This is a genomic window from Microcoleus sp. A2-C3 (assembly GCF_036706065.1).
In the GTDB taxonomy this organism is placed as follows: domain Bacteria; phylum Cyanobacteriota; class Cyanobacteriia; order Cyanobacteriales; family Microcoleaceae; genus Microcoleus.
Genome location: NZ_JAUBVX010000011.1, coordinates 84,970 through 140,281, shown reverse-complemented (window position 1 = coordinate 140,281; position 55,312 = coordinate 84,970). Strand labels below are relative to the sequence as shown.

Here is a 55,312-nt window from a genome sequence, read left to right as displayed (position 1 = left end):
ATCTCTTGTTTCATCTGTAGAAATAATTCTTAAGGAATTTGGAGAAAATTATGTAATTAATTTTGCTTGACTACTTAGCCGACTGCTTTAACAATTTGCGATCGCGGAAATTGCTGCAATAATGCCGAGTAAAAAGAGCCTGTACCAAAAGCCGGGTCGAGAAAACGAATCTTAATATCTGACGGCAACAGCATTGAAGCATATTTGAGAATATCTGCTGCCAGTGTTGGAGGCGTAGCAAACTGACCTAGCTTATTTCGCTGAGCTTGAGTTCGAGCTCCATCCAGTTGCGATTGCCGCAACATTCGTGTCAATTCAATTGTTGCAGTTACATTCATATTTCAAATAGCGCTAAATCATCAATCCGATGTTCCCAAACCCAGTCAATCCCTTCGGCCGCTTCGTAACCCAAATAGCCACTGTCAAAGTAACCGCAAAGAAACAAAATAAAACGCACGTTATTGCCGTAATTGCTCCTCAATTGAGTCATTTTAATAGCTTCTTCTTTGCGTCGCTTATTGGGATTGGTATAGTCACCGGCAGATTTCGCTTCAATCAATAACGGGAATTCACCAGGGCTAGAATCAATTGGTACGAGCGCAACGTCTATAGGGATATTAATTTGTTTGCTACCGGACTGTAAAAGTACCGGGATATTGAGCCGAAACGAGAAAGTCCCCGGTTGCATGGTCTCAAAACTTAATCCGGTCCCTCCTCTAACGTAGGAATAACCGCGCTGTTCCAGCCATTGCCTGATCATAGCAAGCTGCCTTCGTTCTTGAGCGTTGCGAACGATCGGGTCAGAAATAGCACCGCAAAGGCGATCGGCTACAATTGTCGCTGCTCTTTGAACTTCACTATCAGTTGGCTGCTGTCCGCTTTCTAGCCAAGGAAAAATATCTTTGTCGAGCAGTCGTGCAATAATTTGACTGATTTTTGTGAGTTCAGCATCCAGAATTGCAATGTCTGCCCGGGGCGGAATTCGCTGTCTCTCTTCCATATTTTTGACCAGGTTGGGCGATACTCCTGCTAAACCGATCAGGCGATCGCGCGCAATTGGCGGCGCTGCCGCCATGCGTAAAATAGGCAAAACCTCTGGATGCTGTCGCAGCAGGGCGGACGTGATGTTGGTCAGATTGGCTGTCTCTGCTAAGGCGGATTCAACTTGTTGAGTTGTAGCAATGCGAGTGTCGCGGTAGGCTTTTGGAGCAAACTGCATGAACCAATTGTTTTGACATACTCCCCTGCCTGAATGCGAGGGGATTCTAAGCTCAAACAGCAATTGCAGGCTTCGCCTGTCTAACATCACCTAACTCGGGCGGTTGATGCCCCAACCGCTTGAATATTCTTAGCTGCATTTTCATCCCGTCCATTCACTGATTGACAGGACGGACAGCGCCATTCTCTGACTGACAAATCTAACTCTTTCAGGACGTGCCCACAATGGTTGCAAGTCTTACTTGATGGATACCAACGGTCGATGAACACAACCTGCTTCTCTTTTTTCTGAGCAACCCATTCGAGGATCTTAAGAAAATCTCCGAATGCCAGATCAGATATCTTGCGACCCCAGAGACGCTGCATTCCTTTGAGATTCAACGTCTCAAAACACAAAATATCAAACCTATCGGTTAGATCGTGAGCCAGCTTCCAGAACCAGTCAGAGCGACAATTTGAAACGTCCTCATGCCTGCGGACTAGATGCTTTCTGGCTCGTTCTCGGTTAGCCGAACGCTTCACTTTCTTGGAGTGCTGACGACTGGCTTTCTTAATGACAGTGAGGGACTGTTTGAGGAATTGAGGCGATTCAATCTTGGAGCCATCCGAAACCGTGAGAAATGTCTTCAAGCCAAAATCAAAACCAGCGATTCTACTCGTCTCGATTTTAATTTGTGGCTCAATCACACTGTCAACGACCACGACCATGAACAGTTCTCCTAGCGGGGTGCGTTTAATGGTCAGAGTCTTGACCGTTCCCTCAATCTCTCGTGAGTTCCAATACTGATAGATTCTGCTTCCAATCTTGAGCCGGTTGCCACCCAAGAACTTATAACCAGCTTGTTTGAGCGTGAACGACTTGTACCGTCTGACCTTCTTGAAGTTGGGCGGTCTGACTCCTTTTTTGTGGTGTTTGAAAAACAGTTGATAGGATTTCTCAATGCGCTGAGAAATATCCTGTACTGCCTGAGAGCCGACCGATTGCCAAAACGCGATCCGTTTCCGCAGTTTGGCAATGTGAGCTTGAAGCTTGGCACAGTTCAAGTGCTTGCCCCACATTCGGTAGTACCGTTTGTGTAGCGCAATACAGTGGTTATAGATGACTCCTGCGGCGTTAATTGACCGCTTGAGAAACCTATTCCGCTTGTGATTGTATAGCTTGAACTTTAGTGTCTTCATGTTACTATAGCAGTCCTAAATGATTTTCTGTAGGGATACGGCAGTGCCGTGTCCCTACAGATCGATTTTGGGGAAATCACTGTCTAGATAATGATTTAGGATTGCTATATGATAGCATATTGCCTTCAAAACTACAGCATAAAAACGATTACTTTGTGATGCTCAGATGAAGAATACAAATTGCTTTTTAAGTATTGCCAGAAGAGAGAAAGAAGCTTGAATCATGTGTTGAGGGAACTTGTTATATCTCTAGAATCAAAGCCGTCCTAAAGGAGCGGGGCTTTAGACCCATTTTTTCGGTAAAAGTCTACCGACAGGGCAATATCGGGTTTCCACAAGTGTGGTTTGTCGGCATTAACTGGCACTGCATCTCCTCTAATCGCGACCCTCGCCTAAATAGCTTAGATTGCTGGAACGTCTCTGTTGTATTATCCACCAAGCGGTTGCTCTTGAAGCGGATTTAGTCAACTAAACCCGCGCGAAGGGCTCTGACAGCAGCTTGAGTGCGATCGTCGCAAGACAGCTTATTGAGGATGTTACGCACATGAGTTTTCACAGTACCGAGGGAAATGTATAGCTGCTTGCAAATTTCCTCATTGCTACACCCTTCGACAATCAACTCTATAACCTCTTTTTCTCGTTCTGTTAAAGGGTTCGCCATTAACAACTGACTGTACTCTGGCTCGACTCCATTGATTGACACAGTGGAAATGGTTGCTGAGTTAACAGCTTCCTTGAAAGGGTTATTCATGCGAGCCAAAACGATTCTGGCAATTGAAGAATCGATCCAGTTTTCGCCAGCGTTTGTCTCAACAACGGCTTCCACTAACTTTTCAAAACTGACATCTTTCATGCAGTAAGAGTCGGCTCCCGCTGCAAAAGCTGCCAGCACGGATTCTTCGTTATCCTGCATCGTTAAAATCAACACTTTCGGTTTGTTCTCTATGCTTGGAGTTTTGGCAGTTTCTATGTATTCTTTGAACCTTTTTGTTAGCTCAATCCCGTCTACTAACCCCGGCAGTCCAATATCAACGATCGCTACATCAGGCACAGTTTTCTCCAGTAAAGTTATCCCTTGCAGGCCGTTAGCCGCCTCTCCGATAAATTCGATTTCTTCGCAGTCTTCTAAAGCTGCTTTGATTCCGGCCCTTGTCAGGTGGTGGTCTTCAATTAAGGCAACACTAATTTTATTCATGGTTGGATTTGTTTAAAAAAAGGACAATTGTACTTCAGCGACACGAGTGTGTCCAAGGTAGAACGTATGCGCTCTTTTGGATCCAAACAAAACTTTTAGAGCGAGATGGGAAGCCGTACAGTAAATGTGCTGCCTTGGTCCACCGTTGATGTCACGTCAATGCTGCCAGAGTGGGCTTCTACAATCCGGCTTGACAAGTGCAGCCCCAGACCGCAACCTGCTCTAGCATGGTTTCCGGTGCGGAATCGTTCAAACAGCGTGGCTTGTTCTGAGGCTCTGATACCGGGGCCGGTGTCTTCTACGCTAATGCTTACCGACTTGATATCTGAACGGACAAGGATTTTGACACAACCAAAATCGGTGAATTTAAGGGCATTTCCGACTAAGTTGGTGATGACTCGGCGGAGTTCCAGGCGATCGCCCTCAATCCGCAGTGGTTGGGAGTCGAGTTCGTCGAAAGTTAGGACAAGTCCTTTGTCGATAGCAACAGCTTCCTGTTCCTTGACGACTTCTTTGACCAGTTTTTTGAGGTCAAAGGGGGCGATCGCGAGAGTCTTGCAACCCGATTCAAATCGGTGAACCTCCAGTAAAGTATTGACCAACGAAAGCAAATTTTTGTTGCTGCTGCCGATGGTGGCGATCGCCTCTACCGCTTGAAGGGGTAGTTCGCCGAATTTCCCTCGTTGGAGTAGAGCCAACATTCTATCAGCGGCAACAAGGGGAATCCGCAAGTCGTGGGTAAGACGAGCCACAAAATCCTCTCGTGCCTTTGTCATTTCCAGCATCGCATCTATGCTGTGTTTGAGCCGTAGGAGGCTGCGGACACGAGCCAGCAACTCATTTACCTGGATGGGTTTGCAAACAAAATCATCAGCCCCCAAGTCGAGTCCATCTGCTATGGCTGTTGAGTTGTCAGTCGCAATTAACAGGATGGGGATAAAGGGAAGTTGAGGATTTGAGCGAATTCTGTAAGTCACTTCGTAACCGTCTACTTCTGGCATCATTACATCCAACAGAAGTAAATCTGGCGGCGACTCCTCAACTTGAGCTAAAGCATCAAGGCCGCTGGTACTTGTGGTGACGCAATAGCCCTCTTCCGAGAGGATTGCCTGCACAATCGATAAGTTTTCGGCTACATCGTCAACTGCCAGAATTTTACTGGGTTTATCTCTCATCTTCCTCTGTCGCAAAATCCAAAACTTAGGAATGAGTCCATCTCTTCTGAATCAGCTTTTTGGCGGATAAAACTAAAAAATTGTCGATAATCTTGAACTTGCTTGGCTTCTTCCATTTTTCGTTGCTTTCGGATTCGTAGCAAGTAGTCTTTGAGGCGAACGTACCGCCATCCTACTTGCATCCCCAACTCGTAGCTTTGAGTAGCTTTGGGATTGGCGATTGCGTTCAGTAAGGTTTGTGCGATGCTTGGCGAGTCGAAATCAGAAATTGTTCTCCTGCTTTGTTTTCCATCCTTGTAGCCTTTCCAAAACTCTTTGCTGCTAGTTGAAGTGTGGATGGAAATCTTGTACTCTTGCAGTGTTGATTCCAGCCACTTTAAGTCTTGTTTTCTATCGTTTGAGAGGGAATCATTTGGCTGATACTTGTTCCAGGCACGGGTACAAGCGTTGAGCGACTTTTGAAAATCCGCTAAAAAATAGTTAGATAGGGTTTGATAGTTTGTCGGCAGTGAAAGTTGGCTGCGGTTTGAGAGAGTGTTAGTTTGTACCATAATTATCAACCTTCGCAAAACTTGGTTTGAGTTGGTATTTTTCTGTTCCACCTCTAAGTATTAATCTATCAACTGGTAAGCTTGAGTCAGCTCTACCTAAAAGCTGATTTTTCCTTCACTGCTGCCAAGCTGATTTCTGATTTAAGGCAGAAGCTAGAATTTGGAGCTTTAATTCAAAATAAGTGTTGAGCGCTTCTGCCTTTGCATGGAACTATCACCTTTAATGGCTGAACTTTTGCTCTCAACTCCAGTTGTAACGATTAGCTAGAAAGCGATATCCCTGAACTTTTCCTAATCTGCTAAGAGGGATTCTAGTTCTGTTAGGATTTTTTGGAGGCGCTTTTGCTTCTTTGGATCGCTCCAAACTTTTGACTTGTTCGCTTTTGTTAAAGCTTCCTTAATTTGGTTTTTCATATTTTCTTCCGGTTTTTCTCCCGAAGTCTCTGCTTTTAAATCCGCAATCCGTTCTTTAATCTGAGTTAAAGATAGACCTTCGGCGATCGCAGATTCCAGAAGCAAATTTCTGGCTGGCTCGTCTTTAACTTTGGCGATCGCTCGCGCCTTGGTATACTCGATCTGACCTCGGCGGAGGGCTTCTTGAATGTCTGACGGTAGCTTTAGCAATCCCAGTCTGTTACTGACGAAAGACTCCCATGACATCCGCCCCAATTCACTAAAAACCTTGACAACTATTTGCATTTCAGGATGAATGATAACGTTATCATTCATCCTCTGCACGTCATTTTGCATCCGGTAGAGCAGGTGTACCACCTCTTCTCGATCGTACTCAAGGTGATAGGAAAGCAGTTGCAAAATCCCCTCTGTTTCTTCGAGTGGGTTGAGGTCTTCCCGTTGGAGGTTCTCAACTAAGGCGACGCGCAGAGCTTGTTGTTCTGTCAAATCTCGAACGATGACAGGGACTTCTGTTAATCCTATTTCTTTAGCGGCTCTATACCGCCTTTCGCCTGCTACTAGCTCGTATTTTTCCTCTCCCAAGGGACGAACTAATAAAGGTTGGAGAATTCCGTCCGTTTTTACTGACTCAACTAAAGCCTGCATTGCTTGGGAGTCGAAATATCGGCGGGGTTGAGAGGAGGCAATCTGGATCGACTCAATCGATAAAAGTCTCTCTGTTGGTTCTACCACTTCATCATCTCCAAATAAAACGCTCAAATTTGCCTTGCCTTTATAGGGTTGGTCATTCTTACTTGACATTGAGTTTCTCCATCTTCGCTGCTAACTGGTCTAATATTTTGACGACAGGATTTTTAGGTTCGTAAACAGCAAGCGGAACTTGTTTCTCCGAAGCATCCGCGAAAGCAGTTATTCGGGGAATGGGGGCGTAAACGGGGGCGACGGTCGCAAACTGTTCGTTTATGGCTTTGAGAGTCCGCTTGTCCTGAGAGTTGGCAGCAGCGTAGCGCGAGGGAACAAAACCAGCTACCTGCAAAGAACGGTTTCCCTTCTTCTTGATTCTTGCTACTGTTTGTAACAAAAGGTTGGTGCCCTCAAAGGCTTTGTAGTGAGTCTCAACGGGGACTAAGACGTGAGTAGCGGCGATCAGACTGATGTAGCTGAGCAACCCTAAACTGGGAGGGCAATCGATCAATATGAAATCGTAGTTGTCTTGAATTGGGGCGATCGCATCTTTGAGGCGAATTTCCCGAAAATCCATGTTAACCAGTTGAATTTCAGCCGCGCTGAGGTTGATGTTGGTAGGAACCAAATCCATGCCGTGAATACCCGTGTGGATGGGCAAAGGCTCTTCATTGACAATGGCATCAAACACAGTTTTATCCAAGTTCTGAGAGTCAACGCCCATGAAGAGCGTCAGGGAACCTTGAGGATCGATATCGATGAGCAGAACTTTGCGTCCCCGCTTAGATAGTTGGTAGCCAAGATTGAGCGTAATTGTGGTTTTCCCGACACCGCCGGCTTGGTTGAACAGTGAGATGATCTTTGTCATAACTTGCTCTCCTGTAGCGTATCGCCATAGTTCCCATCCTGTGTGCAAGAGAAAGAGGCGGTTAAAACTGTAAGCATATTTGCACTATTGTTGAAGTCTGGGGATGTCTCCACTTGTGCCATCAACTTTACTATCCCCTGACCGTTTTGTAGAAAAACTATAGTTATAGTCTCATGTTAAGGTGGTATTTTTTAAGGCGCATTCGGAATTCTTTTATTTTTCCCCACTAGGAATTGGCAACAGTGACAATGCCGTTGCTATAAAAAACAACGGCTATTGCGTAAGTCTTGGCGCAAGTTACTCACTTGAGAGCCTAATTTTCCGCTCTTCTTTAAAATCCTAAGCTCGCTGCTTCATTGGCTTGTAGGGATAAGGATAGTTTATTCTTAGTTTGATGGAACCAGGAAGTACCTCTGGTTGATTAACAATGCAGTAAATGAGATATCCAGCCCGTTCCACTTCTGTCCAAGCTAGAGGCGAGAACTGGGCTGATTCACAAATGGCGCGTTTAACCAGTCCAGGTCTGCTGCGGTTCTCAAACAGAGCTTGCACGAACTGGGTGGGATTGGTTATGGCAGGAGACAGAAGCTTGCAGAATTTTCTAGGATGAACTGTCCGAAGGTAATTGAGAGTAGCTTGTCCATTGAATGCTTCAACTAGAGATGGGGAAATTTGCAAGTGCTGAAGCAGCAAGTCAATATCTTCCTCAGTATTGCTTACTGCCCATAAATTATCCTCGATCCATCCCCAAACTATCTGCTCAACCTCTTTCATCGTAGCTACTAGAAAGCGATTTCCTTTGTAGGTAAATCCTGAAACGTGCGGTAGTTGGGGGACAGACCAGTCGGCAAGGGCGCGATCGCTGTCTAGCAGCAATAGGATGGATGCTAGTATGTTCCTCCTGCTATGTCGCAGCGGATCGGCAGGTACAGGTTGTCGAGAACTCTGTTGATGGTTAAATTGCATGGGAACGGCGTTCTCCTATTAACAGTAAAAGTTACTGATTTAAGCTAAAAGCTAAAGGCTATAAACTCAATCCGCCGTCCTTCCTAATTTCCCACCTCAAAAGTCATTGGCAAAATTACTCTGGTGGACTATTCAAACGCGATTCAGATGCAGAAACTATAGTCCGACTGGTTGTTGTTTGTTCTAATTCCAGCTAGCTACAGCAATAGGTGTTTGTGCGACGGCTTTTTTTCGCTTTTGATAAAACAGTAGGGCTTCAATGTTCTGTGCCTTGAGAACTAACATTAGTTACGACTGAAGGCTTACTAAGAGCGACAAGAGCGCATGATAGGTTGATTGCTAAAAGATTGACGCGCTTTTATGTTGTAGCACGCTTATGTTTTTAGACACTATGCAGAGATTTTCCCCTGAGTATATCTTGAGGCTAAAACAAATAGGGTTAGCTTTTTTTGAGAAGATAGCAACTGACCAAGCAATAGCTGGAGAAACCCAAGATTTTTATCAGGGATTGCTGGCGGGATTGGATCGAGCAGTTAAATTAATAGATGAAGAAGGCGGGGTACAAACGCTTACCCTTTTAGAAGGTAAAATAGCAACTTTTATCAATGAAGATGACTCACCCCAACAACCTCTAATTTCGAGTTCAGTAGGCGACTGTAAGCTATCCATCTATAGATTATCTGCTAGTTCCATTTCTCAACTCAAGCAAAAAGGAAGAGAAACCGATTGTGAACCGGCTATAGAAGATTGTGTCTGCATCGGCGAGACTGAAGATTTCTATCACGGTTGCCTCGCTGCTATTGATTTTGCCCTGTCCTTGGCAGGTGAGAAATATGCCTATGCTCAAATCAGTCTGGTAAAAACTAATGCCGCCAATTTCATCGAATTAAACAAAGATTGGGAACGCCGAGTTCTTGAACTTAAAGGCTTATCTTCTTCCAAGAGGCAAGATGGACAATCAAAACAAAATTTGCTGGTTTGGATTTCGCAAATGGATGGTGACAATCAAGTTGGGACGTTGGTTAGTGAAGGAGAGGGCGATGAAGCGGATTCGCTCTCGACAGAAGCGGAGGCTTTAGCTGAAATACAGGAGCAAGATTTAAAGAGCGATCGCTCTGATTCTAGCAAACTAGTCGTACCTCTTGCTTTAAGCAATCCGGCTATTTTGAAAGACCAGAATGAAAGTGAAGAGAAAGTAATTCTTGAACTAAACTCGCTTGAGATATTAGCAGGACGAGGCAAAAATGAAACGGGCGATCGCTTGTTGGGGATCTCGGAGGATGGTAGTGCAAGTTTTAAAGAGGAAGTACAAGAACAGTTTAAAGAAGAGATAGTAAAGCTGCCAGAAGAGGAGCGCTTAGAGCTAGAGAATTTGCTAGTCAGCACTTTATTAGATAGCTGTCAACAGTTTAAGCTAGGGAAACGCAAAGTTATAGAAGATTGGACAGCATTTTTAGAGGACGGTGAAACAATTAGGGTGATTTCAGATCGAGACAGCCACATCGTTCTGCGGATTACTTTAGAGGGTGAAGTGCAAAGCGCTTTATCTTATGGCGATGCAGAGGTTTTGGGTGCAATTGTTAAAGAAAACTCAGAGGATTTGGCTATATTTTCTAAATGGTTAGAGCCGATAATTCCGAACCCGACAGCCGACGATTTGAATGCTGATTCAGTAGCACCAGCAGCCACAATGGATATTCAGCAGGTAAAAATGGCTGAGTCTATCCTGCCAACGGCTCAAAGAGCTTTTGAGTATTTCCTCAATCGTGCACGCGATCGCGTGGAAGAGACTGATGAGTACACTCGCGTTCGGGTAGGAGATTTGTACGATCTGATCGTTGAAGAGTCGGAGGGGGTTTCGGTGTCTTCTCTGACTGTTTCTGTCCGAGGGGAGTTAATTAAAGTTCGCGGAGAAGATTTGATTTTAGCTCAGGGGATTTCCTCTGAAGATATTGATTTTTGGGCAGTGGTGGCAGAGGAGCTAGATCGGATAGAGGCGAGGAGTAGGGATTGGGAGCTAGCGGAACCAGATAGTGCAAGTGGTTTAGGGCGATGAATCGCTGGAAATATAATCTCTCCTAACAGAGATTTTGTGGCATTATGACGCGCTTTAAAAGACGCGCTTTAAAAGACGCGCGTGTTTCTTTTATGTGGAGTGCGTGTTTAAAAGACGCAGCGCGTGTTTCTTTCAGGCGTGGTGTGTATTTTTTCGCTATGAAACAACATAATATGACGCGCGGCCTTGGCCTTCTAATTTCAACTGGTTGGCACCAGTCAACTTCCGCAACAGGCGACTAGCTTGGTCTTCGCTAATGCGACAGAGTTCCACAGCTTCTTTTCTGGTAATTCTACCGTGAGTCCTTACATATAATCGTTCTAACACGCTGCGGGCGATCGCCTCGTCTCGTTGAATGGCACGGGCGAGAGTGGCCGTGTCTAACCGTCTTTCTTGTCGCAATTGTCCTAAAGCAATTAAAGAGTCAACGGAGAGTGGGCAATGACTGCGATTTTCCTCTTCAATCACTACGCGCAACAGTCCTAAGTCGGCTTCCCCCCCTGGCAGTCTGACGGCAACTGAATGAGAGTTTGTGCTTCGATAATCAGGGGCGGATCTTCCGTAGCGCAATAACCCCTGATAGATTAAATCTACACCGCGCCCAGTTCGTTCGGCGAGTCCGATGCGTTTAATGGCATCGGCTAGAAAGGGGTTTCTCGGTCGGGGTTCTACGACTAGCAAGTTATCCAAACTGACACCTTCAACAAAACCCCCTGGGTTGCTGATGGTAATTCCGTAATCTTCCCAGCGGATGTGAACGGCTCCCAATTTAGTGTAATCTCGGTGGATGAGGGCATTGACTGAGGCTTCGCTTTCTTGTGCGGCGATCGTAGTTGGGAACGGGAACGCGAAATAAACCGATTTGCACTTCATCTTCTTCAACGCGCACCTTGAACTGTTCCATAACTCGCTCAAACAGTTTTAGCAAGGGGGTGCGGTAAAAATCATTGACTCGCACTTGGGTGCCTTCGAGGACTTGAAAGGCGACTTCGTGGGTGGGTAAGTGTTCGCGGAGGGCGCTTTCTCGTCCTAAAATCAGCAGTCCGGTGACGGTGGGAAAGCGAATTCCATCGGTAGAACGCACGAATCCTAAAGCGCCGTCGAGTTCTTCATCGGTTAAGGATAGCAGAGTGCGATCGCCCCCATATCGCTCTATTAATTGTCGCAGGCGTTCGCGTTCCAGGGGGTCGAAGTCGGCGACAGATATATAGAATAGGGGCGACCTGACTGCATTCACAATCTTACGGCCAATTAACAGCTTGTTGCTGTTTTCTAATGGCACGGGTTTGATTTTAGCTTGCTACCTCAGAGCACCAACTATATTAACTGACTCGCTCCGGGCTGACCTATCGACTCACGCGAGCGATCGCACAGTTTTATCAAAGTTCAAACTGCCCCATAACTTTTTCACCTTGGCTGTTGTCATGTGCGATCGCTAACTCCAACTTCCAACAGTTCTCATCGCAGTCTAGCAAAAACCATAAATTGGCAAAAAGTGCTCATTTTTACCCCCTCTTACGTCTATTTGACATGGCTTGCTATGCGACTACCCTACATATTACGAGGACTTAGGAGGATTTAGAAGGGTCTAAATTACAAAAAATCGCGCCAAAAGCAACAATTCTTTACAAAAAATGATAAGCATTTATACTGATTGTGACCGAAAAAGTAGGAATTACGAGGTGTAATGAGTAATAACTGTGCTGTTTTCTCCTCTTTTTTCCTCCTTTTTTAGCCATCTAAAATTCACATCTAGGTCGAATATAGCTCTAACAAAGTAAAATAGCTTTCAATCAAAGGGTGGGCGGGTGGCAATAAGCTTCCCCACTCCTAGAATGAATGAGGAGTAGGGAAGCCGCTCTTAACGAGCTATTTTTGACATTCTTAGTTGCTCAAGCAACTTATTCCAAATCATCGATGTCGTCATCAGCAACATCGACTTGTTCGTACACACTTTGTGAGCTTGAGGCAACTCCACTACTCTGGCGGGCGAGCCGTTGATTGCGAATGCCCCGATGCTTGGCGCGGCGATCGCGGATTGCATCCATATCGGTCAATCCGTATAGGATGCGACCAGCACGCATCAATTCCTTTAAAGGTGTTTCGCTGTAGTCAGCGCGAAATTGGGCATTATGTGTCTCCCAATCAAATTCGCCACCGTTAAAGCGAGCAACACTTGCCAGTTCCCGACCTGATTCTTCTCTCAAAACTTCTAGTACCATTAGGCGAAGTTTATCGTTGTAACTAATGCACTTGTCGAGGGCTTTTATCTGAGTCTTATGAGCTTTAGCGGTATGGGTTGGATTAGTATTTTGAACTTTTTCAGTGACTCTCATTTCTCAATCTTCCTGAATTCAAGTTTGTTCATATACACAGCAGCAATCGCTGCCTCTTTAAGTTTAATTATTGGGCTTAGATTTTACATATAATATTAACTATTGTGTTTAAAACTAATTAAATTGAAAGCAATTAATACTTTAAATATTTCCATAAAAGCTGAAATTTATTAAAATACTAATAAGATGAATAAAATAAAAAACTCTACTCTACCGTTTTTAGGTAAAGCAGAGTTTTACATATTCAACAAGAGCGACGGTGAAGGAAGCTGTAAAATTTGAGCGAGGGTGAAAGATTATTCTAAATCTTCGTCTTCGTCCTCATCTTCATCAGCATCATCTTCCTCATCTTCTTCCTCGGTATCGAAATCATCTTCGCTGTCTTCGTCCAAGTCTTCTTCGGATTCATCTGTTTCATCATCTTCATCAGCATCTAGTTCATCTTCTAAGTCATCCACATCATCATCATCATCTTCATCATCGGATTCATTCTGCTTGTTATAGCTATTGCGTTTAGCAAGCGATTCTTGATTGAATTTGACAAGACCTTTAATTGCTTCTTGCGCGTCAAGCTCGAAAACGTCGTATAGTTTTGCCATCACAAGCGCAATGACTTCCATATCGTGGCGCAGTGCATCGGGTTGACCAAATAGAGCTGGAAACACTTCGTTATTCCAACGCTGCCAGTTCATCGTTTTGCCGCGTTTTTTCAACTGTGCAGCAATATCCAAACCTAGTTTTTCCTTGGTAGCGTGACCTACCTTAGTTTGGAGGCGTTTTTCGCGCAGTTGAATTTTGACTCCAAACTTTTTCAGGATGGTAGTTCGCACGCGGTCTAGAAGTGCGTCTGCTTGCTCTTCTACAGTGAGTGTCGAACGGCGACTGACCTGCGATTGGGTAGCTGTCGCTGGGCTCTTTGACTTAGCAGCACCATTGCTTTTGCCATTCAAAGTGACCGCTCCATTGGATGGGCGAGAGTTATGGTTTTTAGCTGTTGTTGTAGCCATAAAGTTTGATTTAATTAAACTACTTCACGGCTAACAGCGCCGTTAGGCGCTCTCAAATTTCATCAAATTTATAATTACTTTTTTTATCATTAATAATAATTAATAGTTTTTACTGTAAAATAAATTTCTGTAATATTTCGGTGTATCTTTTTTTGAGTAGCAGAAATACATAATTATGTATATTGAGGAAATTAGGTAAATAATTCCTAAGAATTAAGAGGAGGTTTGGCTGCTGTAGAAGGCTCTCCTGAACTTATGGTTATAAGTTTATCTAATCAGAAAAGCAAGCTAATACGCGATTCCTGAAATTATTAAAATTAGAAAAACCATACCCTTGCCGCATTATCAACTTAATCCGATTGTTGATTCCTGACCTGACTCCACTTGTTGTGCGATTAAGAAAGTAGTTGCAAATACCCTCCAAATGATTTTCAATTGTTGATGCAGATTCTCTGAAAAACACTTGTGCATGATTTAGCCATTCTTTGATTTGGTTCTGCCCTTTTTTGACTGTCAAAGTGGTTTCATATATTTCTCTAAATTCTTCTTTCATCTCATACGCAATTCTCAAACATTCTGATTTACCTAGTGTTAACTCCAATTTATCAATCTGCTCTGGATTCAAATTCACTCGATTACTTAACAATAAATATTTACTTTGCCTATCTGTTATTCCGGCTGCTCTACGTAATTTATTTAAGTCTTTATTAACTACTTTCATTACATGGAAACGATCGATAACAACTTTGGCGTTTGGGAATACTTTTTTGATAACTTTAGGGAATCCTCCCCACATATCAACACTCACTTCCTCAACTTGTTCACGAACCTCAATTGGTTGTGTCATAAGGACTTCAATGATTTCTTCGTTCTTATGAGAATCAATCATTTCAATTAAATTACCTTCGCCCAGGTCACTCAAAACAGTCACAAAATTTCCTTGACATGAGCGCATACTTATCTCATCCAAACCAATTCGTTTAACCCGTTGCCAATTCGGTTTTTTTTGGTGGTGTTTACCTGCTCAAATATTCCTTTTATTTCGTCATAACTCAGTCCTTCTTCTCGTCCGATTTGCTCCATGCTCGATTGTTTTACACGCTCATAAATATCTTGTTCATATCGTTGAGTATGTCGTCTTTTAACGTCCAAAAAATCTAATCTTTCTGTGGGATACCGTTTACAAATGGGACAGTAAAACTGCCGTCGTGGGATTTTTAGATATACAGGACGACCAAAAACAGACAAATCTCTTACTAAAATTGGTCGATTCTGATGCAGTTTTTCGGTAGGATTGTTACAATGATGACAAACAATTCCTTCTGATAAAATGCTCAGTCCCAAGAAAATTTCTCCCTCAACTTGAGTACAAGTTTCAACCCTGACTCCAGGCAAGGCTAATAGATAGTCTAGATGGAAGCTCATAACGGTAAATGTATTAGTAGGTACATTTTACACCATAAACTCAGGAGAGCCCTGTAGAACTATTGGCTGATGGCAACGCTCGACCGTAGCCTATCAATGAGAAAAGTACCTTTGAATATTTCTTACCCTTGAATTTATGCGTACCATTAATGACTGGCTCGCTTTGGCCCAAAGATGCATTAAGATTGTCGGGCTGGAGTATTACACGCCTGACCGAATCAGAGTGTTAGCACAGTTCCACAATTGGGGGCAGGAGCTGCATTTGCCTGTTTTCTTTTGGAACTCAGGGTACAGTTGCTTGCAGGAAATTGTGAGTGGAGAGGGTGAGTGTATATTACAAAATAGTGACTTGCGCCCAGATTCTGACGTGCTTGAGTTTCTATTAGAGAGTAAGAGAGAGGGAATTTACATTCTTGAGGGAGTGCTAGATTTTGACGAATCCGGTCAGGTGAGTTCGCGTCTGGGGTTTCAACTGGCAAATGCTTACTATCACTCATCTTGGTCTGCGGTTCCTCAGTTTTGGGTGATGCTGGAAAACTACATACAACTGCCGGTGAACTTGCAGCCGTTGATTCCCGTACTGAGGACTCCATTACCGTCCCGAGTTGCAGCGCAACAGGTGGTGGAGTTGTTTTGCGATCGCAATCCTTGGCTTGGCAACAAAGGCGACGAGGTGTTACAAGCTGCTTTGGTTCGAGCTTGCCAGGGGTTGCCCCAAGGTGAAATCGAGTTAATTTTAGAGCGATCGCTAGCTTTTGCTTCGACTGTGGAGGAAATGGCGCGGTTGGTGCTCGACCACAAGGTTAACAAGCTGCGGGGGCGAGGCCTAGAGTTTATTGCCGAGGCAGATGTGCCGGATGCAGGTGGTTTAGACTTGCTAGATGAGTCGCTCTCAAAAGTAGCTTCCCTGCTAAATCCAGAAGCAGAAAAATACGGACTCAAATTTCCCAAAGGAATGATCCTCTGGGGGCCACCGGGTACGGGCAAAAGCCTAAGTGCTAAACTTGCGGCTAAGAAGATGGGAGTACCGCTGTTGGCGGCTGATTGGGGTTCGATCGTCGGTTCTTCCAGACCAGATTTAGCTTTGCGCGAACTGTTAGAATTGACTCAGGCTTTAAGTCCTACAATTCTGTATTGGGATGATTTTGATAAAGGCTTTGCCGGATGGGATTCAAATGCAGATGGCGGCGTTTCTAGGCGCTTATCGGGGAAGCTTTTAACGTGGATGCAGGAACATCAATACCCAATTTATATCGTGGCGACAGTTAACCGTTTGGGGATGTTACCACCGGAATTAATTCGTCGCTTTGATGATATTTTCTTTGTGGATTTGCCTCACGAAGGGGCGATGTACGAGATTTTCAATCTTCATCTGAAAAAATATTTTCCCGAGTTTCGTAATGCTTCTGAGTCGCCTTGGACGGATGATGAGTGGCGGATTCTGTTGAGGGATTACAGGCTTTGTACGCCAGCAGAAGTCGGCAATGCTGTCAGAAAATGTGCTGAGGAAATATATTATCGCGATCGGCTACAAGGGAAACAGCCTGATGAATTGAAGGTGACTTTGCAGGACTTGCGACATCAGCGCTATCAGTTTACGCCGTCGATGCTTCGCGATGAGGAGCAGATTCTAGCGATTCGCAATCAAGCGAGTTATGCTAGATCGGCTAGTGGGCCGGATCGATCGCGATTTTCTATTCCGTTACAGGAATTGTTTGGGTAGCTAACTTCTGAGGGCTACTCTGGAGAAGGCTGGCTGCTTCTGATATCCACATAGAGGGAGAGCATTTACCCATCTAAGTACAGCATATTCTAGGTATATAGAGTACACTAAAGCCAGTATATGAACAGGGAAATGAAACCTTACTGTACTTCATAAACCTGGAATCCGCTGTATATTTAACTATGTCTGCTTTCACTCCACAGCCTAACAGAGACGCATCGGACACCATTCGAGGATATGTCTATCAGGTTGATCTGACCATTGAGCGTTGGCTTTCTTTGCAACCCGGAGAATTCCTAGAACTAGAGTGTGGGGAAGATATAGATTTAATTTCCCGTTCACTTTCTGGAGAAGAAGAAAGACGACTCGAACAGGTCAAAAACTACAACTCTTCTGTTACGCTTTGGAGTGCTGTCACAGCCATTGCTAATTTTGTTGAGCATCGTAAGAATAATTTGCAGCAGAAATTAAAATTTCTTTACACAACTACTGCCTTAGTTACTAAAGAGAAACTTTCTCCAGAAATGCTTAAGAAAAAAAAAGGGATTTTTGTATGGGAACAGATCCGCCAAGGGACTCTAACAGAAATCTCTCAAAATGAAGCTTTAGAGGGAATCCGTATAATTCTAAGTAAAGACTCTAAACCCAAAAAGTTTCCTGATACAACTTGGGCAGTATTTCGGAATTTTATCACAGCCGCTAGCAATGAGGAACTACTCGATCTAATTTGTAGCTTTGAGTGGAGTACGAATACACCCGATCCTCAACCATTAAGAACTGGGATTCTACAAACCCTCATTCGACAAGAGTATGCTACAAATGAAATTCAAGCAAAGGATCAGTATCAAAGGCTTTTCCTCAAAGTTTTTCAACTACTTTCTCAGCCTGATATCAAACAACTCACAGTAGAAGAGCGAACGCATCAGCTTTCACTTCCTACGCTAAGTGAGAAAGACCGTAACCTGTTGCAAAATCTTATAGTGAGCCTTTTGAACCTTGAATCGCGTGTGGGGACTCTGGAGCAAAATTTTATACAGTTGCCCGATGCGATCGCTTCACAAGTTAATGACCGATTTTGTCGTTCGGACTTTGAGAAGTTACGACAAGAATCAGATTTTGTGCTAAAAGACATCCGTGTCGATATTGGCGGTTTAAGACTTAGCCGAACCGAGCTAATTGCCAACGCTCTAGAAAAGCTTACAGAAGCATCGCTAATCGAGATAGTTGGTTCATCTGGGGTTGGTAAATCAGCCGTTTTAAAGACCCTTGTTGAGCATCAACAAGGCGAAGGTCAAGTTCTAGTTATTTCAGGAGATCGTATCACTGGGACAGGTTGGAATAGTTATGCCAGCTCTCTGCAACTCAGTCAACCACTGAATAAACTTCTCGTAGCATTAAGCGGAAGTTCTCAACCGACTATTTTCATTGATGGGATCGATCGGATTGTTGACACAGGTAAACGTGCTGTCGTGAATGACTTACTTCGCACGTTAGCAGAGGTTCCACTCAGCGAAGATGGTTCTCGGCATTGGAAAGTTGTGTTCTCGGCACGGGAAGAAAATCTTCAAGATGTCTACAGATGGCTGAAGTGGCAAGCACTAGGAAAACCAACAAGGTTGCAAGTACCAGAATTAACAGAAGAAGAACTCCAAAGCATTGTCGAACACAGTCCTCGGCTCAAACCACTATTATCTCTGAGTCAGCTTTCGCCGATTCTTAAAAATCCATTGATGTTGAGGCTTCTGGAAGACCCACGTATGCTTCCAAATCCAGAAGACTTACCACCTGTTGCTACAGAGATTGAAATCAGTAAAGTTTGGTGGAACAGACTGGTTGGTAATGAAGGTTTGGTCTCTGGTCATGATCGAAAAAATTCCCTTTTGAAATTGGGTAAACAGGTTGTTAAATCTCCAGGTAAGCATTTTACTGTTGAAGAAATTTTTACTCCAGAGTCAATTAGTTCTCTCACGGCAGATCGAATCATTGTACAAGACCCAGATCGGGAAGTGTATCGCTTTGGTCATGATTTGCTGGAAGCCTGGGTGATGTATCGCTTGTTGGATCAGCGTCGTGAGGACTTATCTGCTTATCTTCAAGAACTAGATGAACCGTTCGGTTTATATAGATCTGTTCAATTACTAGGGTTAGCTTTGCTAGAAAACTCTAACACGGCAGATTCTTGGATACAATTAATAGAGCAAGTTGAGCAAGCTTCGGAACTTTCTCCTAGATGGCGGCAAGCATTACTGACTGCACCTCTAGTATCTCCACGTTCCAGCGAATTGCTTGATAAAGCTGAACCGCTACTCATAGCTGATAATGCACGGCGACTTATCGAGTTAATGGTTGCAATCCGAACATTGGAAGTGATGCCGAACTTTTCACTAATGTCTTTCTTTACAGAAGAAGAGTTACGGTCAAGCGATCGCGTGATGCCACTTTTAATGAGCGATCCAATCCCAAGATGGTCAGTGTGGCAACCTTTCATGGGTTGGTTGCTAAAACGGATCAATGATTTACCTGCTATTGTTCGTCCAGAAGCTGTCAAGCTAATGGAGATTTGGCAAGTCAAATCTCCAACAGGCTCAATTTATCGAAAGGAAATTGGTGAAATAGCGATCGCATTACTTAAGGAAGAAGAAGCAAGGAGAGGTTGCTAATGTCGAGATATGATGATGAATACGAAAACCGCTTACACAGAATTGTGCTGCACTCAGCAGATGTTTTGCCAGAGAAAGTTGGCTCTTATCTCGGCGAACTCGCTAACTCTGGGAATTATGACGCCAAAAAGGATGTAATTTCTAAAAATCAAGACTTTACGCCTCTTGTCGATTCAATCTCAAGAGAATTTGTTGATTTTGTAATCAGCGTACTTATCCAAAAGCCAATCAATCCCGAAAATGATCTTAGTATTCCTAGAAGAATAACTAGCTCGTCAGAAGATAGAAATTTTGGTATAAACGATATCTTGAATTTTTTCCCACCTGCACCTGTTCAAGGACCGTTTTTATATCTCTTGCTTAAGAATGAGGATGAAGGACTGCGTTTAGTCCACCATCTCGCCAATACTGCATCTGAAAAATGGCGTGAGTATGAACAGCGAGAAGAATTTGACAGACCTAAATTAACTCCTCTACCAGTCACTATTAATTTACCATCCGGTTCTCGTGATTTTTGGGGTGATACTCAAGTTTATTGCTGGTTTAGAGGAAGAACTAATGGTTTATATGCTGTGATTTCTGCCTTGATGGCACTAGAAGAGTGGATTGAGAGACAGATTGAAGCAGGTAGAAATGTTGAAGCTCTTTTTGAAAAAGTATTGAGTGAGAGCAATTCAGTCGCCGTACTAGGTATTTGCTTAAATATAGCACTTGCTTATCCTGAAAAGTGTTTAAAAGCAGCACTACCAATTGCAATCTGTCCTGATATTTGGGAAATGGACAGAGAGCGTCTCTTTGATGATAAAACCAATTCATTAACATTTCTTAAGCTTTGGGAATTTGATCGGCATAATGACTGGCTTTACGAAGTCCTTGAAAGGCGAAATAAAAGACCGCAGCGTTCACGAGAAATTAGAACAAATTTAGCAATTTATTACGTTTTGTCTAGTGATGACTCTTTAAGAGTTCCATTCGAGCAGGCAGTTGAGAAATTTACAGAAAACCTTCCTTTTCGTTATGAAGAAGAAAAATCAGATCCAAACTTTGTAGCTGCTCTCCAAGAAAAAATGGAAAACTATCAAGTATTTGGAAGAAGAGAAAATTATCAACCACGGCAAGTGGCTGAACAATTACAAATATGGGTAGAATTTCCCGAAGAACTTAGAGAACGGAATGAAGAGCTTCTCGCACCTAACGTTGAATGGAAACGTTGGCTTAGTTTATACCTATGGGCAGAAGAAACCATTAAAGATGGTGTACCACAAGAGCGGATGACTTTAGAAGAGGCTATTGCAGCAGTCAAGGAATTACAAACATCCGAAGACTTTTCTGAAACGGATAACGAAGATATTCGTGATGTTACTCGTCTTCAAGGAATAGCTGGTGTTGCAGCAGCAATTCTCATTGCAGACTTTGAGTGGGCAAGAACACAGAATCATTTGGAATGGTGTCGCGCTATTCTACTTGCGGCTGCTTGTATGGCTGAAACATCCATGTATGCTATGTCATCGTCTAGCGTGAAAGTTTATGCTGGGCGAGGTTTAGCCTTACTAGCTACTCATGTAGCAGATATTGAAGTACGGCAGCAGATTCTCCAGTTAATAAGTGAGTCACTGAGACATTTTTCCCGTGCTGGAGAAGTGGTGAAAGCAGTATTTGTTGGTCTGCAAAATGGATGGAATGTCGCTCCAGTATTATGCTGGAATGTTTTGAGCCTTTGTCTCTCCCTATCTATAATTCCTGGGAAACTTTACTGTGGAACTCGTGTTGGGCGATTTGGAACCAGTTTTGAGGAGCTAGAAACTTGGGAAGACAATGTTATTCAGAATCACTTTGACTATTTAGCAAAAGACGAAATTCCCGAGCTTCCTAGAATCCCCAAAGCAAGAAACATTGTTTTTCTTCACGGGCAGGTTGAGTATGGACTTTTTGCTTTACCACTTACAGAATTGTGTCAAAGCCCCGACACAAAAAACAAATTACTCCAGCTTTGTGACAATTTAATAGCTCGAACAATTGAAGACAATTTACCAGTGAATAAAAGACTAGATTCACAGTCCCCTAAACCTTATATGTGGAATTCGTTCATCTTTGGCTGGATGGCTTGCTTGGCTAAAATGTTGAGTGTTGAGGAGACTCGTCAGCACATTTTGACACCGTTGCGAGACAATTGGTCTCAGGTTCCAGAACTGACAGCCGATCTTCTGAATGGATATATCAGTCATCAAATCGCTTACGCCGAAGGGCCAACTGTACAAGCTTTAGAAATTTGGAAAGAAATTTGCAACTGGGTACTCGATAGTTCAGAAATTGCCAGAAAAGTCAGTTATGACTACCTTGATATTGACACTGGAGAAGTTTTACAACTAATCGTCTTTACCCAGCATAGTAGTTCTCGCATTAAGGATGATTGGCAGCACGCCCACCTTTTTATTGATATTTTTGACAAGTGGGTTAGCGTAGCTGGGCATAATTCTTACGCCTATAGCCATTTTCTCACCATGCTCAATGGTATTGGCTGGCAGTTTGCACAAAAACCAACACTCGAATGGTTGAATCGATGTGCAAATAATGCTGTCCATCACCTTTGGAATGAACAGCGTGGAAATGGAACACGGACAGCCGAATTATTAAACCGTATTTGGAACAATTTTGAGCAGCAGATTCGTAATAATAAGCTAATCCTACAACCGTATTCTAATCTAGTGTATCAATTGGTGAAAGCTGGTATTCCTCTTGCGGGTGTGCTTCAACAGAAGCTAGAAGGGCGGGAATAGGTGGCTTGAACTTCCAATATGTGTGAAAGGTTAAGTCAGAATTCGCCCCCTAAATATCGCTACATTAGGTAATTTCTAAATTTTCTTCGGATTCAAGCCCAAGAAGAAGCAATGTTTACTTCCACTTCAACCGGAACTTGTTGTAGATATAGCTCTCCAGCTTCCACCATCACTTTTTTTAGAATGCGAGTGGTTCTTTTTAAAGTTGTTTGCGGACACTCTAACAGAATTTCGTCATGTACCACACCGATTAATTTTGCTCCTGTCTTGGGTAGGAGTTTAAACAAACGAGCGATCGCCACTTTCAACATATCAGCCGAAGTTCCTTGAACGGGGTGATTTAGCAACTCAGAAAGCCTGGGTTTCTTTGCCCACCGTCTTCTGCGTCCGCCAATTGTACGGATTTGCTTAATGTCTTTGACATACACCGTTTTCCTGATTCTGTCATGCCATCTTTTGATTCCAGCATAAGCTTGAAAGAACCGTCTTCTGAACTCTTTAGCTTCCTCCAAGGTTAAAAAAACATCGTACTTTTCCTCAGCATAAGCTTGAAGTTTGGCAGCCCCCATCCCATAAATTAATCCGAAATTAACTGATTTAGCTATCCGTCTATCTTCTGCCGTTACCTCCTCTAATGGCTTTCCCGTAATCAAAGAAGCCGTTAAAGTATGCAAATCTTCACCTTTAGCGTAGGCATCTAACATTCGGCAATCGCCAGATATTTCAGCGACAATCCTTAGCTCGATTTGGCTGTAATCCGCTTTAATAATTTGATATCCGGGAGCGGCAATGAAGCACGCACGCATCCCCTTTGCCGTACAATTTCTGGGAACGTTTTGCAGGTTGGGCTTATTGCAACTAAAGCGTCCAGAACGCGCACCGCATTGCCGATAGCTGGGGTGAATCCTCCCCGTTATCGGGTGAATGTGTTTGGGCAATGCCTCAGCAAAATTTGAACACAAAGATGCTAATTTCCGATAATTAAGTAGCAACTGGATAATCGGGTATTGACCAGCTAGAGGAATAAGTTCGCTCTTGCTTGTTGACTTGATTGGAATATTGAGGGCCTGAAGAGCACTTAAAACTTGTACAGACGAGCGGGGGTTTATGGTTTCCACCATCTCTGGAAATAGCGAAAGTTGGGGATTAGGGGCTGGTTTGAGACCGGCTTTCACTAATTCAACCAGCGTAGTCTGCTTTTGAGCTTTCAGTTCCTCCCCCACCAAATGCCATTGTTCTGCATCCAGTAACATTCCATTTAGTTCCATTTGGGCTACAGCAGGCATCGCTTCAAATTCAATTTGGGCGGTTTCTAGTAACCCAGCACTCCGAAGTTTTGAGCTCAGGCGCGCTCTAAGTTTCAGCAGGACAGCAGCATCTAAAGCGGCGTATTCTAACTGAGAAGCTGATAACTTACCTCCGAAATTGCTCGACTGTAGGCTCTTGTCAAGTTTGATTCCTAAAAATTCAAGAGCGAGGGATTGTAGATCGTGGTTTTTCTGGAGTCCAGATCGCAACACCTGGCTCGCTAGCATGACATCAAAAAATGGGCCAGACGGTCTAAGCCCAGCTATTTCTAGTACCTGCCAGTCGAACTTACCATTTTGAAATATTTTGAGCGCACTGCTGTTTAGAAGTGCTTTTAAAGGCGATAATTCGCGATCGGCAAAAGCAGCTAGATCGACAATTATCACTGGGCGTTGGGGAACAGCTATTTGGATGAGTCGGATGCGTTCCGTAAGTGGATCTAGCCCGGTGGTTTCTGTGTCTATGGCTATAACACGAGCTTTTATTAAAGGCGAAAGGACATCATTTAGTCTGGGAAAGTTTGTAATTAGCTCATATTCCACTATGGAAGTTGGGGCGTAGTATAGGGAATTATTCATGGGAGTAGAGGGATTTTAAGGTAATAGTTTTAGTCGTTAAATTTAGACAACTAGCGGAGATATTTTCGCAGATATCCGCTAGTGCAGTCGATTTTACATTTTTAATATTTCTTTTTCAAAGAAACTGACAGTAAAGTGTTGAAAGGTAAGTTGTGCTGTCCCCACTAACAAAACGGTATAGTGGGGAAGGAATCGTCTACTTTTTGTCTATTACGACTAGGTAGCTCTCAACAGTCACCGGGCGATCGCTCCCCCAAAAGATTTCTAAGGGAAGTTCGATTAACTTAGCTGACGTGCGCTTAAGAAAGGCTCGAAATGCTTGCGATCGCGGCTCGGCTCGGACATTCATGGAATTGCTAACAACACTTACCAGCCGTCCCGGATTGGCTAGAAAAAGGTTATAGGCACGTTGTATGATATCTAAATCAACTCCTTTGATCTGGGGCGTAGAAAATGGCGGATTTGCCAAAATTCTGCTATATCGCCTCTGCGGTTCAGTTGTTAAAAAGTCACTTCCTACTAGATTGAACCCTTTTTGAAACAGAAGTTGTTGTAGCAGCGGGTTTATTTCAATTACATCAACGATTGCAGCCGCTCTAACCATAGCCTGCGCCAATAAGCCGTCTCCTGCTGTTGGTTCTAAGGCGTACATTCCTGAAACAAATTGAGCTTCTTCAAGCATAAGCTCAATTAGCTCTGGGGGAGACGGAAACCAGGAATAAGGTGGAGCTTCTCGGATTCGCTCATATAGCATTTCTGCAAGCGATGAAGTATCTTTCATTTTAATTTTGCTGCTATTCGGGCTATAATTGGCTCAAATTGCCTTTTTTTCCGTGTTAAAATAAAGTCAATTGCCCTTCAGTTATTGACTTATCTTTTGGTGACTTATCTGTTACCATTTCTGTCGGTAAATCTGCATCAGCGCTTTTATCTTGGGACAATTTACGTTTACCCCACCCTTGGGACGCTGCATGGCGGACAACGCTTTTCCTAATTGCTCTAGCTAGATGGTAATAATCATTTTGGATGCTGTCAAAGTTCACGGGTGAAAAGTCAGCTAATTCGGACAAGTTGTAACCATTTGGTAGCCGATTATGTCTCGTCAAGGTGTCTTGTGCTGCCCACATATAGACCTTGTAATAACTGTGGTGCAGAGGAGCTTCAAATGTGGCTCCCATCATATAAGCCACGACTTCTGTGGAAGTGCAGTAATTCCCTACAATTCTGTTGCTGTACTCCTCTAGAATCAAATCGAGCCTATCGGATAAGCAAGCCGTTTTCAACCAGTCAGGTATGCTTTCTGACCAGGGGGTTTTGTGTAAAACTAATGGGCCTGCATAGTAACGTAAAAAGGGAAGGGGAATTCCGGTCAATTCCAGTAGCACGGCTATTAAGTCGCGGTGCATACCCATCTGGGCTAATAGCTTCAGCTTTTCCAAAATGCCGGACTGAGGTTTTACAGGGTGAGTGGTAATTTCTTCAAGTAATTCGGGCGTTAACAGATTTAGCTGAGTCATATCTTTTTGAAGGATAATTGTGTGACGAATGAAGGTCAGAAAAATCGCGTAGCGAATTCAGTTACAGGCATTTGCGCCGCCTGTTGGGCAAACAATTCGGCAGAGATACGCGCCTCTATATTTCTGAGTAATTTTTACCTACCTTGCTGGATGGAAGGCGGGCGAAATTAAGAACAATGCCAGCGCTATATTTTGTTTCGTGCAATAGCAGTAGGTCTTGGTTGTTTGCGGACCGGCTAAGGCGATCGCCGTAGCCTATCCGCCGATAGGCGGTAGTTTAATTACGACTATCGGATGAAACCCCCACTCGTTATCCCTAGCTATGCTGAATTGTTGATTCTTACTACTTTGTAGCTACAGGATTTATGAACGAGCCAAACAATATCTATGGCAATGAACCCGGTTACAGCGCTGATGGCTATGCTGTTAGCGGCTATGAAAGTAACCCGTGCGAGTCCTCCCTTAACGGATATCGAAGCAACGGTTATAGCAGTCAGCAAACAGAGGGGTACGGGGCTCCAGACTACTTTGCTGATGGCTATCGAGAGAACGTTTTTGAAGGCGATTTGAATTTAGCAGATACTCCGTGGACGGAGACGGCTGCTAACCCTAACCCTTATTTTGAGGGAGGGGTAAATGACGCTAATTTCTATCAAATTCAAACAGTTACTTCTCATTTCGACGGCGGTGACTTAGAGCTGTAGTGCTTCAGATTGCAGGCTACAAATCGCCTGTATGAAACTTCTCATTTCGGCAGCGATGACTTAGATCTGTAGTGTTTTACGCCGAGGCTGCTCCATGTAAAGCCTCGGTTGACTGCTTCATTTATTTTAAGAAGCGCAATTGCAGCCTCATCAAGTTCGGTGGGTTCCTTTCTCCCACTTAATTGCTTAACTTTTGTACAGTACCCTCAACCAATAACCAAAGTTTTTTGCACAAACATGAGAAGAATATTATCAACAAGATTCTGGCAATTATCAGTATGGTTATTCTCTCTAGTCTTAATAGTTTCCATTTTGTTTGAGCAACCAATATTTGCTATGGCACGAATTCCTGCTGATACAACTGAAATGCCAACCAAAATTTTAGAAATACCAGGGATGGACAGGCAAGGAAATCCTACTTCAGTTAACGCCCTATTGCCAGATTGGACGCAAATTTCTTTTTCTCAAATGCCACCCATCAGTCGATCGGGAAGCCTTTCAGCAGGAGAGTACAAGCAGGCAGTTGGCTATGATTTGAGCCGAAGTTGGACAGCAGGACAAACTCCCGATCAGTACATCATGTTGGGCGATATCAGCCAAGCTTTGCAACCAGAATTGTTATCCTTTGGTTTTGTCACGCAGCAAGCTGGTCTGAATTTAGATAGCGTAGCTTTAAACGCATTTACTTTAGTGGCCAAGCAGTCGTTAAATCAGTTAGTTCAGGCTATCCCTCTTCTCGGTCAATTTAAAGTGGCAGAGATTGCGCCGGTGGCGGGACTGCTAGCAACAAAAGCTGCTGGTATTGATGTAGCAGATCGCACTCTAGACCAGCTCCTCATTTCCCATCCACAATTAAGTAATTTAAAACTCGGAGAAATTGACCTCTCTCAGTATTCAATGTCTTCAATTCCGAACTTAAGCAGCGCTCAACTTGGCGCGTTTTCAGATTGGCAAACGACCTTAATTAAAGACGTACCTGGGCTGAATGCTTTACCTCTGTCTAGCTTTCCCAATCCAATTGCAGAATTCGGCAATTTAGTAATGAGAATTGATGCGATTTATGGCCCCGCCGAGCGACGGCGAACTAAGACAATCTCCGGCTCTGACGTTCAGGGATTCTCGGTTAACTGCCAAGAAAATAATTGCGCTTATATCGAACTAGACGATCTGGAGAATTCGGGTCGGAACGCTCGCGGTTCGCTGGAAGGCAAGCAATGGATTAGCGGTAAGTACCAGGAAGTCGAGGGCGGATCGGGCTGTCTTAAAGGTGTCAACGGCGGCAAGGAACCGACGGGAAGATTGCCTTTTGGCAGCGCTTTTAAGGTAGTGGTCATGGAACCGGACGAGCGAACCGATACCGTTGATACGGCTCTATTTTTCCGATTTTGTTCGCCTTGCGGCTGCTCTCCCTATTTTATTGGCCCGGTGCCCTTTTTCACCTATCGGGTTAATTCTCCCATTTTCGTTGGGGCGCTGGAATCGTCTTCTGGTGGCTCTTCCTCTGTATCAACTGGGGCAGTTCGCGACGGAGTATCTTCTCCTGTTACAAAAGGCGTAACTACAGCAGCTAATATTAATGTTCCTTGCCCTCCGGGTAGCACCGCACCTGCGCCAGTGTCAGTTGGCAATGTTCGAGGAGTCAATGTTCCCGCTTTGGCAGAAGGAATCGCCAGTATTGAAAGCAGCGGTTCTTACGAGAATGCCGGCGTTAATGCTTGCGCTGATGGTGGCAATAATTGTGGGGTTCCCTTGGGCAAGTACCAGTTTATAAACTACGACGAGTACGCTGCTAGTTCAATTTCATCTAAACCAGGGGGGACGCAATTTTTAGCTAAACTGCGAGGCGGTTATCAACCCACTCAAACAGAACTTTTTCAATTTTTTCCGCCAGCAGATCGAGAAGCTGTTTTTGCTCAAAGTCTCGCTTCTAAGCTGAATGCCACTTCTCAAGAAAAAGACCCTACTACTGGGAGTCTTTTTAGTGGCGATCGCCTGATTGAGCGAGTAGCTCAAAAGCATTTCGGGGGCGACTATTCCAAAGTTGACGGCTCTTCAACCGATACATTCGGTCGTTTAACTCTTTTAAGTTACGGACAGGATGTTTTGAGGCGCTATCGAGAGGGAGGTAGAACGATCGCGAAGTCGAATGCTGCTACTTGCGTTCCGACTTCCAGTGCGGCGCAATCCTCTAATTCTGCGAGTGCTGCCCCCGGCGGCGGTCAATCGACAGGTCAATATATCAAGCCTGCGAATGGGCCAGTAACCAGCCGCTTTGGGATGCGGACTCGTCCGGTTTCCGGCGTGCGGAAAATCTATAACGGCATTGGAATTGCCGGCTCAATGGGAAGTCCGGTAAAAGCTGTTGGCGGCGGCGTTGTCAAAACAGCGGTGTCTAACTGCCAGGAAGGGTTACAGAACTGCGGCGGTGGCTACGGCAACTGGATCGAAATCGAGCACGGCAACGGTCGCACAACTCGGTATGCTCACCTGCGCGAGGGTTCAGTGAAACTTAAAGTGGGCGATCGCGTTTCTCAAGGTCAGGTCATAGGCGGACTAGGTAGCACTGGAACAACGACAGACCCTCGCTTGCACTTTGAAACCCGCATTAATGGAACTGCTGTTAACCCATCTCAAGAAGGAATTTGAATTAAACGGAGATGTTCTGCACCATGATTTCCTTGAAAAAACGGACAATTCTGTTGAAATTTACCTGGGGCTTGCTAACAGCTTTTTTGGTTTATTTGTTGAGCAGTTTATTCACCCATCCCCCAGCTTTTAGCCAGCCTACTCGGAACGCTGATTTCCCTTCAGCTTGCCTTCCAGTTGGTCTAGGGACCATCAGGACAGAGTTTGTAACTGAAGTAACTGATGGCAGCACTCAATATCGCTTGTTCGATGCCTATTTGCAGGGAGATGCCGTGCCATTTTCTGTATTGGTTTCTCTCCAAGAGAAGCAGTGTAGCTTGCTTTATTCCAACCCTACGAACGATTTTTATCCTTACAGCCGCACTGTCAAGCTGCCGGTAGCAAGGCAAATTGCTCTGGGGGAATTGCGTTACTCCATCAACAAGGCAGGGAGTATTGATAAGTTCCGCTCTACCTTGCAGCCGAATTTGGGAGAACCCGCTTGGCGATTTTCGGAAGAAGAGCTTTGGGCATTTAAGCAGGTTGGCATTACTGTTCCTCAACTTAGTAAAACCAGCCTTAAGAACTGATACCGATACCAAATCAGATGAAGGTAAGAGTCCTACAAGCAACAATAAAACCTTTGCTCAAAGCAGATTTAGTAAATCTGCAAGGTGTCTGTCATAACCAGATTTAGTAAATCTGCAAGGTGTCTGTCATAACCGGATTTGGTATGACATATACATGGAAAATAATTCGCGGAGATTAAATCAATGTTTAGCAAAAATCAACAACTAACTTCAGGTTCAGAACAAAAAGGGAAGCCGCGCATTATAGCTGCAAGAAAAAGATTATTACTGTTTTCTCAACCTGCTCATAAGGAACTCCCAAACCCCGCTTCTAATTCCCTAAATAATTCTCAGCCCAGAGTATCATCGTTTTTATTTATTGGGCGGTGGTTCCGCTTTGGAGTGGTCTTGTTTTTGCTGTTATCGATGATGTTAGGAACTGCTGGTTGCACCGCGAGTGCTACAACGATTTCATGGACACCTGCTACTAGACTCATTCCTGTTGAAACTGTTCAAAGCATTGTTGCCGAAAATTCTGAGTTTAACCCCCAGGATTCAGCATCAAATGTGTTGGCTTGGGCTGTAAACCGGCAAGCAGGCAGGTTAGTTATTTTTAATTTTAACAGCCCCGGAGTTTGTGGAGCAGGAGGTTGCTTATATGCTGGGTATTTATTCAGAAAAAATGTTCCTCCTAATCGTGTATTTGCTAGTTATTTAAACGAAAACTTACCACCGAATAAACCGCTACTTCAAGTAGTAAGTGACCCCTCAAAAACCTCTGATTTGCCTTGCTTGCAAGTACAGCAGCCGTCACAAAATGGTATTCGGCAGTTGTTTTATTGCTTCAACGGCCGCCAGTACCAGTTAGCTAACAGTTCCTTGATTGAGCTTCCCCATAAAATGCAATAGGCGAGTTTAAAGTATAGCAGTTCTCAATAAAGTGAGGTACGCGGGAATGGAGGCAAGTCCGTCAGCCCGTCAGCCCTATCTGCGAGCCTACCTCATGTTACTGAGAAAAGTTATATTTGAGCTTGACTATCTGTTAGCGATCGCCTGTTCTGCACCATCAAAAAATGCCTCTATCCGTAACTGGATATGAGGCACTTCTTCAAAAGTAACTAACCGAGGTTGTTAGTCATCTGCTTCCGCATCAAAATCATCGTCGAACTCCTCTTCTTCATCTAAGTCGTCGAAATCATCCTCTTCTTCTATTACTTCAGCGGCAATTTTCCGAGGGAATTTATGATTGGCGGTCTGCTTTTTTCCATTTTCTATTTTACGAGCAGCGGGTGGCAGCACTTGAATTTGCGGTTCGGCTGTACCTGGTAATGCAGGAGTTTCAGTGAATCCGGCAATGATATCGTGCAGCCCCCAAATCGCATTTTTATGCTGCGGGCGTCCCAGATATAGAAAGGGGAAATTATCAGCAGTTGGCTTGGTATAGCTGACAGTTTTGCAGCAGTAGCTCTTATTAGAGCCTTCACCTTCTTTAACTCCTTTGAACTCCACCTCTAGGATGCCGAGGCTCCGCCATTTATCGGTTTTCCCGCTGAAAGGAATTTGGAAATAGTCGGCGAATGCTTTTTCCAACAAACGGTAGAATTCGTCTCTGGCTGCTTTAAAGCTCCAAAGCGCAACATTCTTAAATCTGACGACAATAGGCGTGCTGTGTCTGGGACGATTGTTTTCATCCAAGAAGACAATGGCGTGTTCGCTGACAACATCCATTATCTTTTTATCGAGTTGAGCTTTATACTCTTCGTACAGCCCGACAACACTACCGCCTAGATCGGCAACGTCATTCTTGTAACGAATGTATTCAGGGACAAATCCCAACACGCATAAGTGGCATTTAGAGAGCAGCAAGCCTGTAACATCTTCTGTTAGTCCAATTGTAGTCATTTCCTCTTCTGTTGGCATGACAAACCAATTGGCTTTTTCTAGCTGATCCTCTGGAATTAATATTCCCGCCACTTGTTCGTTGATGACGATGCCATAGGGCAGAATTGGTCGCCTTACTTGATTATGACCAGGTTCTAGGAGTTCGGGGTCAATTTCAAAATCAAGGTCTTCTGACTGAAGTGGGATTGTGCTTTCAGTCATTCCTGCGTTACTTGAGCTTTTTGCTTTAGCTTTACTATTGGTTTTAACCATTCTAAAAGTTTGTGACATTGCAGTTCCTGCAAGGCGGTAGCCTTACCTTTAAAAAGCGTAATATATAGCACAGTTAAGCCTAGTAATTTTGTCAACAAAATTAAGATTTCATAAATAAATTAACTGGTAGTACAGAACTACCGAATCGTGAGGAAGACTAATTAGGTGTACAAAAAAAATAACGATTGTGAAAGCGCTCGCGCAGCTTCAGCAATTTCTGAAGTTGCGCTATTATCAGAATCAAGCACTCACAATGCTTTTAATTTCCTCGCTGACAATATTGGGCGCGAGCAATTGGGGTAGAGTGTTTATTGCTCTTGTCCGCAGTAGAGGCAGTCCTTCTACAAAGTTGATGGCTCCTTTCAAACCCGCGATCGCGTACAAAGAAGCTGCATTTGCTCGTTCAGATAGACTAGCATTGGCTTCTTCTAACAACTTTATTAGATATTCAGGAACCTGTACGAGAGCGCCATCAATACAAGCAAGGGGGACAAATTTAGTATCGGGAGCTAGAATTTTTGGCTTCAGAAATGGCAGTTCGCGCTGGAAAGTTTTTGGAGTACGGCGACAGTTTGTTACAGGCGAGCGTTCTGATTTTGGCTTATGCCACCGCTTGGCTCGGTAAAAACTCCCTTTCAATAATGGGGGCTGGCTTACCATCAATACAGCTTCGTGAAAGGGGAGATTCATCTGTTCTCCTTCCTGAATTTTCACCTCTTCTAATTTAGATTTTGTCAACCAGTCAGACGCAAGCGGACAGTGAGGGTAAGACACGACTTTACAGTTGTAGCTTAAGTCGGAAAGCAATTTGCCCATTCTGGATAGTCTGGCGTTAAGATAATGCCACTTTAATCCAGGTAGATAGGCTCCTGAATATTTTACTTCAACGGCTCCCATGTAGATCCATTCTGTACGTTCTAAAGTTAGCGAAATGTCGCCTCTTCCTAGTTTGATGGTGCTACGTTTTAAAAATTCATAGTCCGGGTGTCTCTTCAAAAGCTCTGACAGCCACTCTTTTTGTTTCTTGTTCACGGCAAAAATATCTTTCAATAATTTTGATTCCTATCTTGCTGACTGCGTTAGCAGGGATAATATCAAGTGCTGGTTGCTTTATACCGAAAGTTAGAACTGTTGGCTATAATTGCTCGTTCCCAAGACTGAACTAACACTGAGTAATTTTGATTTAAGCTTATTTGTCTACCAACAGTAAGTTGTAGCTACAAGTCAGGTCAGATTTAATTGCTCTTTCGACAAAATCTTGCATTCAGATATATACTTATGAATTTTGAGATTAAATTTTTGATAGCACAGGCTAACTCTACTCCAGTTCTCGCTCAAAGCCAGAGGAGAACCCAGCAACCCACACCCCTATCATCAATCGACTTAGGCGGTCTCTTCCAACAATACAATAACCCGGATGGATATCTAACAATAGGAGCGCTGATATTCCTCCTCTTACTGTCTCGGTTTCTGGGGAATGGCAAGGGCAAAATTACCACTGGGAAAGTGTGCGGAACTTCCGAAAAGATGGCAGCCACTCAGCTTGCCTTGAAACAAATTAAGGAGCGCAAACACAATAAAGTCACGCTATGGTGTGGCAGCCCTCGCTATTGGTGGAAAGGGAAAAAACTTAGAGGTTTTGTTACCACTATTCAGACAGCTTTTGGTTCTCCTCCCACTGTTTGGCTCCCTCATGCAGAACGGTCAACTTTAGTAATTGGAGCGCCTGGGTCGGGTAAAACTTTTTCTACAATTGATAGGGCGCTAGAAAGTGCAATGGTGCAAGGATTTCCGATTATTCTCTACGATAAGAAAGGAGATCAGCTCAAACTCCACGCACCTCTGGCAGCGCGGTATGGCTACCAAGTGTGGGTATTTGCACCGGGAGAACCTTATTCAGGCATCATTAATCCCCTCGACTTTATGAAGTCCCCTCAAGATTCTGTCATGGCTGGGGAAATCGGTCAGGTTATTAATAGAAATGCGAGTTCAGGTAATGGAAAAGGTGATGAATTCTTCTCAAAAGCTGGAGACTTATTGGCTAAAGCACTCCTTCAATTAGTCAAGGGTTCTAAATATCCAGATATGGCAATGCTCTATGCAATTTTGAGGTTGCCAAATTTGGTAAAGCGGATTGACTATGCGGTTCAATCCCGTCAAATTGATGAGTGGGTAGCCACCAGCTTTAACCAGTTTTTGAGTGCCAAGGAAGCAGAAAAAACCATCTCTGGAATTCTGACAACGGCGGCTGGAACCTTCAGCAGCTTTATCCAAGCTGACCTGTTGCGAGCATTTTTGGGAAAATCGGACATCCCAACGAAAATAGAAGGCCGACAGATGATTGTTTTCAAATTAGATGACGAGCGGCGCTCCGTCGTGGGGCCTCTGCTAGCAGCAGCAATTCACCTGCTTGTTGTGTCCAACTTAAGCCGCCCTCGGAAATATCCACTGGTTATTTCACTCGATGAATTTCCCTCTCTTCGATTGGATCGGATGCCGCAGTGGATTAACGAATATCGCTCGAATGGAGCTTGTTTCATTCTGGGAATTCAGAGTTTGGAGCAACTATACGAAGGGTATGGAGAGAAAATGGGGGCGGCGATCGCCTCTGCTTGCAGCACTCACATTTTATTCAATCCGGGTAACACTGATACTGCCAAAAAATACTCCGATCGCTACGGAGAAAAAGAAGTTTTGCTGAAAAGCAAGTCCACCAGCCGTTCAATGGGTGGCCAATCTCAAAGCAATCAATCTATTAGTTGGAACGAGTCGCTTCAAAAAATGCCGCTGTTTTCGGTGGACGAAATTTTGCGGTTCCCCCAGGGACGGTGTGTAATTACGAACCCCGGCTACAGTTCCGGCGGCGAGGGGTCAATTCCTTATGCGCTGACCATACCCATTCCCAAAGCCGATTTGCAGCGGCAAAGCGAGAGCGAGGCTCTCTGGGATACGGATGTCAGGTTCCGGCTGGAGAGTCGCATCAAGACGGCCAGCCTCGAACAGTTAACTGCTACTCTGTACGATCGCATTGAGGAAGCAGAACGGATGCTGCCTCTGCCAGACGCCGGAGGTAACGTTCCATCCGAATCGCCGACGCCGCCAGCTTCAGGCAAGAAATTTGGCTCTGACCCGCTAGACTCAGTTGTCAGTAAAACTGGGCGTTCCGGGCGGGTTTTTGCCACTGGCAGTATTGGCAAGCGCTAGCGGGAGTGTGGCAGCCAATGGAAAATTTTCCATTGGCCTTGACTTGGAAGTTGGGATCGATTCGGATCCTTCAGCCGCGATCGGATTCTGAGCGACTGCGATAATAGTCTAAATCTCTACCTCTGGAATTGCCTCGATGTCGAAATGAGTGAGGGGCGCGATCGCAGGCGGTGATGTTCTTCGAGCAGCAACAGGTGATCTCGCCTTTCCTGCCAGCGCGGACGCAAGCCAATCTCTTGTCTGTGTGTGTTGCCGGCTGTCCCAACTGAGTTCGCGCCTCGTCCCCGGATGGGCTGGGTGCAGTGCTAACACGGTCAGCTTGATATTTTCTGGCGGCAGCGAGAGAGATTCGGCTGCTGTCCACAATTTTACTCGGTCAGACCAATTTAATGCAGGATGGCGGATTGCCCATTCAATTAAATGGACAGATTGAGGTTCAAGAAAAGCTGCATTGGCGTTGATTTGCACGCATACATCTTTATTAAGCTTAGCGCTAAACTGAGTATCGACTAAGAATGTAGGAGGTTCCCATTCAAATACCTCGGGAAATAGCAAACTAACTTCCATAATCCACTTATCCACTTTGGGATTCGCCAGTAGCAGGGGTTCAGTGGGGAGTTTTAAGAAGGTTTGTTTCATTATTAGTTGAAATTCCTCTTGTTCTAACTTATTGGGAACTGCTAGTTGTGTCGGATTGGCTAGAAAACTTAGATCGGTGAAGGTGATTAATTGCATAGGTGGGTAAGGCAGTTACAGCTTACCCAGGGGGCGCGACGCTAGTCGCCGGCACGCTTTTGATTAATGAACATTTTTGCGATCGAATATTTATCAATAACAGGATTGTTGGGACAAAGCGTTACTAAATTATACTTAGCCGCCTCAACCCAGCAGCAGTTACAGAAAAGATTAGCCTTTCCTGAAGAAGCGATCGCTGGTCGGGCGATCGGGAGAATTTTTCCCTAAACTATAAGCTGCCTGCCGGCAAATTGCCGAGGGAATTATTTGATTCTAAAATGCCTGCAAGTGTACCAACAGCAACAGTATTCCCGGCTCAATTTTCCCCAAACTCTCAGCAATTGATAATCGTAAATTTTCACGCTACAGTTTTTTCCAGCAATTCTGTTAAAGCAGCGATCGCAGCGGGATTTCCGGGAGCTATCGTCTGGGCCAAGCGTGTATGCTACATTCTTGGCCCAGAAATAGCGAAGCTGTCACGGCTGCGCTTTCGTAGCAGTTCAAAACCTTACGAATTTAGTGCCAGTAAATGAGAGCCTCATTACAAAGCCTGCTCGATCGCCCGCCGCGCCAATTCCACCTGTTCCACAGCATCCAGATAAGCTAGCGCTGCTGCATCCCAAACCACTTTTCTCTGCATCCTGTTCAAGACAATTTTCCCAAACTCGTACACCGTGCCGAAGCTTTGCAGCCTGAGAATTCGCTCAGCTATTGAGCAAAAACTCGGCGTTGGGTTCCATATTGCCACTACATCTGAGTGAAGGAGCGACACCACCTCTGGGCCCATATCGACTTTCAAAGTCCCTCCAACCTCCACAATCCGGCCCCAAAATCCATTCCATTTCCTTTGGGCTATTTTTTCAGTAGGAATAAAAGGGATTTTGACAATAACCCACGAAGGAGCGCTGTCTGGACTAAAGCGCGTTTTGACTCCCTCACCCGTAATTGGTTCGCAAGGAGTGCAAGTTTTACATTCTCCACCGCAATCGCCTTCTTGAACCCCCTCGCTACTACTGCTGCCCTCGGTTTTCTTCGAGGCGGAAGATTTTCTCAAAGCACCCTTAATCAGAGCTTTAGCTTGTTTCGGGGTTTTCGCTGCTCCCGACGAGAGCGCCGCCAACGCCACTACTCGCTTGTCCTCCTGCATCTTCGCAAGTTGATACCCTACATCTATGCTGTGGTCATTAATAATGTCCAACCACTTTGCAGCCAATTCGGGGCGATCTTTCTTGAGCTCGTCGGCAGCTTTGACGGCAATGCGCCCTTTCCTGTAGTTCCTGCCGCACCCCAAGCCGACTATAGCCGCCACAATATTTTCCGTCAGTTCCATTTCCCTTGGAGTCAGACCCAAGTCGATCGCGTTCAATGGAAAATTTTCCATTAGCGGTTGCTGGTTGTCCTTTAAGGGCGGATCAGCAGAGCCAGCAGCTTCGTGGCGAGCTTTCTTGGCAGCGTGTCTGTTCCTCAGCTCTCTAGCTATAGGCTCTACAACAATTCCTTCCCGAATTCTCTGTACTGGACTTTGGTGGCGGTGGCGGTTTTCTGCCACCAAGACGAACAGCTCGTCATCTTCAGTCTGGAAGTGGCAGACAATAACTGGGACAGACTTCCAGCCTAGCGCTGCTAGCGCCCTCCACCGCCGATGGCCGCTGACGATCGTGCCATCTGTTTTGACGGTCAGCGGTTGGACGTAGCCTTTGAGTTGGATCAACTCTACCAGATCAGCAATACTTTCGGTGCTTCCGTAAATTTCCTCATTGCGAGGGTGAGGCTTGAGTTGGTCAAGACCAATATGCTGAATCGCGTCGCTGACTGAGAGCGACACAGTTTCATTTTTATTCATTTGGATAGCCCTGGTTGTTTATTTGGGGATTGGGGCTTTGTACCCTTGCCTGCTAAACCCAATAAGGTTTCCTAACAGAAAGCTGGGGTTATTCTCTGTCGGGGCGGCGCGGGCTGTATCGGCAGATCGCCTTCACTGTCAAAAGGTTCGCTGCCTTTACATTCTTAGAATAGCATATTTCTTAAACTAGCAAGGCGCTACATTATGGTATAAAAAAAGACTATTTTATTTAAAGCTTTTTAAAGTTTTATTGATTATTATGATATCGTTTTTGATAAAAGTTGTACAAATAATTAAATAAATTCTACTCGATTAAATAACCGCCATGAAAGTAACAAAGCTGTTTATTAAACCTCAACACGGAGTGCCTCTACACACAGAGAGCGGAAGTCAGTCGATTATTTCCTCAAAACAAGGTACTTTTGCTTCATTGGTGTAAAATTATAGTAGATGCCTAAGTTGCACAACCCTGAGTATGGAAGAAGATTTTGACTGGGAATCTGAGACACAAAGCCGAAAACTGCAACTTTTTACAGACAGGCATAAGTTTACTCGCCTGTTTGCTGAATACATCAACGAAGATCCGCCTCGTTCAACTATCCTCTATTTGCATGGAGATGGCGGGAATGGCAAGTCGTTACTGCTAAAGTTTTTACGGGAGAATTGCTGTAAGTCTTTACACCCGGACGTTTGGAGCCAATTAAAAGCTAAACCCGATGCTGAAGTTGCCCAGGAAATCCAGCGGGTAAGCGACTGGGATAGAGGTTTGAAGCCAGTACCAGCAGTGCTACACGATTTTGAGCCTCTTCCTGGTGGGGACAAGCGATATCAACATCCTTTTGATGGCTTACTGATACTGCGGCGGAACTTGGCAAATGCGGCTCAAGAGTTAGGATATGGATTAAAATTTCCTTTCTATGATTATGCCTGTGTTTGGTATCTCTGCAAAAAGGGAAAATCGGTACAAGAAATTAGACAGCTTTTCCCATTAAGTGAAATAGCTGGATTAATTGCCCCTTTGATTGACGTAGTTACTGAAAATCCTGTTGGTAGTTTTGGAAAAGCAGTCTTAGACATTTTTGCCAAGAATTTAGATGAAAAATTTACTCTTTACCTGCAACAATTAGGCTTAGATGAACCGGAAATTGAAAAAATTCGCAAACTTGACTTGGATCGGGAGTTAATAGAGTCTTTGCCCCATTGGTTTGCACGAGACTTAAATGCAGCAATGGCAGAGAGTAATAAACAGGAAAAGGTAATTAAATCATTACCTTCTTGGCTTGCTCAAGATTTAAAAGCTTTGGATGAGAAACCGCGAAGAGTTGTGCTGTTCTTCGATACCCATGAGGCATTTTGGGGGCATCAGCGTGACGTGCCAGAAGACACATTTTTTTACATGGATGAGTGGCTGCGACGCTTACTCAAAGGGTTGAAGCAAGAGTTAGGTATTGTGGTGGTGGTAGCGGGACGAGAGCCACCGCGATGGGTTGAGGCAACTAAATTCAAAATTTCCCCAGAAGATTTACATACAGATAAAGTAGGGCATTTATCCAAGGCGGATGGGAGGGTTTATCTGCAAAAGTCAGGGATTTCGGATACAGCCCTGGCAGAAGCTTTGATTGATTATGCTAGTGTTGCACCAGATGACGCGCATCCGTTTTATCTGGGTTTATGTGGTGATGTGGTGCTGGCAGCAGCAAAGCGTGGTATTCAACTGAGTACATCAGACTTTCTCAATGTCCCCACCGACAAGTCCAAGGAGTTGAGAAATCGGCTATTAAGATATGTAGATGAGGATATTCGAGATGCAGTTCACGCTCTGAGTGCTTGTCGGGCATTCGATCGCGATCTTTACTTGAAACTAGGAGAAAGTTTGCGTTTCTCTGCTACTTCTGCCTCATTTCGCATCCTCACCCGTTTTTCTTTTGTTTGGAGGGACGTGCAAGGACGCGAGAGTTGGTATCGTATTCACGACTTAATCCACCGTTTAGATTATCAGGAGGACAACCCAATAACTCGCAAGGCTCATCAGGTATTGGAGCAACACTATCGCGATCGGGGTGATGTGGCAGAGGCGATTTATCATGCTGCCTGCCAAAAATGGAAACAAGGTGTCGAGGAATGGCTGAAAGTATTTAATAATGCAAAGGATTCTAGGGATATTAGGTTATGTCAGATATTACTGGAAATCAGGAAGGAATTATGCAAGCTGAGGAAGAAGAAGCCTTCTTAATGGGGCAAATGGCACAATCTACGGGCGATTACTTTGCTTTGTTGGGTAGGGATGAGGAAGCTAAAGGAGAGTATTTGGCTGCGATCGCTGCTTACAATCAAGTTATTTCTAGTTTTTCTAACTTCGCTGAAGTTCAGAACAATAGACCGAATTTACTAAAAAATATTGGTGATTTGCAAGAGAAGTTATACGGAAAGTTGTCTGAACCTAAACAGATAGGAGATCGAATTATAAAAAGGCTTACAGATAATGAGTATTTAACGACTGAAGTAGGTGCGTCTGCGCCTCTGTATGCGAGTGATGCAAATGACTTTTCGTCTGTTGGCGTTATTTATTCTGATGCGAAAAATTTACTGAGAAGTTTTGCAACAAGTCCAGATTTCATGGCTAAGATGCACAAGGCATTTAGCAATACTTTTTATGTGGAGAAGGTGGAAGAGTTCGCAAAAGCTTGGGCGAACGGAGACTTTAGCAATTTTCCACAGATTGAGATCCGTTCATCTGTTGAAATGAATGGGGCTTTGGGCGCTTTTACAACGGTCAGTAATAAGATTTATTTATCTCAAGAATTCCTTGCTCAAAATGTCGAGAATAATCATGCTGTTGTCAGCCTATTACTAGAGGAAATTGGTCACTACATAGATTCTCAAATAAATATTTCAGATAGTCCAGGGGATGAAGGAGAAATTTTTGCTGCAATAGTCCAAGGAAAGGAATTGAGTCAGGCCGAAGATGTAGCGTTGAACGCAGAGGATGATAGGTCAACTATAAGTTTAGAAAGACAGTCTGGATATCAGCAAAATTTACTTAAGTTGCAAAATACGGGAGTTCCAGATAGAGTTGATAGAGCTGTTGAATTTATGATTAATCCTGAACCTCGGTGTCCAGTAGTTTTACTACTCGATACATCAGGCTCGATGTCAGGTGAACCCATTAACGCCTTGAATAGAGGTCTTGCTATTTTTAAAGAAACATTAAAACAAGATAAGATAGCCTCCATGAGAGTAGAAGTCGCAGTTATTACATTTGGTGACACACATCTAATACAAGATTTTGTCACCGTAGATCAAGTTATACTGCCCCACCTAGTAGCTGATGGCGCAACTCCTATGGGTCGAGCTATTGAACTAGCTCTGAATTTACTGGAGAACCGTAAAAGAAAATACAGAGAGAATTACATTCAATATTATAAACCTTGGATTTTCCTAGTTACAGATGGTCAACCTACAGATAGCTGGCAGAATGCAGCATGGAGTGTGAGAGATGCTGAAATGAATAATAAATTTAGTTTTTTTGCGGTGGGTATGCCAAGTGCAAACATGGATATTCTGAGAGATATTTCTCCGCCTAATACTCCTCCAATGTTATTGAATCAAGATTTTAGCTCTCTGTTTTCCTGGGTAAGTCTTTCCTTAAAACAGGTTTCTACGAGTCGAATGGGAGAAAAAGTAGAATTGCCACCTGTAGGATGGGGTAAAGTAGCGATTTCCTGAAAATATAGAAGCTTCATCAACTATTAAAAATTAGTGAATCTGTCTTTTTTGTATAACGCAGTCTTATATCAACTCTTCGGACAGTTTTAGAGCGCCAACCACAGAATGCGGATTTTAGCCCGAACTCAAAGCAAAACTAACAACAAAAATCAAAAAATTAAGGCTTTGAGTAAAAACTGGCCGGAGTCTCAATAATTTATTTGTGTAAAAACTTTCCCTCGTTTAACTAATGCAAGTAATTAAACGAGGGAAATGAGATCTGTCCTACTTTGTTAGCCTTACTTTCTTAGGAGGAAATAGTTGGGCGATCGCCAGAATTGCAGGCAACATGGAATCCCCTTTGCGCCCAAGCTTCAGCGAACCCTCTAAGTCAACCAGCAGGGACACCGCAGACGAAAGGGATGTTAGAGAAGCAGCAGCTACTTCTTTTCTCAGAAAGTACACTCGCTTCGGGTTGGCAATTTGACAAATCCGGGCAATTTCAGCGTCTTGCTTAACTCCTCCAACTATCGCCGCTTTCACCCACAACCAAGTTCTAAATTGAGCAATCAGCGTCGCACAAATCGCCAGCGGGAAAGTTCCTATTGCCAAAAGTTCAAGCAGCAAACAGACTGCTCTGTTAGAGTTACTTTCCCTCAGCGCTTCGGCAAGCTGGAGGCTATTTTGAGTAGTTGAAGGAACCAGCGATCGCACTTGCTTTAAAGTGAGAGAAGCGCCGCGACTGTAAGTAGCTAACTTGTGCAGTTCTGATTCAGCGCGGGCAGAATTGTTCCCGATCGCAACCGCCAAGTAATCAATAGCATTTGAGTTCAGCGACAGCCCTATTGCCAAAGCTTGAGTTCGGATCGATCGGGCAATGAGATCCGTTCGCCAGGGGGGAATAAGGTCAAACTCGAACAGCTTAGCTTGAGAAAGCAGGAATTTTGCCACCTTCAGGCGTTTGTCAATAGAAGGCGCTACAAAAACCAGGTGCGTCTTTTCCGGTACCTGCGGGAGCACCTGAAGAACCTCCAGTGCCTCTTCAGTAAATTGTTTGAAATTACACCCTTCTACCACCACTAACTTTGCTTTTTCCGTTGCCAAGGCGGGAGTCAGGGCGCAGTCAACCGCCTCATTCAATGCCGAAGCATCAAAGCGGTGATAATTGAAGCCAATCCAAGCGGGGTCGAGGTTCTTTTTAAAGGCAGAAAGCTTTTTGTGAATCGCGTGGAGGTCATCCCCTATCAGCAAGCTAATCATGGGTTTTTCTCCTCAAACGACACTTGATAGCAGACGCCCGTTGCAGCCAGAAATATTTTCTGCACCTTAGCTGCGTTCCGGTTGAACTTGTCCAGGTATTGGGCGGGCACGGCCAGCACCGCTTTCTTTTCCGTCAGTGCTACCAGGGAAGCGGCACAGAGTAAAGCGCGGTTCTTCTCAGAAGTTGCTGAGAGCACTTTTTCCCAAATGGCTCGCTCTTTGGAACGAGGCGGGCGCAACTTGGAGGAGGTGGGCAGCTTCTGGGTGCGATCGGGCTGCCTGGGGTTAGCAAGAGCGCCAAGAGCGGCGTGGGGTTTTAATTGTGGCACCTTTGCCAATCCCAGCAAGCAGAGTTCCAGCCACAGCGTTGGGTGAGCGCTCTTGCTGAGCTGCCATTCCGAAGCCCGCAACTGTTCGAGGCCAGCAGCGATCGCATTGCAGTCCCAAGCAGAGGCAATTTCCATCAGCGCCGAGTGCGAAATGCCGCTAACTAGCATCAGCGAACAGTCCGGCACGCTCGTTGCAAGCAACAAGTCCCGGTAGCAGGCTAGCAGCGACGCCAGCAGCATTTTAGGGCTTTTCCCGCTGTCAATAAGTTCGCGGGACAGTTGCAGCAGCTTCAGCGCGTCACCGGCGCGGGTCGATTTCAAAATTGCAACTAAATCCGACTCCGGTATCCGCCCCGACAGCTCCAATACGTGAGAACTGGTAATTTCCTCTCCTAATAAGCTCAACTGGTCGAGCAACTGCAAGGCGTCCCTCATCCCGCCATTCGCGGCGCGGGCGATCGCAATTTTAGCGGCTTCGGCAATTGCAATTGACTCTTTCTCAGCTACCATTGTTAGCTGTTTGACAATGGCTGGGATTGGCAGCGATCGAAACAGGAACGTTTGGCAGCGGCTGTTAATTGTTGGCAGCACTTTGTGTTGCTCTGTCGTACACAAGATGAACACTACATGATGCGGAGGTTCTTCCAAACATTTTAGAAGAGCGTTAAAAGCTTGGGAACTTAGGCAGTGAACTTCATCTAAAATAAACACTCGGTAGCGGCTGATAACTGGTGCGAAGTGCGATCGCTCGATTAGGGCACGAGCATCATCCACACCGTTGTGGGAAGCCGCGTCAATTTCAGCAACGTCTAAGCTGCTGCCTTTTTCAATCGAGCGGCAGGACTGGCACTTGCCGCACGGCTTTACTGTGGGTTTGTCTGCACTGGTGCAGTTGAGAGATTTAGCTAAAATGCGGGCCGTTGAAGTTTTGCCCGTTCCCCGTTCGCCGGCGAACAAGTAAGCCGGAGCAATTTTATTAGTTTTGACCGCATTGGAAAGTGTCCTTTGGATGTACTCCTGTCCGGCCAGTTCAGACAAGCTACGAGGGCGGTATTTTTGAGGCAATGCTGCGTACATGATTGAATGGTTAGGTGTAATTTTGGACTGAGAAGAAGGGGAAGGGGAAGGAAAAATTCACAGGATTTATTTATGCAACTGGCACATATCGTAGGGTGCGTCAGAAGCTGAAACCATCGATAGTCCTTGTAAAACTTTGTCTGACGCACCCTATAAGTCAATTTGAGTGTGACAGTTGCGTAAGTCCTAATCAAGATTATTGTTAGCTTTTATTGAATAAAGAAAAGCCAAAATTTCTCCTTTCTTCCCCTTCATTCTTTGAAAATCGGCATTAACAAGTATTTGGCATCCATTAGGATGTTGGGCTTGGAGCGGTTGCCAGCAGGAACTAAAATGGCGGGGCCATCGCGCTGAGTGAGGTGCATTTGGAGTTGGGAACTAGCGATCGCTTTTGCACCTTCCAACAGGTATTTTATGTTGAATGAAATTGACCAATTGCCGTCTGAATTAACGTGCGCTGCCATCTGTTCCAAGCCGTTTCCAAATTCTCTGAAAAGCGACAGTGACAATTGTTGTGTTTCGCTATTAATGCGGATGCTGAGCGTTTTTTCTTTCTTGTCTGCCAGCACAGCAATTCTCTCTATAGCTTTGATGAAAGGTGCTTTTTCCAGCGTTACCTGATGTTGGAAATCCTGCTGCAATAACTCCTGATAAGCTGGGTATGCGCCTTCTAAACAGCGCGTTACTAAGCGCTGCGCTCCCCACCGGAATTCTACCAGAGCGTCGAGAGTGCTGTAAGAAAGCTCTACTGGGTCAGCGGATGTCCTGCTCGATAAAATTCGCTCCAGTTCGGCGAGCGATTTAGCTGGGACTGTAAGCTCTAGAGGCTGTGCAATTTCCGCTTGTTTCTTCTTAGAAAAACCTTGAATTGAAGTATTGAGGACAACCAAACGGTGGCCGTCTGTGGCAGCAAATTCGAGGCTATCTTGGCCGATTTTGAAGTAAACACCTGTCAGGATGTGCTTGCCTTCATCGGTAGCGGTGGCAAACAGTGACCCTTTCAGCCCTTCTTTCAACGTTTCAGCGGGGATGCAAATTGTTTGCGCTGTTTTTACTTCAGGAATAGCAGGGAATTCTTCACTCGAAATCCCTCGAACTTGATAGCGACCGCAAGCAGCAATTAGGGTAGCAACTGGACTGTTGCTAACAGCCTCTGGCAAGGTGGCGCTATTCACGCTGTCTTCGCTATCTTCACCTTCGCGATTCAAGGCTTCGCGACTGACTAAAGTGATATCTCCGGGTGAGAATTTCCCGACAATATCACTGAGAAGTCCGACAGGAATAGTCATGTCGCCGGGAGATTGAACATTAGCATCAAAAGAGGTTTGAATGGCCAATCTCATGTCGAAGACGGTGAGTTGGACTCGCTGCGTTTTTTTGCAAGCGACTAATAGGACATTTCCTAACACGGGGTGGGTGGGTTTTGCTGGGACAGCTTTGCTGACAAGCTCGAGATGGTGGGCTAAATTGTCTTGGGTGCAAACTAGCTTAATTTCTGGTGGTAAAAGCTGGGGAGAATCGCTATTAGTAGATAGAGACTCGGATTCTTCTTCAAGTTTTGGCTCATCTTTGGCTAAAGGTTTGGTTCTTTCTAAGGGAACAGTTGCTTTTGGTTTTATTTTGGATAAGCCGTTCTCTTTTTTTCGGTTTTTAGCTGTCGCGGTGCGGGATTTGGTTTGCATCTTTGTGCGTTAAAATAGCTGCTAAGCGGGGGCAGCGCTAGCTGCCCGGAGAATAGCTTGCACGACTCAGCTTGTTACTAGACTTTAGATATAAGATTATTGAAAGAAAGCTAATTCTGATAAATCAGCATTCATAGTAGGAATTAACAAAGTGCGATCGAGATATTTATTGCCCCGTTCGCAGGATGTTTCAGGACTAAACAAACAAGCATGACAAGCCGCCCAATGCAAAGAAGTTGTATTTTGTAAAGGGCTATGTTCTGCACATAAAGGGTCAGAAGCACATAAACCAATTTGTTCTAAAGCTTGGTCAATATGACGACCCAAAATACCCGGTTCACCTAAACTGACTAATCCCCCTAGCGTACCTTCGCTGTCTGGTGCGGCTGTATAAATCAATACACCAGCCATTGGGCCATTATCTTCATTACAATCTTTTGAGTAAATGCGTTCCCGCAAACTAGCAGCATTATAACCACATTCTATTACTAATTGCCGCATCAAAGCATGAGCGAAGGAATGCAGTAAAATATAACGAATACCGGGGAAATTAGTATCAGGATCTAAGGAACGCGCCCTGCGCCAACGACGATGCGCTTCTAAGCTTTGTTGTTCGTATTTTTTAAATCCAGGTGTATTGGATAACCATTTTTGTAATATTTGCTCTTGAAATTGCATAAAAATACCTTCGCCGCGCACTTCAGAAGCTGGCACCCATGTAGGTTCAGAACGACTCAAAGGAGCCCAGTATTCTTCGGGTAATTCTCCAGTTTCAGCATAGTCACCAGGAGATTCGATGCGGGAAAAACCAACTAAAGCACGAACTTCTCGCAAGCGTTCTACTAAGACAACTTTTTCAAAATAAGCTTCGTAACCATCAGGTGCGGCGACAGATGTTAACCGAAAATCAGCGTTATTTAAACTGGTGTTTACGTTAGAAAAAACTTGCCATTCGGGGGTTTTGATATCTTTCACATCCAGAAGGGGGGCTTCACCAGCCCCCTGACGTTTTTGTGCGATTTCTTGCCAGATTTCAGCATCTGAATATTTAGCAAATTCTTTGAGTTGACCGATTTGGCGGAAAGCAGCTAAAATATCAATTGTAATAGCTTTTTCTAACACCGTCCAATATTTATCAATTAGTTGCCCCAGTTGATTAATAGTAGTGGGAATCGAGAGTACAGAAAGGGTGATGGGAAACCAGCTATTTGATGCACCGAGTAAGATACTTTTCATTTGTTTAGTACATCCATCTTCTGCAAAGTTGCGTAAATGGGGATGGCGGCCGCGACACTGAGGCATATTCATTTTACCAAGTTCGCCAAAGGCATCGGACATTCGGCGAGATTTACCGCAACGATCGCATTTTACTTCAATATCGGTGGCAGACCCAGAGATGCCATATTCATAGAGACGCAGAGAACCTTTGCAATTACTGTTACCTCTATGAACGAAGTAGTGCCAGGGAAAATCATCTAAGTGTCCGTGTTGACAAGCTACTAAAAATCTGGCAGGGATGGCTGTTGGAGAAAAATTGCGACAATTACTATGAATGTAGCGATTTTGGTCTGGTCGATGGCGGTCGGTTTTTAACTCAAATAGCCCCGATCTTAAAGGTGCGAGTAATCGACATTGGGGACAAACTACCCAGGTGGGGAAAGGTGAGACGGGAATTCCTACTTTGGCGCTTTCATCAAATAAGTTAGGGATGAGGTTGTTTGATTCAGATATAGGCGGCGTTAGCAGTTTTTTGACTTGATTACCGATTTCTTTTTGCACTGCTGCTAGTAACCGGGCTTCTCCTAATTCTGAGGCGTGAGTGAGTTCCCAATCATCTAATCCCATTACCATTGTTGATAAATTGGGTAAATCTACAATAGAACCAATGCCTGAAGAGAATAAAATTTGGCTGGGTCGGAGTTCGCCGACTTTGTTTTTAGAAGGGGATTGATTTGTTGTCATTGTATTAACTAATATATGGCGAACCTAAATGATTTGTGCAAATATCTAGCGGTGGTGCCGACAGCGCGCCCGCCCGTCGGCTGACAAGGGAATCGTGGGGAATTGCTTCTACAACTCTAAATCAATTGGGGTAGTTTCACTCATTGATTGTGTTGGACGATCGTCATCATCGGGGATACGAGCGTCTAAAATTAATCCAATATTCGGTTCAACATTTCGCAAGGAATTTAAACAAGTAAATGATTGCCAATGGCTTTGTCCTGGTTGTTCTAATAATCCGATTGTAACCCCATCTTTTTTAGTCTGATATCCTAATATTTTTCCTCCCGTTGTATTCGCTGCTTCTGCTAACCAATAGTCTAATTTAGCTTCTAATTCCTGTTTTACTAAATCGCGGGTCTTAGTATCTCCTACTGCCAAAGCCCGATCGCAAATCGCATTAATAGCAGCTTCCACATAAGGATGATGGCGAGAAACCCTGCCTGCTTTATCATTAGCGTTTAATTCGCTACCTGCCAAACGCACTAAAGAAACGAATAAAGCAGCTAACCCTCGGTCAATAGCGCGGGGAGCAAAAGGAGTAATTGAAAGGGCTTCAACGTGCTGATAGAAGGTAGCATGATAATGTTCAAATTGCTCGTAATGAGATAAATCTCTCGGTCGTGCCCAGTTATAAACAGTAAATACTAGACCGGGGAAAGTTCGCCCTACCCGCGAGGTTGCTTGGATGTATTCGGCAGTGTTTTTGGGTTGACCTGTCACTACCATTACGCCTAAACGCTTTACGTCTACGCCCACAGAAATCATGTTAGTAGCTAGTAAAACATCTAAGGGTTTGCGCTTGTTATTTTTGTTAGACTTATCTGAGGAAAAAGGAGTTTCTAACCAATTTAATACGATGGGAATATCGGTAGAATTTTTGCGCGATGTCAATTCTTCTACTTCCAGTCTCAGACGTTTTGCTAACCCTCTGCGGTCGGTTTTTCCTAAGCGAGATTGAATGTCATCATCCACTAAACGCCGAGTGCCTCCTAATTCCCGCATTGAATTAAAATAACCCACTAAGGTCATCCAAGGGTCAACCCGATCGCCATATTTTTCAAACAAATATTGAGAGGCTGCCAATACTGCCGTATAAACGCGAATTAATGCTGCTTTTAATCGCCTTCCTGTGGCACAAATCCCCAAATATCGCCGACCCGGATAATCCTCAGAAGGCGGACGCTGACAGGAAAAGAAGTTATCTTCAATATCTAATCCTTGAGGTGGAAAAACTTGCACTTGGCGCAAAAATAGGCTATGCACTTGGTCGCGCGCTTGTCTAATTGTCGCAGTGGAAGCGATTACTTTGGGACGGACTATTTTACCGTTGACTTCCCACGAAGCCAGTTGATCTACGGCGGTTTCATACAGTCCGACTAGGGTTCCCAAAGCGCCACTAATTAAGTGCAATTCATCTTGAATAATTAAATCTGGCGGCCTCAAGGCATTAGTCGGAATAGTTTTAGCAGTAGGGAGTCCGTATTTACTGGGGTGAGAGTTTGTGTCTTCGATTTCAGGAGAACGAAAACCGTGACGGGTGCAATATCCGTCTACTTGTCCGAATAACATTTGTACAGCACCATTCCAGGGCATTTGGGCAAATTTGTCAACAGTTGCTATCACTAATGTTGGCAAACGACGATAGATTTCTTCATCTACAACTACGATGGGTAAACCTTCGGCGGGAGATTGTTTTTGGGTAAATAAACATTTGCCTAAAGCATCACCGCAGTAAATTAAAGTGCGTCCTTGTCCTTTGGCAAAGGATTCTACTTTAATATGTTGTTTGCCGGGGTCAATTTGAGAACCACACCAAGGACAGTTAGTTAATTGATGGGGGGAACCGCTGCTAGTGGGTTGGTATTGTCCGAGTTTTTGTTTGAGAAATTCACTGCTTTGTTCGGTTCGGTTTGGTGTGGTTTTCATCCCCACCCATAACCCAATTCTAAACGGTTCTTTACCCCATTTATTTTCATCTTGACGGCGTATTTCTTCGCAGGCACAAATTAAGGTTGTGGCGCGTTGAAATTGTTGTAATGTTAAGAGGCGGAGGGTGTAGCGCATGAGGACAGCAACCCCTGCTGCGCCGGAACGTCCGGCAATATTTCCTTGCAATCTTCTCAGTCCAATAGTGTAGGCTGTTAAGCCTAGATAGGCTTCGGTTTTACCGCCGCCGGTGGGGAACCAAAGTAAATCGGCGATCGCATCTGTGGGATGACATCGATCTGGGTGGTCTAATTCGGTGATACTGGGAAGATTTAGCAGGATAAAAGCTAACTGAAACGGTCGCCAGGTGCGATTCTTGGGAATATCAATATTATCCCATTCGCTGGCTTCGCCGCGCCGTTTATTTTCGGCATAAATTGAGTGAATCCGCTGTTGCCACATCGCCTGATTCATAAATCGGAAGGCTTCAGTTGCGTTAGAATCTGTTTGTAATAAGTCAATTCCTGCTTGAATGCGATCGCAAGTTATTTGACAATTTGCCATTGCCGATTTTGCGGCCTCCTGATAATCGCCTAAATCGGCGGTGGAGTCGGCAATTTTCGCAGTTTGTTGGGTAATCCATTCACTATAAGCAATAGTTAAAGAACTTAAAGCCGTTGACAAATCGGGAATTTCTGCGAGTTCTTTCATATCTAAAATTAATCCCGCCAGTCCCGGTATTTCCTCAACAGTTGGCGGCGTAGTTTGGGGAATTTCGTAAGCGGGGACGACTTTAGTAGCAAGGCGAAAGGCGCGATGTCTTTGTTCGCCTTCGTATTTTCCCGGTGGGGATTCTGCGTGTACGCCTGTCCCGTGTCCAACGGCAAATTCTATGCAGTTGCGGTACTGCATGGCCATTGCTTGTTCTTCGGCAAATAAGACGGGGTTGAGTTTACCGAGTTGGCGTGTCAGCCGCCGTTTAATGAAAATATCGGGATATTTGGGGTCGGCAGATTCAACGCTTAATTCTGGTTGAAATAACCAAGCGCTATCGCGTCTAATTTCCGGTTCTTTTTGTCCATTAACTAAGAAGAGAGTCACGATCCAATCTTGATGCTGTTGGCGAATTTGACCTTGAACAAATACTGCTTTTTCTGGATCGATTTGCCAAGGATTAATCGTACCTACTTTTAAGATAATATCCGGTGAGGTTCCTCGAATCGGGTAGCGCCGCCACAAGGTTTTTGCTTCGCCAGTCGGAGTTTTGGCGCTTTCGCTTTTCCCTCTTTCGTATTGTCCCCACCCTGCTTTTACTTTAATTGCTTTGGCATTTCCATCAACACAAAAAGTCATGCCAATTGCGGAGGGAAACATTTTCTCGGCGGGGAGAATGTTACTTTCGGTTGTGCCTTCTTCTAAAGTCCCGCTACCGGAAATGGCTAATTCATCCATTTGTTCTGGCGTTTCTTCGAGTTCTTCGGGTACAATATGCCGATCGCTAGGTGCGATTAATCCGACAAGGTAGCGATCGCTAACTCGCATTTCGTCTATTTCTTCATAGTCTCCCCCTGCTGGGCCGAGTAAATCATCTAATATTGCTTGTTCTAATTCTGCCCGAATTTGATAATAACTTGGGGTTTCTAAGATAGAAGGAGGATTGTTTTCACTATTTTGATGGTTATTGAAAAAATGTACAACTCTTTGAGCAATGTTATCGGACATTGTAGGATTTTCTGAATCAATTACCTCACTATCAAAATAGCTCAAACCATTTAATAATATTGCTAAATCTTCTGCTTTTACAGAAACTACGCTACTCCAATCTAATTGAGCAGTTCTATTTTTTAACTCTTGATTAATCGCTGCCAAATCCAAATCACCAGGGAGTACAGCAGGAAGTTGAATAATATTCATATATTGCAATATTTCGTAATATCAATAAACTAGCAATTTAGCCTTTTAGCATCATACCACATTTAAATACGTAGGGTGCGTTAGACGTAGCCGTAACGCACCATATTTCAGTAGCCGTAACGCACCATATTTCAGTAGCCGTAACGCACCATATTTCAGTAGCCGTAACGCACCATATTTCAGTAAATGTGATAGTTTTAACTTGTACCTCTAGATCGAATCGTCTATTGTGGCTAAAGATCGTTTTCATCAAGTTGTTAAAACTGCTCTTACTAAGGATGGGTGGAATGTTACTCACGATCCACTTAAAATAAAAGTAGGTGGTGTAGATATGGAAATTGACTTAGGGGCAGAACGATTACTCGCAGCAGAGCGAGGAAATGAGAAAATTGCGGTAGAAGTCAAAAGTTTTTTGGCTAGTGCATCGGCAATTTCCGAGTTTCATACAGCACTGGGGCAATTTATTAACTATCGGGCTGCATTGCGTCGTGAAGAACCAGATCGCATTCTCTATCTAGCCATACCCGATTTAATCTATAACAGCTTCTTTCAACGTGATTTTCCAGCATCAATGCTGCAAGAAAATTCCGTAAAATTGATTATTTACGACATTGAACTGGAGCAAATTTCACAATGGAAAAACTAACGGATCAATTAACCAACTATCAGCAAATTGTCCAGCAATTGTTGATGGGTTACGCCGAAGTTAAGCCAGCTTATGGCGATTTTGAGGTTGAAACTATCTTTGATACACAGCGCAATCACTATCAAATTGTGCATCTGGGTTGGCAGCATAAACGCTGGGTGCATGATTGTATAATACATCTTGATATTCGCCATGAGAAAATCTGGATTTTTTACAATTCAACAGAACATGATATTGCAGCAGATTTAGTTAATTTGGGCGTACCAAAACAGGATATTGTGTTAGGTTTTTATCCTCCTTTTATGCGGGAAATGAGTGATTATGCAGTAGGCTAAAAACCTGTGGCTGTAATTTCATCCCAGACTGCTAGCGGGGACTAAAATTTCTGCAAACATCTGCGGGAGTAACTCTGCTTGTTGACTTTTAAACCCACATTCCGCTCTCATAGAAATCTCCTACTAAAAGCTAAAACAAACTTAACTGTCCCTCAGATGATACCTCCTTTTTAGCATTTTTACCTCCACTTTTCCCCTTTTTCTTCCCTTTATCGTGCAACCCTTGGGCGACTTCTTCCGCGTAACGTTCGTGATTCAGCAGCAAGAGTCTATCTAGCACTTCCCGGCGTGCGGTTTCGCTGATAGTGTAGCGCAATCCTTGTTTGGTTTGGTGGAAATCATGCCCTAAGTCTATGTCTTGCCAACCGTAGGCGGCGGCGACGGCGTTATCCATTTCTATGTGTAATAAACGCAGTTGTTCAATGTCGGGGGCGGTTTCTTCGGGGTTGTGGAAGCGGTTGTAGGTTTTGGTTAATCCTTCTTGGCGTGTTTGCATGATGCTTTGGCGGTGGGTGTAATATTTTTCGCCGATTTCTTCTAGGTTTGAGGTTGATGTGGGGAAGGGGAAGGTTTCAAAACAGTCTGAGGGGGTGTATCGAGTTCCTGCACCAAGAGTTGAAGAATGGTAAATAAACCATTCAGTATGTGCCATTGATTGTAAAATCACAAATGAAATATAGTCTTGAAAATCAAATACTACAATCATTTCTGACATAACTAAATTTGTCGGTACAAATGTAATTGAGTTAGTATTACTAACACGGGCGCGAACTAAGACTCTATTCTTATCTGCGATCGCATCATACAGTGCTGGACGTTTATCTGCATAAATCCACCATTTTTGCGGTAGCGGTGTCCTAAGCACAAACTCACCATTTTCTTTCTGCCGTGTTCTCTCAGGTTTAACCTTTTCTTCTACAATTGCCAAACAATCAGGATAATCAGCAGCATAAGGTTTACCTTTGGGCTTTTTCGGATCGTCATGTGCAGCATCCAAAGCCCAATCCTTGAAATTAATCACCCAACGACTCGGAGATTGATCCGGGCGAGAATTCAAATCCTCACCATTCAAATAAGGAAATAAAACATCTTTATTTTGAGGTTCTTTTTCAATCAAAGCTTGTGCTTCTTCTGGAGTCAAAACAAAACCCATACCCAGCACATAGGAACCAATAAAAGATTTATCTTGATTTGCTGCTAATCGATGAGGATTACTAACAACTTTACCCGGCGTTGTCAAAAATGCCGTAATTCCATCAACAGGCTTTTCATCTAAAATAAATTCACCCTGCCAATTCCCTTTTCGTAACCAAACATGAGCCACTTCTAAATTAGCACTTCCCTCCCATTTCCGGCTAGGAACAGCACGGGGAATCACACAATTATTAGTAATTAATTGATCTAAGCCAACTTCACGAGAATCACCTTGAGAAATTGTATTTGTAGCAACTAAACCAAACCCACCCTGAGAATTAAGTAACTGTTGCGCCCTTAAAAAAAAGTAAGCAGATAAATCAGCATTTCCTCTTTTTCCATTAGCAATTCTTTCTACTAAAAAATCTCGATAATCCGTACCCAATACACCTGTAATCTTTTTCCCTCCCTGAAACGGAGGATTTCCCACCAAAGCATCAAAACCTTTACCCGATAAATCACTTAAAAACACCTCTGGAAACTCCAACGCCCAATGAAAAGTTTTTCTAGGCGCTTGTTCCCCAGGTTTCCCAATATCTAACATTCTTTGCGCCTTAGCATATAAAACCTCAATTTTTCGCTGCCTTTCCTCATCTTTCCCCGCCAACGCACCAGCCACCTGCTGAGACAAAACAGCCAAATCCTCAACCACCAAATTACCCGTTTTTCCAGCTTGCATCAACGCTTCCCCAACCAGCAAATCCCCAATAAACCGCACCTGATTTAAAGCTTTCTCCGCTGCCTTTAATAACTCATCCTTCCGTTGCAAATCCCGAATATCATTAACCGAAAAACCTTCTAACTCTCGACGTTTAGCAATCGCTTCCTCTAACAAAGGTCTACAAATCGTCGAAATAATCGGCAATTGATTCCCCTCTTTCGGGTTAAGATGAAAAAATTCAATTTGCTGGGCATCCGTCACCCCCAACAGCGAATCACCCCATTTCAAAGCATGATTTAAAAAGGTAAACGGTCGCCCCTGCGCCAAAGTTATCAACCACAAAGATAACTTCGCCATCTCCACCGCCAAAGGATTTTTATCAACACCATAAAGACAGCGTTCAGCCACAATCCGCCGCGCCACCGTCAACCGTTCATCACTATCTTTAGGAATCGGACATTCATCAGGACGAAACTGAGATAAAGTCCCCTCCGGTGCAATCACCACTTTACCCGGATTTTCCCGTTCTGCGGTTTCCCACGCCTCCACCAAACGTTCAGCCAAATAGCGACAAGTCTGCACCAAAAACGCCCCACTTCCCATCGCCATATCGCAGATTTTTAGTAACAGTAATTTCTTTGCAGATTTGAGGACCCATTCAGATTTCGGTTTCCCCTCAGCCACCCCTTCATAAACCAACGGTTCCAAAGTATATTGCACAATCGGTTCCGTTAAACTGCGCGGCGTGTAATGCGTCCCCGTTTCCCGCCGATTAGTCCCCTGAGTCACATAAACGCTACCCGTCGGAATCACCACCGGATAATCCAAAGTATCCAAGCGAATCAAACCCGCAAACGGCAAAACCCGTTGATATAATTCCCCATCATTATTGCAAGCCACCCGCAACCGTTCCTGCATCCGGGGTAAAATCTCGGCTGAAAGCGCCTTTTTCAAAGCAGCAGGAGACTTATTCGACTGTTCTTTAAGCGTTTTGACAAAATTCTCCTCACCCTGCGCTTGTAGGCGTTCCAACTCCGCCAGCGTTATTTCGGGTTCCCGTTCCCGCGTCCCAATTAATCCCAACACCGGAGAACTCGCCCGTACTGCG

At 44.3% G+C, this 55,312-nt stretch carries 43 protein-coding genes (1 of these 43 cut by a window edge); 15 read left to right on the top strand and 28 right to left on the bottom strand.

The features are described 5' to 3' along the window. Positions 1-74: 74 nt before the first annotated feature. From QUB66_RS09015 to QUB66_RS08975, 9 genes are all read right to left on the bottom strand, one after another. Positions 75-338: a hypothetical protein gene (locus QUB66_RS09015; protein WP_332969923.1), complete on the bottom strand. Its 264-nt coding sequence runs from the start codon at positions 336-338 to the stop codon at positions 75-77. Then, on the bottom strand, positions 335-1,219 hold the full coding sequence (locus tag QUB66_RS09010) for a XamI family restriction endonuclease (protein WP_332969922.1): 885 nt from the start codon (positions 1,217-1,219) through the stop codon (positions 335-337). Before QUB66_RS09010 ends, QUB66_RS09015 begins: the two co-directional genes overlap by 4 nt. Before the next feature lie 86 nt (positions 1,220-1,305). Next, entirely contained in the window at positions 1,306-2,397 is a 1,092-nt protein-coding gene (locus QUB66_RS09005) for an RNA-guided endonuclease InsQ/TnpB family protein (RefSeq protein WP_332969921.1), read from the bottom strand. Between the two features lie 460 nt (positions 2,398-2,857). Further along, the gene (locus QUB66_RS09000) at positions 2,858-3,592 is read right to left on the bottom strand and encodes a response regulator transcription factor (protein ID WP_332969920.1); all 735 of its coding nucleotides are present in this window, start codon (positions 3,590-3,592) and stop codon (positions 2,858-2,860) included. 95 nt (positions 3,593-3,687) lie between these two features. Beyond that, entirely contained in the window at positions 3,688-4,767 is a 1,080-nt protein-coding gene (locus QUB66_RS08995) for a hybrid sensor histidine kinase/response regulator (RefSeq protein WP_332969919.1), read from the bottom strand. Then, positions 4,764-5,318: a hypothetical protein gene (locus tag QUB66_RS08990; RefSeq protein WP_332969918.1), complete on the bottom strand. Its 555-nt coding sequence runs from the start codon at positions 5,316-5,318 to the stop codon at positions 4,764-4,766. Before QUB66_RS08990 ends, QUB66_RS08995 begins: the two co-directional genes overlap by 4 nt. A 291-nt stretch (positions 5,319-5,609) precedes the next feature. Next, positions 5,610-6,533: a ParB/RepB/Spo0J family partition protein gene (locus QUB66_RS08985; RefSeq protein WP_332969917.1), complete on the bottom strand. Its 924-nt coding sequence runs from the start codon at positions 6,531-6,533 to the stop codon at positions 5,610-5,612. Beyond that, entirely contained in the window at positions 6,523-7,284 is a 762-nt protein-coding gene (locus QUB66_RS08980; protein WP_332969916.1) for a ParA family protein, read from the bottom strand. Before QUB66_RS08980 ends, QUB66_RS08985 begins: the two co-directional genes overlap by 11 nt. Before the next feature lie 339 nt (positions 7,285-7,623). Beyond that, a complete protein-coding gene (locus QUB66_RS08975) occupies positions 7,624-8,250 on the bottom strand; it encodes a hypothetical protein (RefSeq protein ID WP_332969915.1) in 627 nt (208 codons plus the stop codon). A 376-nt stretch (positions 8,251-8,626) separates the two neighbouring features. Between QUB66_RS08975 and QUB66_RS08970 the strand changes: the two genes are divergently transcribed. Continuing rightward, entirely contained in the window at positions 8,627-10,306 is a 1,680-nt protein-coding gene (locus QUB66_RS08970) for a hypothetical protein (RefSeq protein ID WP_332969914.1), read from the top strand. Positions 10,307-10,462: 156 nt separating this feature from the next. On the opposite strand, the gene QUB66_RS08965 is transcribed toward QUB66_RS08970, so the two are convergent. The 6 genes from QUB66_RS08965 to QUB66_RS08940 form a co-directional block, all read right to left on the bottom strand. Continuing rightward, complete coding sequence (locus tag QUB66_RS08965) at positions 10,463-11,179, bottom strand: ATP-binding protein (protein WP_332969913.1); 717 nt, start codon at positions 11,177-11,179, stop codon at positions 10,463-10,465. Beyond that, positions 11,076-11,588, bottom strand: coding sequence for a hypothetical protein (locus QUB66_RS08960; RefSeq protein WP_332969912.1), 513 nt, complete (start codon positions 11,586-11,588; stop codon positions 11,076-11,078). The genes QUB66_RS08965 and QUB66_RS08960 overlap by 104 nt, the downstream gene beginning before the upstream one ends. A 619-nt stretch (positions 11,589-12,207) precedes the next feature. Next, on the bottom strand, positions 12,208-12,642 hold the full coding sequence (locus tag QUB66_RS08955; RefSeq protein WP_332969911.1) for an aminoacyl-histidine dipeptidase: 435 nt from the start codon (positions 12,640-12,642) through the stop codon (positions 12,208-12,210). Between the two features lie 296 nt (positions 12,643-12,938). Then, positions 12,939-13,649: a hypothetical protein gene (locus tag QUB66_RS08950; RefSeq protein ID WP_332969910.1), complete on the bottom strand. Its 711-nt coding sequence runs from the start codon at positions 13,647-13,649 to the stop codon at positions 12,939-12,941. Between the two features lie 271 nt (positions 13,650-13,920). Next, complete coding sequence (locus QUB66_RS08945) at positions 13,921-14,604, bottom strand: ISL3 family transposase (protein WP_332969924.1); 684 nt, start codon at positions 14,602-14,604, stop codon at positions 13,921-13,923. Positions 14,605-14,606: 2 nt separating this feature from the next. Continuing rightward, complete coding sequence (locus tag QUB66_RS08940; protein ID WP_332969909.1) at positions 14,607-15,074, bottom strand: transposase family protein; 468 nt, start codon at positions 15,072-15,074, stop codon at positions 14,607-14,609. Positions 15,075-15,441: 367 nt separating this feature from the next. Between QUB66_RS08940 and QUB66_RS08935 the strand changes: the two genes are divergently transcribed. The 3 genes from QUB66_RS08935 to QUB66_RS08925 all read left to right on the top strand — a co-directional run bounded on the left by QUB66_RS08935 (position 15,442) and on the right by QUB66_RS08925 (position 22,234). Then, positions 15,442-16,797, top strand: coding sequence for an AAA family ATPase (locus QUB66_RS08935; RefSeq protein ID WP_332969908.1), 1,356 nt, complete (start codon positions 15,442-15,444; stop codon positions 16,795-16,797). 182 nt (positions 16,798-16,979) lie between these two features. After that, the gene (locus tag QUB66_RS08930; RefSeq protein WP_332969907.1) at positions 16,980-19,457 is read left to right on the top strand and encodes an ATP-binding protein; all 2,478 of its coding nucleotides are present in this window, start codon (positions 16,980-16,982) and stop codon (positions 19,455-19,457) included. Then, a complete protein-coding gene (locus QUB66_RS08925; protein ID WP_332969906.1) occupies positions 19,457-22,234 on the top strand; it encodes a hypothetical protein in 2,778 nt (925 codons plus the stop codon). The genes QUB66_RS08930 and QUB66_RS08925 overlap by 1 nt, the downstream gene beginning before the upstream one ends. A 92-nt stretch (positions 22,235-22,326) precedes the next feature. On the opposite strand, the gene QUB66_RS08920 is transcribed toward QUB66_RS08925, so the two are convergent. The 3 genes from QUB66_RS08920 to QUB66_RS08910 all read right to left on the bottom strand — a co-directional run bounded on the left by QUB66_RS08920 (position 22,327) and on the right by QUB66_RS08910 (position 25,637). Continuing rightward, positions 22,327-24,120: a bifunctional 3'-5' exonuclease/DNA polymerase gene (locus tag QUB66_RS08920; protein ID WP_332969905.1), complete on the bottom strand. Its 1,794-nt coding sequence runs from the start codon at positions 24,118-24,120 to the stop codon at positions 22,327-22,329. A gap of 196 nt (positions 24,121-24,316) precedes the next feature. Continuing rightward, positions 24,317-24,901: a class I SAM-dependent methyltransferase gene (locus tag QUB66_RS08915; RefSeq protein ID WP_332969904.1), complete on the bottom strand. Its 585-nt coding sequence runs from the start codon at positions 24,899-24,901 to the stop codon at positions 24,317-24,319. 55 nt (positions 24,902-24,956) lie between these two features. Further along, positions 24,957-25,637, bottom strand: a complete 681-nt coding sequence (locus tag QUB66_RS08910) for a hypothetical protein (protein WP_332969903.1) — start codon at positions 25,635-25,637, stop codon at positions 24,957-24,959. Between the two features lie 365 nt (positions 25,638-26,002). On the opposite strand from QUB66_RS08910, the gene QUB66_RS08905 reads away from it, so the two are divergent. From QUB66_RS08905 to QUB66_RS08890, 4 genes are all read left to right on the top strand, one after another. Next, positions 26,003-26,341, top strand: a complete 339-nt coding sequence (locus tag QUB66_RS08905) for a hypothetical protein (protein ID WP_332969902.1) — start codon at positions 26,003-26,005, stop codon at positions 26,339-26,341. Positions 26,342-26,677: 336 nt separating this feature from the next. After that, entirely contained in the window at positions 26,678-28,987 is a 2,310-nt protein-coding gene (locus QUB66_RS08900) for a M23 family metallopeptidase (RefSeq protein WP_332969901.1), read from the top strand. Between the two features lie 23 nt (positions 28,988-29,010). Beyond that, the gene (locus tag QUB66_RS08895; protein WP_332969900.1) at positions 29,011-29,556 is read left to right on the top strand and encodes a hypothetical protein; all 546 of its coding nucleotides are present in this window, start codon (positions 29,011-29,013) and stop codon (positions 29,554-29,556) included. A 183-nt stretch (positions 29,557-29,739) separates the two neighbouring features. Then, positions 29,740-30,444 carry a hypothetical protein gene (locus tag QUB66_RS08890; protein WP_332969899.1) on the top strand — a complete coding sequence of 235 codons (705 nt, stop codon included), beginning with the start codon at positions 29,740-29,742 and terminating at the stop codon, positions 30,442-30,444. Positions 30,445-30,666: 222 nt separating this feature from the next. On the opposite strand, the gene QUB66_RS08885 is transcribed toward QUB66_RS08890, so the two are convergent. Further along, a complete protein-coding gene (locus QUB66_RS08885) occupies positions 30,667-31,638 on the bottom strand; it encodes a DUF5895 domain-containing protein (protein ID WP_332969898.1) in 972 nt (323 codons plus the stop codon). 291 nt (positions 31,639-31,929) lie between these two features. Then, positions 31,930-32,721, bottom strand: a complete 792-nt coding sequence (locus tag QUB66_RS08880; protein ID WP_332969897.1) for a hypothetical protein — start codon at positions 32,719-32,721, stop codon at positions 31,930-31,932. A 246-nt stretch (positions 32,722-32,967) separates the two neighbouring features. Here QUB66_RS08880 and QUB66_RS08875 point away from each other — a divergent pair, with 246 nt between their 5' ends. Further along, entirely contained in the window at positions 32,968-34,893 is a 1,926-nt protein-coding gene (locus QUB66_RS08875; RefSeq protein WP_332969896.1) for a type IV secretory system conjugative DNA transfer family protein, read from the top strand. 108 nt (positions 34,894-35,001) lie between these two features. Here QUB66_RS08875 and QUB66_RS08870 read toward each other — a convergent pair whose 3' ends face one another. Further along, positions 35,002-35,628, bottom strand: coding sequence for a hypothetical protein (locus QUB66_RS08870; protein ID WP_332969895.1), 627 nt, complete (start codon positions 35,626-35,628; stop codon positions 35,002-35,004). A gap of 66 nt (positions 35,629-35,694) precedes the next feature. Here QUB66_RS08870 and QUB66_RS08865 point away from each other — a divergent pair, with 66 nt between their 5' ends. Then, complete coding sequence (locus QUB66_RS08865; protein ID WP_332969894.1) at positions 35,695-35,856, top strand: hypothetical protein; 162 nt, start codon at positions 35,695-35,697, stop codon at positions 35,854-35,856. 50 nt (positions 35,857-35,906) lie between these two features. Then, positions 35,907-36,161 carry a hypothetical protein gene (locus tag QUB66_RS08860; protein ID WP_332969893.1) on the top strand — a complete coding sequence of 85 codons (255 nt, stop codon included), beginning with the start codon at positions 35,907-35,909 and terminating at the stop codon, positions 36,159-36,161. Between the two features lie 8 nt (positions 36,162-36,169). On the opposite strand, the gene QUB66_RS08855 is transcribed toward QUB66_RS08860, so the two are convergent. After that, complete coding sequence (locus tag QUB66_RS08855; protein WP_332969892.1) at positions 36,170-37,471, bottom strand: ParB/RepB/Spo0J family partition protein; 1,302 nt, start codon at positions 37,469-37,471, stop codon at positions 36,170-36,172. Positions 37,472-37,946: 475 nt separating this feature from the next. Here QUB66_RS08855 and QUB66_RS08850 point away from each other — a divergent pair, with 475 nt between their 5' ends. Next, on the top strand, positions 37,947-39,704 hold the full coding sequence (locus QUB66_RS08850) for a hypothetical protein (RefSeq protein WP_332969891.1): 1,758 nt from the start codon (positions 37,947-37,949) through the stop codon (positions 39,702-39,704). Continuing rightward, positions 39,641-41,197: a vWA domain-containing protein gene (locus QUB66_RS08845; protein WP_332969890.1), complete on the top strand. Its 1,557-nt coding sequence runs from the start codon at positions 39,641-39,643 to the stop codon at positions 41,195-41,197. The genes QUB66_RS08850 and QUB66_RS08845 overlap by 64 nt, the downstream gene beginning before the upstream one ends. A gap of 264 nt (positions 41,198-41,461) precedes the next feature. Here QUB66_RS08845 and holA read toward each other — a convergent pair whose 3' ends face one another. The 5 genes from holA to drmA all read right to left on the bottom strand — a co-directional run bounded on the left by holA (position 41,462) and on the right by drmA (position 51,368). Next, positions 41,462-42,436, bottom strand: a complete 975-nt coding sequence (gene holA, locus QUB66_RS08840; protein ID WP_332969889.1) for a DNA polymerase III subunit delta — start codon at positions 42,434-42,436, stop codon at positions 41,462-41,464. Continuing rightward, a complete protein-coding gene (gene dnaX / locus QUB66_RS08835) occupies positions 42,433-43,842 on the bottom strand; it encodes a DNA polymerase III subunit gamma/tau (protein WP_332969888.1) in 1,410 nt (469 codons plus the stop codon). The genes holA and dnaX overlap by 4 nt, the downstream gene beginning before the upstream one ends. 251 nt (positions 43,843-44,093) lie before the next feature. Next, on the bottom strand, positions 44,094-45,524 hold the full coding sequence (gene dnaN / locus QUB66_RS08830) for a DNA polymerase III subunit beta (RefSeq protein WP_332971226.1): 1,431 nt from the start codon (positions 45,522-45,524) through the stop codon (positions 44,094-44,096). Between the two features lie 96 nt (positions 45,525-45,620). After that, a complete protein-coding gene (locus QUB66_RS08825) occupies positions 45,621-47,486 on the bottom strand; it encodes a DUF1998 domain-containing protein (RefSeq protein ID WP_332968508.1) in 1,866 nt (621 codons plus the stop codon). Positions 47,487-47,594: 108 nt separating this feature from the next. Beyond that, the gene (drmA, locus tag QUB66_RS08820; RefSeq protein WP_332968505.1) at positions 47,595-51,368 is read right to left on the bottom strand and encodes a DISARM system helicase DrmA; all 3,774 of its coding nucleotides are present in this window, start codon (positions 51,366-51,368) and stop codon (positions 47,595-47,597) included. Between the two features lie 229 nt (positions 51,369-51,597). Here drmA and QUB66_RS08815 point away from each other — a divergent pair, with 229 nt between their 5' ends. Together QUB66_RS08815 and QUB66_RS08810 are read left to right on the top strand one after the other, a co-directional pair. Further along, positions 51,598-52,014: an element excision factor XisH family protein gene (locus QUB66_RS08815; RefSeq protein WP_332968503.1), complete on the top strand. Its 417-nt coding sequence runs from the start codon at positions 51,598-51,600 to the stop codon at positions 52,012-52,014. Continuing rightward, positions 52,002-52,349, top strand: a complete 348-nt coding sequence (locus QUB66_RS08810) for a XisI protein (RefSeq protein WP_332968502.1) — start codon at positions 52,002-52,004, stop codon at positions 52,347-52,349. The genes QUB66_RS08815 and QUB66_RS08810 overlap by 13 nt, the downstream gene beginning before the upstream one ends. A gap of 130 nt (positions 52,350-52,479) precedes the next feature. On the opposite strand, the gene QUB66_RS08805 is transcribed toward QUB66_RS08810, so the two are convergent. Next, positions 52,480-55,312 carry the 3' portion of an Eco57I restriction-modification methylase domain-containing protein gene (locus QUB66_RS08805; protein ID WP_332968501.1) on the bottom strand. Its footprint extends 1,334 nt past the window's final position, so only the last 2,833 of its 4,167 coding nucleotides appear in the window; its start codon lies beyond the right edge, outside the window — the gene reads right to left on this strand; it ends in the stop codon at positions 52,480-52,482.

Bases quoted from the DNA above. Each gene is read 5' to 3' on its own strand.
- QUB66_RS09015 (WP_332969923.1), bottom strand. From the start codon at position 338: ATGAATGTAACTGCAACAATTGAATTGACACGAATGTTGCGGCAATCG.
- QUB66_RS09010 (WP_332969922.1), bottom strand. From the start codon at position 1,219: ATGCAGTTTGCTCCAAAAGCCTACCGCGACACTCGCATTGCTACAACT.
- QUB66_RS09005 (WP_332969921.1), bottom strand. From the start codon at position 2,397: ATGAAGACACTAAAGTTCAAGCTATACAATCACAAGCGGAATAGGTTT.
- QUB66_RS09000 (WP_332969920.1), bottom strand. From the start codon at position 3,592: ATGAATAAAATTAGTGTTGCCTTAATTGAAGACCACCACCTGACAAGG.
- QUB66_RS08995 (WP_332969919.1), bottom strand. From the start codon at position 4,767: ATGAGAGATAAACCCAGTAAAATTCTGGCAGTTGACGATGTAGCCGAA.
- QUB66_RS08990 (WP_332969918.1), bottom strand. From the start codon at position 5,318: ATGGTACAAACTAACACTCTCTCAAACCGCAGCCAACTTTCACTGCCG.
- QUB66_RS08985 (WP_332969917.1), bottom strand. From the start codon at position 6,533: ATGTCAAGTAAGAATGACCAACCCTATAAAGGCAAGGCAAATTTGAGC.
- QUB66_RS08980 (WP_332969916.1), bottom strand. From the start codon at position 7,284: ATGACAAAGATCATCTCACTGTTCAACCAAGCCGGCGGTGTCGGGAAA.
- QUB66_RS08975 (WP_332969915.1), bottom strand. From the start codon at position 8,250: ATGCAATTTAACCATCAACAGAGTTCTCGACAACCTGTACCTGCCGAT.
- QUB66_RS08970 (WP_332969914.1), top strand. From the start codon at position 8,627: ATGTTTTTAGACACTATGCAGAGATTTTCCCCTGAGTATATCTTGAGG.
- QUB66_RS08965 (WP_332969913.1), bottom strand. From the start codon at position 11,179: ATGAAGTGCAAATCGGTTTATTTCGCGTTCCCGTTCCCAACTACGATC.
- QUB66_RS08955 (WP_332969911.1), bottom strand. From the start codon at position 12,642: ATGAGAGTCACTGAAAAAGTTCAAAATACTAATCCAACCCATACCGCT.
- QUB66_RS08950 (WP_332969910.1), bottom strand. From the start codon at position 13,649: ATGGCTACAACAACAGCTAAAAACCATAACTCTCGCCCATCCAATGGA.
- QUB66_RS08945 (WP_332969924.1), bottom strand. From the start codon at position 14,604: ATGCGCTCATGTCAAGGAAATTTTGTGACTGTTTTGAGTGACCTGGGC.
- QUB66_RS08940 (WP_332969909.1), bottom strand. From the start codon at position 15,074: ATGAGCTTCCATCTAGACTATCTATTAGCCTTGCCTGGAGTCAGGGTT.
- QUB66_RS08930 (WP_332969907.1), top strand. From the start codon at position 16,980: ATGTCTGCTTTCACTCCACAGCCTAACAGAGACGCATCGGACACCATT.
- QUB66_RS08925 (WP_332969906.1), top strand. From the start codon at position 19,457: ATGTCGAGATATGATGATGAATACGAAAACCGCTTACACAGAATTGTG.
- QUB66_RS08920 (WP_332969905.1), bottom strand. From the start codon at position 24,120: ATGAATAATTCCCTATACTACGCCCCAACTTCCATAGTGGAATATGAG.
- QUB66_RS08915 (WP_332969904.1), bottom strand. From the start codon at position 24,901: ATGAAAGATACTTCATCGCTTGCAGAAATGCTATATGAGCGAATCCGA.
- QUB66_RS08910 (WP_332969903.1), bottom strand. From the start codon at position 25,637: ATGACTCAGCTAAATCTGTTAACGCCCGAATTACTTGAAGAAATTACC.
- QUB66_RS08905 (WP_332969902.1), top strand. From the start codon at position 26,003: ATGAACGAGCCAAACAATATCTATGGCAATGAACCCGGTTACAGCGCT.
- QUB66_RS08900 (WP_332969901.1), top strand. From the start codon at position 26,678: ATGGCACGAATTCCTGCTGATACAACTGAAATGCCAACCAAAATTTTA.
- QUB66_RS08895 (WP_332969900.1), top strand. From the start codon at position 29,011: ATGATTTCCTTGAAAAAACGGACAATTCTGTTGAAATTTACCTGGGGC.
- QUB66_RS08890 (WP_332969899.1), top strand. From the start codon at position 29,740: ATGTTTAGCAAAAATCAACAACTAACTTCAGGTTCAGAACAAAAAGGG.
- QUB66_RS08885 (WP_332969898.1), bottom strand. From the start codon at position 31,638: ATGACTGAAAGCACAATCCCACTTCAGTCAGAAGACCTTGATTTTGAA.
- QUB66_RS08875 (WP_332969896.1), top strand. From the start codon at position 32,968: ATGAATTTTGAGATTAAATTTTTGATAGCACAGGCTAACTCTACTCCA.
- QUB66_RS08870 (WP_332969895.1), bottom strand. From the start codon at position 35,628: ATGCAATTAATCACCTTCACCGATCTAAGTTTTCTAGCCAATCCGACA.
- QUB66_RS08865 (WP_332969894.1), top strand. From the start codon at position 35,695: ATGAACATTTTTGCGATCGAATATTTATCAATAACAGGATTGTTGGGA.
- QUB66_RS08860 (WP_332969893.1), top strand. From the start codon at position 35,907: ATGCCTGCAAGTGTACCAACAGCAACAGTATTCCCGGCTCAATTTTCC.
- QUB66_RS08855 (WP_332969892.1), bottom strand. From the start codon at position 37,471: ATGAATAAAAATGAAACTGTGTCGCTCTCAGTCAGCGACGCGATTCAG.
- QUB66_RS08850 (WP_332969891.1), top strand. From the start codon at position 37,947: ATGGAAGAAGATTTTGACTGGGAATCTGAGACACAAAGCCGAAAACTG.
- QUB66_RS08845 (WP_332969890.1), top strand. From the start codon at position 39,641: ATGTCAGATATTACTGGAAATCAGGAAGGAATTATGCAAGCTGAGGAA.
- holA (WP_332969889.1), bottom strand. From the start codon at position 42,436: ATGATTAGCTTGCTGATAGGGGATGACCTCCACGCGATTCACAAAAAG.
- dnaX (WP_332969888.1), bottom strand. From the start codon at position 43,842: ATGTACGCAGCATTGCCTCAAAAATACCGCCCTCGTAGCTTGTCTGAA.
- dnaN (WP_332971226.1), bottom strand. From the start codon at position 45,524: ATGCAAACCAAATCCCGCACCGCGACAGCTAAAAACCGAAAAAAAGAG.
- QUB66_RS08825 (WP_332968508.1), bottom strand. From the start codon at position 47,486: ATGACAACAAATCAATCCCCTTCTAAAAACAAAGTCGGCGAACTCCGA.
- drmA (WP_332968505.1), bottom strand. From the start codon at position 51,368: ATGAATATTATTCAACTTCCTGCTGTACTCCCTGGTGATTTGGATTTG.
- QUB66_RS08810 (WP_332968502.1), top strand. From the start codon at position 52,002: ATGGAAAAACTAACGGATCAATTAACCAACTATCAGCAAATTGTCCAG.